Below are 57,671 nucleotides of genomic sequence, written 5' to 3'. Positions count from 1 at the left end.
TATCACCTAACCTTAATTTTTGAATACCTATAATTTTACTTGATAAAGTCATAGCTGGTTGTAAATTAATATTAGCTATATCAGACCAATTTCCACTTGGTGATGCTCCATATAACAAAATACCTACACGAACCCAGTCATAGTGAACATCAGAATTCCATAATACGCAAGCTGAATTTGAGATGGAGCACAAATAATCTTTTCCCTTAATTGATTTTTTAATTCTATCAAAATAATTAATATTGTCACTATTATCGTTATTACCAATATGCATCATTAATGTTATGTCTCGAATATTCTTTAAAAAATTTAATTTATACAATATCTTATTAAATGATTTTTGTTCGAAACCTAATCTATTCATTCCGCTGTTTATTTTTAAATAAATACTTACCGGATTTAATAATACTGTGTTTTCTAGTGCTTTTATTTGCCAATGACTATGTATAACAGTTGTTAAATTATAACGAGAAATTAGATATAAATCTTTAACATGGAAAAAACCTTCTAATAATAATATTGGTTTTTTCCATCCATGTTGGCGCAACATTATGGCCTCTTCTAAACTCAATAAAGCGAATCCGTCAGTATCAGATAAGCTCCATATATTATTTATACCGTGTCCATAAGCATTAGCTTTTATTACAGACCAAATTTTTAATTTTGGAACTATACTACGAACAATTGATAGATTATGTTTTAATGCTTTCTGGTTGATAGTAGCTATAATTGGACGTGACATAGTATAACTTATTTTTTCAAATATTAATTAGATTAATAGAATTATATTACTTATGGAAATATTTAATTCATATAAAAATATTTTTATTAGCATTTATTATATACTATATTTATAGATGTAAGAAAATTATATTTCATTATTAAATAATCCAATTTTTATCATTATTAGCACTAATTCATTAGTTTACATTATTTTTAATAATTATAATTAGCAATGAATTTTACCTGTTATTAGTCGATTTTTAATAAGATGTTATTAAATGATGCCTGCAAGATATTTAAATATTATAACAAAAAATTTCTTAGGTGGATCACCAAATTGGTATAAATTATTAATAGTATTTTTTTTAATTATAAATCCTATATTTTATCTTTATATAAATTCGTATGTTGCTAGTTGGTTATTATTAATAGAGTTTATTTTTACTTTAAGTATGTCTTTGAAATGTTATCCTTTGTTACCAGGAGGATTATTATCACTAGAAGCCATTATTATAGGAATGTCTAGTGCAGAAAGAGTGAAATTTGAATTATATAATAATATCGAAGTACTATTATTATTGATTTTTATGGTGTCTGGAATTTTTTTCGTAAAAAAATTGTTATTATTTTATTTTACTAGATTAATATTAAGTATTAATTCAAAAGTAAAGTTATCTTTAGTGTTTTGCATAACATCTAGTTTGTTATCAGCTTTTATGGATGCACTGACCGTATTAGCAGTTATAATAACAGTATTTATTTCGTTATATAACAAATGTAAACAAATAATTGTAGATAATAACTTACTTCCAGAAGACAAAGAAAAAAATTTAAAACAATTTCGTTCATTTTTACGTAGTTTAGCTATGCATTCAGGAATTGGGACAACCTTAGGTGGAATTATGACTATGGTTGGAGAACCACAAAACTTAATCATTGCACATTCTGCAAATTGGAATTTCTCCGAATTTTTTCTTCGCATGTTCCCTATTTCTGTTTTAGTATTTATATCTGGTATATTTACTGTTTTTACAGTAGAAAAATTTAAATTGTTTGGTTACGGTACAACAATACCAAGTTCAATAAACAATATATTAAAAGATTTTTATGGTAAAAGTTTAATAAAAATTACTATTGAAGATAAAATTAAATTAATTACCCAAGGGTTAATTATTATTTGGCTATTAATTGCATTAATATTTCGTTTTAGTGAAGCTGGATTTATAGGATTATCGATTATTATACTATCTACATCATTTTTAGGTATAACTAATGAAAAGGATATTAGCAATGCTTTTACTGAAACCTTACCATTTGCATCTTTATTAATATTATTTTGTGCTATTACTGCAGTCATTCACGATCAAAAAATATTTTTGCCTATTATGAATTTTATTCTACATTCTGATGCTAAAATAAAATGGTTATTTATATTTAATGGGTTACTCTCTTCGATTGCAGACAATGTATTTATAGGTTCAGTATATATTAATGAACTAAAACAAGCTCTTGAAAATGGTATTATTAATCATAATCAGTTCGAATTATTAGCAATTGTTGTTAATGTCGGAACCAATGTTCCTTCAATTGCTACACCTAACGGACAAGCATCTTTTCTATTTTTATTAACATCACATTTGTCTTTTTTAATTAATTTATCATATCAACGCATGATTTGGATGGCATTGCCATTTTCTTTAATTTTATCAATAGTTGCATTTTGCTCTATAAAATTTCTTTTAAGTAGTTATACTGATTTTTTAATTAATAAGGGTTGGATTTTATCTGGTCACTATTAACTATTTATAATTGTAATTCAGAATGTCTATTTGTAATGGTAATATTATTTATATAACATCTGATGTGATAGCTTTAACAAAATTAATATATAGATATATTGATTGAATGATATATCTAAACAACATTTATTTATTGCACTATAATAATGTTATTTTAAATAATTACACATATTGAATGTATTTAACAAATAATTTATAAAATTGCTAATTTTTGTTAGACACTGATAACAATTATATTGAATATAATATTGTGGAATGTATCTAAAATATAGAGCTAAGATAAATGTCACAACAACTAATAAAGTTTAAAGATATTAATTTCAGATCCATGGTATTGTATCTTTACAATCACGAACCTGAACTAATACTTAAAGCTATTGAAAATAAATTTATAGAATTACCTAATTTTACAAAAAATTTACCGGTAATATTAAATATTGATGCTTTAAATCTTAATAAAATTAATCTGAAACATATAACACAATCTATATTATCTACTGGTTTATGTATTATAGGTATAATCTCTTGTAAAGAAATAGCATTAATAAAAACAATAAATTCTATTAATTTACCTATTCTGACAGAAACAAAAAAATCATATGATACTCATAATGAATTGTCTTTACGCACAGCAAAATCAGTTTGTATTGATGATATTTTATATAATAAAACTCGTGTTATTAATTTACATGTTAGGTCTGGACAACAGGTTTACTCTGGTAATGCAGATTTAGTTATATTAGGAAATGTAAGCTCTGGTGCTGAGGTAGTATCAGATAGGAATATTCATATTTATGGAATTATGAGAGGAAGAGCATTAGCAGGAGCAAAAGGAGATAATAATTGTTATATTTTTTGTAGCAATTTATCTGCAGAACTTATTTCAATTGCAGGTAAATATTGGGTAATGGACCAAATACCAAAAAAATTTTCTTATACATCATCATGCATTTACCTTAAAAAAGGGATGCTTACCATTCAAAAAATTAATTAGGTCTTTTTTATTTATGTCGCGTATTATTGTTGTTACATCAGGAAAAGGAGGTGTCGGTAAAACTACATCTAGTGCGTCTATTGCTACCGGCTTAGCTTGCAGTGGTAAAAAAACAGTAGTGATAGATTTTGATATAGGTTTACGCAATCTAGATTTAGCTATGGGTTGTGAAAGAAGAGTAGTTTATGATTTTATTAATGTAATTCAAGGTGATGCTAATTTAAATCAGGCATTAATTAGAGATAAACATACCGATTTATTATATATTTTACCTGCATCTCAAACACGCGATAAAGAATCACTAAATCTTGTAGGCGTAGAAATGGTACTCAATGAACTAAATAATATGTCATTTGACTTTATTATATGTGATTCACCAGCAGGTATTGAAACTGGTGCATTAATGTCTATTTATTTTGCAGATGAAGCAATTATAACTACTAATCCTGAAATTTCATCAGTACGCGATTCAGACCGCATTTTAGGAATAGTTTCTTCAAAATCAAAAAGAGCTGCAAATAATCAAGAACCAATTAAAGAACATTTGTTATTAACACGCTATAATCCTATTCGCGTAAATAGTGGAGAGATGTTAAGTATGAAAGATGTAATTGATATTTTGCATATTCCTTTAATAGGTGTTATACCAGAAGATCCATCTGTACTTCGTGCTTCTAATAAAGGAGAACCAATTATACTAGATATTAATTCTAATGCTGGAAAAGCATATTTAGATACAGTAAAAAGATTACTAGGTAAGTCAATACCGCTTCGTTTTATTGAAGAAGAAAAGAAAGGGTTCTTTAAACGTTTATTTAGAGGTTAAATGAAGAAAATATGTCTCTAATTAATTTTTTTATAGCTAAAAAAAATCATACTGCTGAAGTTGCAAAAACAAGATTAAAAAATATACTAATGCAACAAGGAAAAATTAACAACAAACCTAAACTTAAAGAAGATATTTTAGAAATAATTTGTAAGTATATCAATATTGATCCTAAAATGGTAATAATTAACTTAGACGAACAAGATAGTAAAAAAACTTCTGTCTTAAAACTAAAAATAATCATATCTAAGGATATGAAATATAAGTAATATATTATTAGTATTTAATATTAAAGTAATTTATAATTAATACGTTATTTATTAAGGTTATATTATTTTTTATGTACGATATTATTTCGTAAATAAACAGCTTGAATATTTTCTGGTTTTACAAAATCACCTTTTTGTAATGCAATTTTTGCAATTGGTATCATATCCTCAGCAAGAGGTATTTCCACTATAGAACTACCATTAAGAGATAAATTATGTCCTTCATCATAGCAGAGACAAGGATATGTATTCCAGCTATTTCCTGCAGGTAACCATTTAATCTTGTTTTTTAGTAACTTTATTCTTTCTATAGCATCATTAGGAGATAAAACTCTTTCTGCTGTATCTTCTTTTAAACTTAATAAGTTATTTACTTGATCTAATTGATATTCACCCCAGTATATTTCACCAATACGTGCATTTATAGCTGTTAATACTCCACCATAAATGTTATTTTTGTTTCTCAGTGCACTGTAAGCCAAAATTTGTAATGTAGAAATACACACTATTTTTGTTATTCTGTCTAATGCTAAACCTTGTACTACACTGATACCTATACGAATACTAGTGAAATTTCCTGGTCCAATGCTGACTGCAATTGCATCAACATCAATTAATTTACAATTAGTAATTTTTAATACTTCATTTATTAATATAATAATGCAATTAGAGTTTTGTTTTTTTGCCGTATTCATTTGAATACGAGTATAAATTTTGTCATTATTTAGTAATGCTACTGAACATGATTCTGTAGCAGTACTCAGTGCTAAAATTTTAAAAGACATTTAAAAAAACCTTAATATTTTTAACTTTATCAATAACGATGATTCATATTATTTTGTAATGTAATATCGGAAAATTTTACTATTATAACATAAATAAACAATTTCTAATGTATTATTGATACAACATATTAATTAAAAAAACAATTATTTTTTTCTTTTATTACTTCAGAAAATAAATTAGTAAAGGTTTTTAATATGTCAAATGTTGTAATTATTCCTTGTATCATACCAAATTCATTAATAACAATTATAAAATCATGTTGTGAAGTGTATATAATTTCTATTAACTGAAATGAATTAATGCTGTCTAAAACAAAAGTAACAGGTTTGTTGTTACTCGTAAGATTACCAATATTAGATTCTAAATTTAATAGAATTAATATATCTTTTGCTTTTGCTATTCCAATTATTTTATCTAAATTTTTATGACAAATAGGAAATATATTGTGTGGGTTTTGTGTTAATTTATTTCTAATATTATCTATTGATTCAGTAATATCAATCCAATCAACTCTATCTCTCGGAGTCATAATACATTTAATTGTTTTAGAAAATAATTTATCGAATTCTTTGGTAAAATGTTCTGAGTCAATTATTTCAGATAAGAACAAGTATGTATTATCATTATCTGATCTTAAATTGTTTTTTTTATTTTTTACATGCAATATATTTTTATATTTCATAATATTTACATTTGAGTATTTTCTATTACGAATAGAATTTTTTTTTGAAATTTGATTAAATATTTCAATAAAAATTGAAAAAGTAATTATAGAATATAAATAGCTTCTTGGGATGTAAAAATTAAGACTTTCTGCTATCAAAAAAACTCCCATGACTAATAAAAAACTTAAACATATTATAGTAACACTAGGATATAAACTGAAAAATTTATTTAATGGTTTTGATAGAAAGAACATAATCATAGTTGATATTATTACAGCAACAATGATTAGAGTTAAATTATTAATTATACCTACTGCAGTAATTACAGAATCTAGAGAAAATATTACATCTAATATTACAACTTGAATAATAATAAACCAAAAATTGTTATTAATTTTACTAGTTGATATAATATTGTTTTGATTATTTTCCAATCTTTTATAAAGTTCTATTATTGATTTAAATACTAAAAATAAACCTCCCACTAATAAAATTAAATTACGTCCAGAAAAATTAAAATTATTGAATGCAATAAGCCAAGAAATAAAAAAAATTAAAATTAAACGCATTACTAGAGCTATTGACAAACCAATTAATCTAGCTTGATCTCTTTGTTTAATAGGCAAATTATCAGTAAGTATTGTAATAAAAACTAAATTATCAATTCCCAATAAAATTTCTAATACTACAAGAGCTAGCAGATCTATCCAGATTGATGGATGTAAAATGATCTCCATTATCCACTCTTAAATAAAAAATAAATTAAAATATATTTGATAAAAAGTTAACAACATCTATTATTATGATTTTAACAGTAATTATTATTTTAAGTAACATATAAAACATATAAATAATTTAAAATATTAGATTAATATATGTTAGTTATCGTTAAAATAATTTTATGTACTATATACAAGTATAATATTCAAAATTTAAATTTCATACTAACAATAACTTAGAATGATCAAATAATTTAATATTTTTATTATTAATGTTAATACTTAATTAATTGTTACTTTTTTTAAGTACAGTCACTTAAAGTATAGCTATAATATTAACCATTAAGTACTTATTTAAATTAAATATGTGTTAACCATATGAGGTAGAAAGTGACAATTGCAATTATAGTAAGCACTCATGGCTGCGCAGCAGAACAATTAATTAATACAGCAGAAATGATATTAGGAAAACAAGAAAACATAGAATTCGTTGAATTTTTAATAGGAGAAAATACAGAAACACTTATCGAAAAATATGAGTATAAAATAAAAAAACTTTGTACTTCAGAAGGTATTTTATTCTTAATTGATATTTGGGGTGGCAGTCCTTTTAACGCAGCAAGTAGAATAGTTTTGAATAAAATAAATAATGATATAATCACCGGGGTTAATATCCCAATGTTAATAGAAATTTTAATGAAAAGAGAAGAAAATATTAGTTTTAATGAATTAGTATCAGTAGCGTTAAAAATAGGCAAGAAAAGTATTAAAACATTTCAGACTCAAATACAAGATATTGAATTTAATACAAATAATGATAAAATTATCAACGATAAAAAAAAACACATCAATGAAAATATGCAAATAGCGTTGGTTCGTATTGATGATCGTCTTATTCATGGTCAAATAACTACTAGATGGACAAAAGAAACTAAAGTACAAAGAATAATTGTAGTAAATGATGAAATATCAAAAGATAATATACGTAAAACGTTATTAAAACAGTCTACTCCACCTGGTATTAGTGCACATGTCATAGATATTGAAAAAATGATACGAGTATGGAAAAATCCAAAATATAAACAAGATCGTGTGATGTTATTGTTTACAAATCCAACTGATGTACTTAGAGTTATTGAAGGAGGAGTAAATATTACAACTGTTAATATTGGTGGAATGGCTTTTAAAGAAGGAAAAATTCAAGTAAGTAAAGCTGTATCGTTAGATACAAATGATATCGCAGCATTTAATAAATTAAACGAGCTTAATATTGAGCTGGAAATAAGAAAAATTTCAAATGATCCCAAGCTAAATATTATTGATTTAATTTGTAATGCAAATAATATTTAATACTATTTTATTCCTATATCTATAAATATAATCATCATTATCATGAGAGTAATAATATGACAGATATAACTTTTCTGCAAATTTCATTGATATTTATAATTTCATGTATTGCTGGTATTGGTTCGGTTCTTGATGAGTTTCAGTTTCACCGTCCTTTAGTTGCCTGTACTTTAATTGGTGCTGTATTAGGTGATATGAAAACTGGCATCATTATAGGTGGTACACTAGAGATGATTGCCCTAGGTTGGATGAATATTGGCGCAGCTATTGCACCTGATGCAGCTCTTGCTTCAATTATTTCAACTATTTTAGTAATTTCAGGTGGACAAAGTAAAGGAGCAGGTATAGCGTTAGCTATTCCACTAGCTGCTGCAGGACAAGTTCTTACTATTATAGTGCGTACTATTACAGTAGCATTACAGCATGCAGCTGATAAAGCAGCAGATAAAGGTAATTTAAATATTATATCTTGGATTCATGTTTTCGCTCTATTTTTGCAAGCAATGCGCGTTGCAGTTCCATCATTGATCATAGCTGTTTCAGTTAATATTAGCATTGTTCGTAATCTATTTAGTTCAATACCAGATGTTATAACAAATGGCTTAAATATTGCTGGAGGAATTATAGTAGTAGTAGGTTATGCAATGGTTATTAATATGATGCGAACTGGTTATTTGATGCCTTTCTTTTATCTTGGTTTTGTTACTGCTGCTTTTGCTAATTTTAATCTTATAGCATTGGGTATAATTGGATTAATAATGGCGATATTATATATACAACTAAACCCTAAATATCATAAAACATCTAATTTACCTGAAACTAATAATTTAGCAAATAATTATGATAATGAACTTGAATAAAATATTATGAGAGCTAAGTATATGACAAATACTACTGTAAAAATAGAAAAAAAGTTAACTATCAGTGATTTACGTGCTGTATTTGTGCGATCTAATTTATTACAAGGTGCTTGGAATTTCGAACGAATGCAAGCGCTTGGTTTTTGTTTCTCTATGATACCAGTAATACGTCGTTTATATCCTAAAAATGATGACAATCGTAAAAAAGCAATAAAGAGACAATTAGAATTTTTTAATACTCATCCTTACATGGCTGCTCCTATTTTAGGAATTACATCAGCAATGGAAGAACAGCGCGCAAATGGTACAAAAATTGATGATGCTGCAATTAATGGTATAAAAATAGGTTTAATGGGCCCATTAGCTGGTGTAGGAGATCCTATTTTTTGGGGTACTATTCGTCCTATATCTGCAGCTGTAGGTGCTGGCATAGCAATAAGTGGCAGTGTATTAGGTCCTTTATTATTCTTCTTATTATTTAATATAACAAGATTAGCTGTACGTTATTATGGTATAGTTTATGGATATAGAAAAGGTATTGATATTGTTAAAGATATAAGTGGGGGAGTTTTACAAAAATTGACAGAGGGTGCTTCTATTCTTGGGTTATTTGTCATGGGAGCATTAGTTAATAAGTGGACACACATCAATATACCTGTTGTAATATCTCAAGTTACAGATCCATCTGGCAAAGTTAAAACAGCTACAGTTCAGTCAATTTTAGATCAATTAATGCCTGGTATTTTACCTCTTATACTTACTTTTTTTTGTATGTGGTTATTAAATCGTAGAATAAATCCTTTATGGATTATATTTACTCTTTTTATAATTGGTATTTTAGGTTATTCAATGCAATTATTGGAACCTTAATTTCAATAATAATTTTGGGAGCTTCAGCTCCCTTAATTACAAATCAGATATCTATAAAACAAAATAATTATATTTAGTTAATTTATATTTAATACATATTTTTTCTACTTCCACGTAAAGCATCAATTCTTTTTTCTAATGAAGGATGTGACATAAATAATTCAAATAATGAGTTCTTTTTTCCATGTATACAGAGAGTTATGATATTTTTTGGTTCTTGCGGTTCATAACTAGTTTTTAGACGTTCTAAAGCAGCAATCATTTTATCTTTTCCTACTATTTGAGCTGCACCAGCATCTGCATGGAATTCACGATTTCTTGAAAACCACATTGTAATTATACTAGCAAATGCTCCAAATACACTACCTAATGCTGTAGATACTGTAGAATGTATTGTTGCATTAGTACGAATATATCTGGGATTTTTAACATTCTCATCTGGCATAAGTGTATTGGATATTATTTTAGTTATAGCTATAGCCAAAGCACTTGAAATAAATATTACGAATGTATTTAAAACTCCTTGTATTAATGTCATAGTTACCATATCACCGTTATTAATATGTGATAATTCATGAGCTAATACTGCTTCTACTTCATCTTGAGTCATATTTTGCAATAATCCACTTGAAACAGCTACTAGAGATGCATTTTTTTTAGCACCTGTAGCAAATGCATTAATATCGTAAGCAGGATAAATAGCAACTTTTGGCATTGTAATTCCAATTTGATTAACTTGGTTCCTGATAGTATTTACTAACCAGTATTCAGTTGCATTATTTGGTATTTCAATTACCCTACCATTTACAGAACGTAGAGCAATCCATTGAGAAAATATAAGAGAAGCAATAGATCCACCGAAACCAACAACACATGCACTAATCATCATTCTTATAACATGATGTGGATATATTCCTGTTACACTAAGAACTATTCCAATCAATAACATTACTGCAAGGTTGGTAAATATAAAAATAATAATACGCATCATAATTTTATTTTTTTCCTTATTTTTTGATTTTACTTATCAAAATATGTGGATTTTACACTATGTTTATAATTTTTCGTTGTTACCGGAAGATTATTATGAAATATAATATGCACAATTGAAAAGATTATACATAATTGATTCATTAAAAATTAATTCAATAAAATATTTGATATAGTATTTTATTCAATACATATAATGTATTTTGTGATATCGTAAAGAAAACAAGATATGTTTGAGGAAAATTTTAATAAAATTATTAATAATTTTATGATTAAAATATATTTTAGTTTTAAGTTAATTTTGAATATATATTATATAATGGTATAGTACAAAATAATTTCATAATATTAATAATTAAGTATTATTATCTATAGGTTTTAAAAGCATATTTAAATCTAACATAATAAATTGTTTTATTTATCATTTTTATTTATATTATTTATTATGGTTAAAGTATTTGAACTTGATATTAAGGATAAAATATTATTAATTGTAGTTAATTAAATAAAATGTTTTAGAAAATGATTATAAAAAATTTTTTGATAGTGCAATTATAAACGTAAGTTCTAGTGATATACTTTTATATTTTTCATATCTTCCTGATTTTCCTGAATGACCAGCATTCATATCTGTAGATAGTAATAACAAATTTTTGTTAGTCTTTAATTCTCTTAATTTTGCTACCCATTTAGCAGGTTCCCAATATTGTACTTGAGAGTCATAAAAACCAGAAGTAACAAAAATATTCGGATAATCCTTAGCTTCAACATTATCATATGGACTATATTTTTTCATATAATTATAAAAATCTATATATTCAGGATTACCCCATTCATTATATTCATTAGTAGTAAGAGGTATAGAGTTATCTAACATAGTTGTGATAACATCAACAAATGGTACTTGAGCTATAACTCCATGAAATAGTTTAGGAGCTAAGTTAATAACTGTTCCAATCAATAATCCTCCAGCGCTTCCACCCATTGCATATAATTTATCTTTCTTACCTATCCCTAATGATAATAAATGATTGGTAACATCAATAAAATCTGTAAAACTATTCATTTTATTTAGTAATTTCCCAGAATCATGCCATTTTTGCCCTAATTCTCCACCACCACGTATATGAATTATTATATAAATAAATCCTCTATCTAAAAGACTTAAACGACTTATACAAAAATCAGAATCAATACTATTTCCGTATGCTCCATATCCATAAATTAATGCTGGATTTTTATTTAGTTTATGATATTTGCGATTATAAACTAAAGAAACTGGAATTTTAGTACCGTCCCTGACAGGTATTAACCTATATTCGCTTTTATAATTGCATGAATTAAAATTTTTTATTTTAATTTGTTTTAGTACCATTTGGTTACCTGTATCCATATTAAGTTCAAATATAGTGTTAGGTGTAGTCATAGAAGAATACCCATATATTAATTTATTATTTAATGGAGTATAATTGTGTTCTAACCAAATGTTATATATAGGATCATTTGAATTTATTTTTATGCTTTTCTCAATATTTTTGTTTTTCCAACTAATTTGACGTAAGTTTGTTAGTCCATGTTGTTTCTCTTCTACTACAATCCAATCAAGAAATAATTGAAAATTTTCTAAATTTGCATCTTCATTTATATTTATAAGGTCTTTCCAATTAGATTCTCTCATATTTTCTGTGTAGTAAAGATTGAAATTTTCTCTAATACGATTAGAACAAATAACAAATTTATTGTTATAGTGATCTATGCTGTACTTATGATTATCACTTCTAGATAAAAATATTTCAGGATATTTATTTGTAAAATAATTGTCAATTAATCTAATTTCTGTAGTTGTATTACTATAACTACATATTAATATAAATCTTTCAGATGTTGTTTTTGATATGGTTAAATAAAATGACTCATCTTGTTCTTCATATATTATAATATCTTGCGATTGTAATGTACCTATTCTATGACACCATATCTGATAAGATCTTAAAGTTTTAGAATGATTTTTTATATAAAAAATCATTCGTGAATTTTTATCCCAAACTATTTCTGAAGATGTGTTATATAATGTTTCTACATACCAATAATTACCACTAATATTGAAAAATTTAATGGTATATTGTAATCTAGAAACGAAATCTTCAGATATAGCTAATAAGACATTATCAGGACTAAAACTTAATGAACCTATTGAATAAAATTCATTAATTGATGCACGTTGATTAGTGTCAATTATTAAAAACCATTTATTATTTTTATCATTGGCTAATTTACGGTAACATATTGGATATTCGTTACCATATTCATATCTAATTTGATAACAATAATTACCTTTAATATAAGGTATTGAAAAATCGACAAGAGGTATGCGATCAGTAATTTCTTTAAAAATTAAATTTTTTAAGTTATTTTGTGATGTTAAAATATGTTTTACATAATTATTTTCATGTTCTAAGTATTTAATAACATTAATGTTATCACGTTTATCGTCACGTAACCAATGATAGTAATCGAAAAATTTTTCTCCATGCAATATTCTTTTATGAAGAATTTTTTTAGCAACTGGTTCTTTCATTTATTTTAGTTTAATTACTTAGGAAGTATTAAAAATCTATCATATTATTTTTATAATATGCATTATAATATAATTTTAAAATTGTGTAAAAGTGCATATTAATAAATAAAAATATATTATATTTTAAACGATGTTAATCTTTCTCTAATATACTCACTCAATACATTCAATAATTAATAACATTTCATTATGTTTATAATTTATGTGTAGAAATTAAATATATATTATATTACTAAAAATTTCAATAATGTATAATAAAACATGAATTATAGTAATCAATACTTAAATTCAAAAATATTTTATTACTAATTAGGAAATTTTTGTATGATAAAACGTTTAAGAAGAACTAAAATTGTAACTACTCTTGGTCCATCTACTAATAATGAAAATAATATAGAAAAAATTATTATTGCAGGAGCTAATGTAATTAGATTAAATTTTTCTCATGGAAATGCAAAAGACCATCAATTACGTGCAGCAAAAGTACGTAAAATTGCAAATAAACTTGGATATAACATTGCAATTTTAGGTGATTTACAAGGACCTAAAATTAGAATATCTAAATTTAAAGAAAATAAAATACTTCTTAAAGTTAGCGATGAGTTTTTGCTGGATGCTAATTTAAATGAAAATGAAGGTAATAATAAAAGAGTAGGAATAGATTACAAAGATCTACCAACCGATTTAATATCTGGTGATGTTCTTTTACTAGATGATGGAAGAATTCAGTTAAAAGTAGTTAAAATTATCAATAAAATAATATTTACTAAAGTGTTGATTGGAGGGTATCTCTCTAGTAATAAAGGTATTAATAAGTTATATGGTGGTTTATCAGCGGATATCTTAACAGAAAAAGATAAATCAGATATCATATTAGCTTCTAAAATTAATGTCGATTACTTGGCTATTTCATTTCCCCGTTGTGGAAAAGACATCAATTACGCTCGCAATCTAGCTAGAAAGGCAGGTTGTCATGCTAAATTAGTAGCAAAAATTGAGCGCGCAGAAATAGTTAAAACACAAGAAAATATAGATAATATAATATTAGCATCTGATGCAATAATGATTGCACGTGGTGATTTAGGAGTAGAAATAGGTGATCCAGAATTAGTAGGAATTCAGAAAACTTTAATAAGAAGAGCACGACAATTAAATAGAATTATTATTACTGCCACTCAAATGATGGAATCCATGATAAATAATCCTATGCCTACTAGAGCAGAAGTTATGGATGTTGCTAATGCAGTACTTGACGGTACAGATGCTGTAATGCTTTCAGCTGAAACTGCAGTTGGCAATTATCCTGAAGAAACTGTTTCCATAATGGCAAAAGTATGTTTAGGAGCTGAAAAGGTACCCAGCGTTAATGTATCAAAACATAGAATAGATATAAAATTTGAAAGTATAGAAGAAGCAATTGCTATGTCAGCTATGTATACAGCTAATCATTTACAAGGTGTAACAGCAATTATAACGATGACAGAATCTGGTAAAACACCATTAATTACTTCACGTATTACATCTGGATTACCAATTTTTGCTATGTCACGTCATATAAATACCTTAAATTTAACTTCTCTTTATAGAGGTGTTACACCAGTATTTTTCAATAGTAATAATGAAGGGGTTACAGCCGCTTATGATGCTATAAACTTATTGCTAGCAAAAAAATATCTTGCTCATGGTGATCTCGTAATAGTTACCCAAGGAGATATAATGGGTGCTACTGGTACTACAAATACCAACCGTGTTTTAAGAGTTATTTAATTATTAATTAATTTTTTATTCATGTTAAATAAATTGGTTTTTTAATCATTTAAAAATGATTTGAAAAATGTAATAGAAAATCTCTTAATAAGATATTTGCCAATAGGATTATTTTCATTTTATTTTTATTGATTTTATTGGTATATGTACTTTCAATGGATCAATTGCTTTATTGTGAATCCAAAGTTCAAAATGTAAATGAGGACCAGTTGAACGTCCAGTATTACCAGATAATCCTATAGTATCTCCATGCTGTATTTTTTGTCCTATTTTAACTAATATCTTTTTCATATGCATATATCGGGTAATATATCCATTATTATGAAGAATAGTTACATAGTTCCCAGCTATATTACCTTTTTTTGCTACTATTACTTCACCTTTACTAATAGCAAAAATTGGAGTTCCTATAGGTAAAGCAATATCCACACCTTTATGGGGGCTAAAATGTCCTGTAATTGGGTTTAGTCTATTTAAACTAAAATTAGAAGACACTCTTAGTTGTTTTTTTGGTGTCAAAAACCAAATCAAACTATTTAATGAAATAGAACTATATGATTTATGAGGAATTGGACTTTTTACTAAAAAATTTTTATATTGATTGTTTTTGATAAATTTTAGTTTACGAGGATTTAGGTTCTCATACTTTATGATATTATTAATTTTGATCAATCGAAATTGTTCTATAGCCATTACATTATTTAATTCTTTGTTTATTAGTTCTTTATGGTTATTTTTTAATCCTGCATAATTATTAATAATAATTGAATTTGTACTGATTTTTAAGAAATAAATACATATAGTCCAAATTATCAAACATATTAAAAATATTATATAATTAGATTCATATATGATATATTCTTTAATTTTATTTTGCATATTAATTTTTATTCCTGTGTTTTTCTTGTAAGCACGTTTGGTATTGACTAGACAATTGTAAAAGAAATTTTAGATAACTATCTTTTGATAGTTTAATGTTACTGCCTAATGGATCTAGAATACCTTTGTTTATTTTTATACCTTTTGTTACATTATCAATGATAGCTGGTCTAAATTGTGGTTCTGAAAAAACACAAATTACTTTTTTTTCTCTTATTTGTTTTCTTATTTTATATAAATGCTTTATACCTGGTTGAATTTCAGGATTTATGGTAAAGCATCCTAATGATGATAGTCCATAATGTTTTTCAAAATATACATAAGCATCATGGAAAACGAAATATTGCTTGTTTTTAAGAGGCTTAAGTTCAGTCATAATCTGTTTGTCTATATCATTTAAAGATTTTTCAAATTGTTTTAAATTTTCATTAAATTTATTTTTATATTGTGGCATTATATTTGATAATTTTTTGTAAATTTCAATTGCAATAATTTTTGCTATATTTGGAGAAGTCCAAAAATGCATATTATATTTTTTACTATTAAGAGGTGATTGAAGATCTTGTTCAAAAGTATTTTTTTCATTATTTGTATGATTATTTTCTTCAATCTTAATTAAAGATTTCCTAACTTCTGGTATTTCTGTAATAACAAGTACTTTATTTGATGGAATTTGCTGTACTGATTTATACATAAAAGATTCTATAGTAGATCCACTCCAAATTAATAAATCAGTGTTTTTTATTTTTTTTTCATCAGATGGACGTAAAATATAATCATGTTCAGAAGCACCATCTGGGACTATAGTATCCACTGGTATTATATTATCAGTAATAGCAGATGCTATAAATCCTATGGGTTTTATTGAAACAACAACATTTGCATTTATATGAAATGCAATGAAATTGGTCAGAATCAGATTGATTAATACATAAAAAATTTTTCTATTATAAGCAGTCATAATGAGTTTCATATTATTTAATATAGTACAATAATGTTATTGTACTATATTAAATAACTTTAGTTAATTTATAAAAATGAGCATACTAGTAAAACTTAAAAATGTATCAATTATATATGGCAGCAGACATGTATTATCAAATATTAATATCTCATTAAAATCAAATCATATTTTAACATTAATGGGTCCTAATGGAGCAGGAAAATCTACTTTAGTACATGTAATATTAAATTTATTAACTCCATCATCTGGTGAAATTACTAGAATAAAAGGATTAAAAATAGGTTATGTTCCACAAAAGCTTTATATTGATAAAACCTTACCTATTACAGTTAAAAGATTTATGCAGTTATCTTATAGTAATGATGATAATATTTTATTAGCTCTCACGAGAGTTCATGCTAGTCATTTATTGAATACGCCATTGCAAAAACTATCTGGAGGAGAAATTCAACGAATTTTGATATCTAGATCTATGTTAAACAAACCACAATTATTGGTTTTAGATGAACCAACTCAAGGAATGGATATACAGGGTCAAACTGCAACATATGATTTAATTGATGAATTACGGCAAGAATTTAATTGCGGTGTTTTAATGGTTTCTCATGATCTTCATTTAGTAATGGCAAAAACTGATGAAGTGGTGTGTCTTAATGGTCATATATGTTGTTCTGGTAGTTCAAAATCAATATCCCAACATCCAGCGTTTATATCAATGTTTGGCTTACAAGATATTCAACAATTAGCAATTTATCGTCATTATCATCGCAATTATTGCAAAACTCATAAAACTAATTTTAATAAAAAAAATAAGGATTATAATGATTGATATTTTTTTCCCAGCATGGATAGGGGCTATAATATTAGTACTAGCAGCTAGTCCTTTAGGATGTTTTATTATTTGGCATAGGTTATCTTGTTTTGGTGATACGTTAGCACATTCTTCAATACTTGGTGTTGCACTAGGTTTATTATTAAATATTAATCCATACTATACTTTAATTATTCTTGTGATACTTATAACATTAAGTTTAATAACAATCGAAAATCGCCCTCAGTTAACTATGGACACTTTTTTAGGAATTATAGCACACGGTTCATTATCTTTAGGTCTAGTAATTGTTAGTTTAATATCTAATGTCAGAGTAAATTTAATTACTTATTTATTTGGAGATTTATTGGCAATCACCTACAATGATATATGCATAATATGCATTACCACTATTTTTGTGTTAATAATATTAATTTGGAAATGGTGTCCATTATTATTAATATCAATAAACAAAGAAATAGCAAGAGTTGATGGAATAAATGTAAAAAATGAACGTTTGATTTTAATGTTTTTAACAGCAACACTAATCAGTATAGCAGTAAAATTTGTAGGAGCTTTAATTGTTACTTCGTTACTTATTATTCCAGCTGCTACCGCAAGATACCTTGCTAAATCTCCGGAGCAAATGGCTATTATAGCAATTATAATAGGAGTGATTTCAGTTACCTGTGGTTTAGCTTTATCAGCTTTATATGATACACCAGCTGCTCCTTCTATAGTATTATGTTGTACCTGTCTTTTCATCTTAAGCATTTTCTGGAATAGAAATTAATTGTATTATTTTTGTTTATCATACAGTAAACCTAAATGATTATATGCTTTATGCGTTGCTATACGACCTCTAGGAGTTCTTCTAATAAATCCCTTATAAATGAGAAATGGTTCAATAATATCTTCAACCATTTCCCGTTTTTCACCAATTGCTGATGAAATATTATCTAGCCCAACTGGTCCCCCCATGAAGTTATCTATTATGATTAAGAGAAATTTACGGTCCATGTAATCAAAGCCTTCTTTATCAATTTTTAACATTTCAAGTGCATTAGTTGATACTTCTTTATTTATATTACTATTTGAATAAACATCAGCAAAATCTCTAACACGTCTTAATAGACGATTTGCAATTCTAGGGGTACCACGTGAACGGTATGCAATTTCTAAAGCACCTTCTTCATTTATGGTTAAACTTAAAAAATTGGCAGTTCTAATTATAATATTTTTAAGATCTTGTATATTATAAAATTCCAGACGTTGAACAATACCAAAACGATCATGTAGAGGTGATGTTAAAGATCCGACACGAGTGGTAGCTCCAATTAAAGTAAAAGGTGGTAATTCAAGTTTAATAGAACGAGCCGATGGTCCTTCACCAAGGATAATATCTAATCTGTAGTCTTCCATAGCAGGATAGAGCATTTCTTCTAGCGTTGGTGATAGACGATGAATTTCATCAATGAAAAGAACACCTTTAGGTTCAAGGTTAGTTAGTATTGCAGCTAGATCTCCTGCTTTTTCTAGTACTGGTCCTGAAGTAATGCATAAAGTAGAGTTCATTTCATTAGCGATAACATTTGCTAAAGTTGTTTTGCCTAATCCAGGTGGTCCAAAAATTAACAAATGATCTAAAGCATTACCACGTAATTTTGCAGCTTTTATAAAAATTTCCATTTGATTACGTACTTGTTTTTGACCAATGTATTCTTTTAGAACTTTAGGTCGAATACTCTTTTCCTTACTTTGTTCTTCTTTGTTTAGAATCGCATTAGTAACTAAAGTATCACGTTCTATCATACTTATGCCTCAAATAATATTACGTAGTGCTGTTTTTATTAATACTTCACAGCTTTTTTCATCAGATTTACCTAATTTAATTATCATATTTTTAGCTTCTTGAGATTTATAACCTAATGCTATTAAAGCGGAAATTGCTTCAGCTTCTACATCAGTAATATTTGTTGATAATTTTGAATTTATAATATTAAATTCTGAATTTACTTTAAACAAATCATTATATATTTTTTTAAACGCATCTTTCATTTCAATAATTAAATGTATTGCAGTTTTTTTTCCTACTCCAGGAAGCTTAACTAGAGCATTTATTTCTTCTTTTTCTACAGAAGAAACAAATTGCTGAGCTGACATACTAGAAAGTATCGACAAAGCCAGTTTAGGACCAACTCCATTTACTTTTATTAGTTCCCGAAATAATATGCGTTCTTTTTGACTAGTAAAACCGAATAATAACTGAACATCTTTTTTTACTACAAAATGAGTAAAAATAGTTACTATATTATTAATTTCAGGTAGTTTATAAAAACAAGTCATTGGCATATTTATTTCATAACCTATGCCACAAACTTCAATTAAAACTATCGGAGGATGTTTTTCTAAAATATTGCCTTTTAATTGACCTATCACTAAATTCATTTCCTTAGAAATAAAAATTCGCAAAATTTTAAATATTATTTGTTAATTAATATATTGTTTATTTTGAGACATATGATGATGAGTAACAGCAACAGCTAATGCATCAGATGCATCAACTGAAGGCTTATTAGATAACTTTAATAACATTTTGATCATATATTGCACTTGATTTTTTTCTGCATGTCCTACTCCAACTATAGTTTTTTTTACCTGATTAGCTGTATATTCAAACATGGGTAGATTAAAATTTACGGCAGCAACTATAGCTGCACCTCTTGCTTGTCCTAATTTTAGTGCTGAATAAGCGTTTTTTGACATAAAAATTTGTTCTATAGCAAAACAATCAGGTGAAAATTCTGTAATAATTTTATTTAAACCGTTATAAATTAATTTTAGGCTAGTTGATAGTTCAGTTGTATTTGTCAAAATACAACCGCTACTAATATAGCTAACCTCTCGATTATGTTGATAAATAATACCATATCCAGTAAAACGGCAACCAGGATCAATACCCAAAATAATAGACATAAAATTTCTAATTTAAAATATTTATATTGATGAATAAAATTTTAATATTATTAATATGATTTATTTTCTATGATTTGAATTCCCAATTCTAATAAGGAATTTGGTTCTATTTCAGCAGGAGTGCTAGTCATTAAACAGCTACCAGCAGTGGTTTTAGGAAATGCTATAACATCACGTATATTAGTTGTATCTGTTAATAACATTACTATACGATCTAAACCAAAAGCGATACCTGCATGAGGTGGAGTACCAAATTTTAATGCTTCAAGAAAAAAACCAAATTTAATTTTTTGTTCGTGTTCTGAAATACTCAAAATATCAAATACAGCTTTTTGTACTGTAAAATCGTCAATCCTAGCTGATCCACTGCCAATTTCATATCCATTAATTACTAAATCATATGAATTAGATATTACAGAAATTGGTTCTGTTCTTAATTTTTCTAAACAATTAAATTTAGGTGCAGTAAACGGATGATGTGTTGCACATAAATATCCTTTATCATCTTCAGTAAACATAGGAAAATCAATAACCCAAACAGGAGTAAAAATATTATTAGATAATTTTAAATCTTTACCTAATTTAATACGTAATGCACCTAGTGCATTTGTTGTTTTTTCAATACTGTTAGCAATTATTATTAATGAATCTCCATCTTTTGCATTGGTTCTTGCAATAATATTTTCAGTAATATCTTTGTCAAAAATCTTTGTAGTCGAACCTTGAAAACCTATTGAACCGTCTTCATGTTTATTTATCTTAATATAGATTAATTTTTCAATCCCATATTTTTTGATTAAATTTTCATATTCATCAATTTGTTTTCTACTGAGTTTTGTTCCATTAGGTATGCATATTGTAGCAGTACGATTTTTTATATTATTTACTTTCATTCCAAATAATTTAAAATCACTATTTTTAAAAAGATCATTAATATCTATTATTTGCATAGGATTACGTAAATCTGGTTTATCTGAACCATAGCGGCGCATTGCTTCATGAAAAGTTATTTCTGGAAATTTACCTAATTCTATTCCTTTTATATTTTGCCAAATATCTCTGATTAATCGTTCTGTAGTTGCACGTATCTGATTTGATGTCACAAATGAAGATTCTATATCAATTTGTGTAAACTCTTGCTGACGATCTGATCTTAAATCTTCATCTCGAAAACATTTAACAATTTGATAATATCTATCCAATCCGCCAATCATCAGTAATTGTTTAAATAATTGGGGAGATTGTGGCAAGGAGTAAAATTTACCTTTATGTATACGGCTCGGAACTAAATAATCTCGCGCACCTTCTGGAGTTGTTTTAGTTAAAATTGGTGTTTCAATATCTAGGAAACCTTCACGTTGCATAAAATTACGAATTAAATGGGTAATTTTAGAACGAGAAATTAATCTTTTTGTAAATTCTGGACGACGTAAATCCAAATATCTATATTTAAGATAAGTTTCCTCTTTGCTATGTTGATGAAAATCTAATGGCAAAGGTTTTGATTTATTAATTACTTTAAAAAAATCAGCCAGGATTTCTATTTTTCCTGTTTTCATTTTTAAATTTATATTTTTTTCCCCGCGACTACGTACTATTCCAGTTACTTGAACACAAAATTCATTTCTTACTTCAGAAACTAGTTCAAAAATGTTTTTAGAATTATTATATTCAAAAAGTACTTGTACTATGCCTTCACGATCTCTAATTTCTATAAAAATCATATTACCAAAATTGCGAACACTATTCACCCATCCACAAACAGTTATTTTTTTCCCTATATGAACAGTATTTATTTGGCCACAGTATATAGTACGCATAACAAACGCTTATCCTTTTATTTACTGCTACTAAGTAATAAATATAATATTAAGTAATTTTTTTATTGAAATCAATAATATTTTATTTAATAATATTATCATAAATATAATGAATAATTTATATTCTTTGTCAAAAAATTTTATGAAAAATATCCTTTTATAATATTTTAATTAAAAATTATTTATTTTCATAGAAAAGAAATAAATAAAAGACAATATTTTATAAAATCACTAAATTGGTTATAGTTAGTGATTTTAAAGCATCAAATACAATTTGATTAATAATTATTTTTATGGTTTTAAAAATGAGAAAAAGAGATACATTATATTCAACTCCAATTTCAAAAATAGGAGATTGGATATTTGATGATAAAATAGCAAAAGTATTTCCTGATATGATCCAACGTTCAGTACCTGGATATTCTAATATAATTTCTATGATCGGTATATTGGCAAGAGATTTTGTTAAGTCCAAAAGTAATATATATGACTTAGGATGTTCTTTAGGATCAGCAACATTATCTGTTTGCTGTAATACTACGATAACTGACTGTACTATCATTGCAGTTGATAATTCTGCAGATATGATAAAAGAATGTCGTCGTTATGTTAATAATTTTAATGCTAAACTAAAAATAGTAATTATAGAATCTGATATTTTGGATATCAAAATTGAAAATGCTTCTATGGTTATACTTAATTTTACTTTACAGTTTCTAAAACCTTCTAAACGATTAAAATTGATGCAAAATATTTGGAAAGGTTTGAATCCTTGTGGAATATTAGTACTATCAGAAAAAATAAATTTTGAAGATAATAAAATTAATAAATTAATATCCAATATGCATTATAATTTTAAAATTGCTAATGATTACAGTGTATTACAAATTAGGCAAAAGAATAAAATGTTAAAAAATGTTATGTCAGTAGATAGTATAAAAACACATAAAAATAGATTGATAAAAGCTGGTTTTGCACATGTAGATGTTTGGTTTCAATGTTTTAATTTTGGTTCATTAGTAGCATTAAAATGATTAATTTTGAAGAACTTTATGCACAATTAGCATCTAGTCCTTTATCATATTGGTTAAAATCATTAAAATTGCAAATGAACAATTGGGAAAAAAGTCAATTACATGGAAATTTTCATGAATGGTTTAAATCAGTTGAATACCTTCCATTATTAGAACCAAAATATTTAGACTTATTATCTTGTATTAAAGCTGATAATGATGAGATTAATCATATTCAACGTCAAGGAATTAAAAATCTACTATATAATCTTATGCCATGGCGGAAAGGGCCATATTCACTGTATGGAATAGAAATTGATAGCGAATGGCGTTCAAATTGGAAATGGGAAAGACTTTTACAACATATATCTTCATTAGAAAACAAAACAGTTTTAGATGTAGGTTGCGGTAATGGATATTATATGTGGAGAATGATAGCATATAATACTAATTTAGTAATAGGAATCGATCCTTCACAATTATGTCTAATCCAATTCGAAGCAATACGTAAATTATTACAAAATAATCGCAAATTACATATACTACCATTAAAACTAGAGCAATTGCCAAAATTAAAAGCATTTGATACAGTTTTTTCAATGGGTTTATTATATCATCAACGTTGTCCTATAAAACATATTTTTCAGCTAAAAAATCAATTAAAAAGTGGAGGAGAATTAGTTTTAGAAACACTTGTTATTAATAATAGTTTTTCTAAAGATAGACTAATACCTAAAGGTCGATATGCACAAATGAATAATGTATATTTTATTCCTTCAACTAATCTACTAAAAAAATGGTTGGAAAAAATTGATTTTGTAAACATAAGAATAGTTAGCTCTGTAACAACTACTTATGAAGAACAACGTACTACTGAATGGATGCTTCATAGATCTCTTAATTCATTTATAAATACAAACAATGTTGCAAAAACAGTTGAAGGTTATCCCTCACCTATACGTGCTATAATATTAGCTACAAAACCTTAAGTATAAATTATAATTAAATATTTTTACTATATTAATAATATTATAGACATCACTAATCTAAATAATAAAATCAGTATTATAAGCTTATATTAGGAATAAAAAATGATATTTGATTTTGATCAGCAAATAGAACGTCGTTATAGTGATAGTATTAAATGGAACAAATATAAAGGTAAAGATATCATACCTTTATGGATTGCTGATACAGATTTTAAATCACCGAAATGTATTATAGATGCAATTAACAATAGAGTATCACATGGTGTTTTTGGATATGGAAAAAAACCAACTTCACTAGTTAATATATTTATTGATTACGTACAAAAAAAATTTAATTGGGAATTAAAACCAGAATGGATTGTGGTATTACCAGGAGTGGTAAGTGGGTTAAATTTATCTGTACGTGCTTTTACTAATGAATATGAAAGGGTTATTACTCCTATTCCAATTTATCCTCCTTTTCGCAAAGCAGCAAAATTAGCTAATCGAGATCAGTTAAATATACCTCTGGTATTACAAAACAGACGTTGGGTTTTAGATATGAATATTGTTAAATCTAAAATGAATCGTAAAGAAAAATTATTTATGTTATGTAATCCGCAAAATCCTGGAGGTACTGTTTATAGATATGAAGAACTAATAGAACAATTAACTTTTGCACAGCAAAATAATCTAATAGTTTGTTCAGATGAAATTCATTGTGATTTAGTTCTTGAACTAGATGTAAAACACATACCTTTTGGTTCTTTAAATAATGATGCTGAACAACGCAGTATTACATTGATGTCTCCTTCAAAATCTTTTAATATTGCTGGATTAGGTGCCTCTATAGCAATTATTCCTAATAAATATTTAAGAAATAAATTTTTACAAGCCAGGCAAGGCATTGTACCAGAAGTTAATATTATTGCTCTTGTAGCTGCTGAAGCAGCATGGCTTCATGGTAATCAATGGCTAGAATCCTTAATTAATTATTTAAGAAATAATAGAAATTTTTTAGTATCTCAAATAAATTTAATGCCCAAATTATCAATGGTATCACCAGAAGCTACATACCTAGGGTGGATAGATATTAGTCACTTAGAAATACAGGATCCAATAACTTATTTTGAAAATTACGGATTAGGTTTTTCATCAGGACTAGAATTTGGTAATAATAACTTTATCCGTTTTAATTTTGGTTGTAACCGTATTACTTTAGAAAAAGCTATAGGTAGACTTAAATACGCATTAACAAAATCTGATATATCTTAAGATAAATAATTTATAATTTAAATAATATTATTAATACTTATCAATTATTTTTATTAATTATTACATAAATAATAAAAATTTTATTCCACAGCATATTATGTCATATAATTTCTATTATTAAAAACATCTATTATTTTATAAGTAACTTTTTTAAATTATTGCTAGTAAAAATATTAAACTATGATAAAGTTAGATTTTAAATTAAAAATAAGGTTTAACTATTTGAATATTCAACTGTTAATTTCGAAAAAAGTTAGTGAAGCAATGATTTTAGCTGGTATACCTAAAATAAATTGTGAGCCTCAAGTTCGTCAAACATCTACAATAAAATTTGGACATTATCAAGTAGATGGAATTATATGTTTGGCTAAAAAAATAGGTATATCATCTATATCATTAGCTAATGATATTATTAATAATCTTGATTTAAAAGGCATAGCTACAAAAGTGGAAGTTGCTGGCATAGGCTTTATCAATATATTTATTAATATAAAGTGGATGGAAAAACAAGCAAAAAATATGTTAATACTTCCAAAATTAGGTATAGAAAGTATTCATACACAAACTATAGTTCTAGATTATTCTTCACCAAATGTTGCTAAAGAAATGCATGTTGGTCATTTAAGGTCAACAATTATAGGTGATACTATGGCGCGTATATTAGAATTTTTAGGCCATAAAGTTATTAGAGCTAATCACATTGGTGATTGGGGTACGCAATTTGGTATGTTAATCGCTTTTCTTAAGCAAGATAAAAATAAAAGTGATGTAGAATTATTATTAAAAGATCTTGAGGATTGTTATCGTAAAGCAAAACATTATTATGAAAAAGATCCATTATTTGCTGAAAAAGCAAGAAGCTATGTTTTGAAGTTGCAAAAAGGTGATCAAGATTGTCTTGTTATGTGGGAAAAAATAGTTAATATCAGCATTGAACAAAATCAAAAAATATACGATCGTTTAAATGTAACACTTAGTTATAAAGATATTATGGGAGAGAGTAAATATAATGACATGCTACCTGGAATTGTTGATGATTTAAAAATGAGAGGATTAGCAGTAAAAAGTAGAGGAGCTATCGTTGTTATTCTAGATGAATTCAAGAATAAGCAAGGAGAAGCCATGGGAGTCATTGTTCAAAAAAAAGACGGAGCATACCTATATTCTACTATCGATATTGCATGTGCTAAGTATAGATATGAAAAACTAAAAGCAGATCGTATTATTTATTATACAGATTCACGTCAACATCAACATTTACTGCAAGTTTGGGCTATTGTAAAAAAAGCAGGATATATTCCCGATCATGTTTCTCTTGAACATCATATGTTTGGTATGATTTTAGATAAAAATCACAATCCATTTAAAACTAGGTCTGGTGATACCATAAAATTATCTCATTTACTAGACGAAGCATTTGAAAAAGCTTATATATTAGTAAAAAATAAAAATTCTAATATTAGTAATGAAGAAGCTCAAAATATAGCAGAATCTATTGGAATTAGTGCAGTTAAATATTCAGAGTTGTCGAAAAATAGAATGACTGATTATGTCTTTAATTGGGATCAAATGTTAACATTTGAAGGTAATACAGCTCTATATATGCAATATGCTTATACACGCTTACTTTCTATATTTCGTAAGTCAAGAATTGAAGTTAATTTATTAGATACAGAAATAATCATTACTAATGATAAAGAACATATGTTGATTATGTGCATATTACAATTTGAAGAAGCAGTTACTCAAGTAGCTAATAAAGGAACACCTCATATAATTTGTAATTATTTATATAATTTAACAGGAAAATTTTCTAGTTTTTATGAAAGTTGTCCTATTTTAAATACTAAAAATCAATCAATTAAATATAGTCGTTTGCAATTATCTTTTTTAACATCTAAAGTATTATTCCAATGTTTTAATATTCTAGGTATTAAAATTTTGAACTCTATGTAATAGATATATAATATCTAATTTAACTTTATATAATAAAATTATTAATTAACTAATTGTTTAAAAATTAAAAAATTTATTAAGCATTAAAATAATTTCTTAAAATGTATGTGAAAAGTAATTTATTTACTATATTTGTTATTTATAATATGAAACAGAGGTGAGATGTCCGAGTGGTTTAAGGAGCACGTCTGGAAAATGTGTATACATAAAAGGTATCGAGGGTTCGAATCCCTCTCTCACCGCCAAAAATTAACACATATAGTTTGCTCTTTATTTCTAAAAGCAAACTATATAATAAATTTATTCTGAATGAGTTTTTACAGCAGAGTCAAAACGTTTGATTACTGTAGTAGATGGTTTATTACCTGTGAAACTAAAAATTATTATAGCTATGCTAGAAAAAATAAATCCAGGAATTATTTCATATAATTTAGTCCATCCATAATGTTTCCATAATAATACAGTAAGAGCTCCCACTATCATCCCTGCTAATGCTCCATTTCTATTCATATTTCTCCAACAAACACTAAAAAGTACTACCGGACCAAACGCAGCGCCAAAACCTGCCCAAGCATAACTTACTAAACTTAATATCATATTATTGGGATTTTCAGCTAAAATTATTGCAATAATTGATATTAATAAAACCATAAAACGTCCTACCCATACTAGTTCATTTTGATTAGCATTTTTACGCAAAAAGTTTTTATATAGATCTTCTGTTAAAGCACTAGAGCAGACTAAAAGCTGACAACTTAAAGTGGACATAATAGCTGCAAGAATTGCAGAAAGTAATATTCCAGAAATCCATGGATTAAATAATAAACGTGCTATTTCAATAAATACTCTTTCGCTATTTTCAATAACTGAAGTTGATTGTTCAGGATGATTTTCAAAATATGCAATACCAAAAAAACCAACAGATATTGCACCTAATAAACACAATATCATCCAGGTCATACTAATTCTGCGTGCTACTAATATCGAATGATGAGATTTTGCTGCCATAAAACGTGCTAGAATATGAGGCTGACCAAAATAACCTAACCCCCATCCTAAAAGAGAAATTATTTGAACAATGCTTAAATCTTTAACCATATCAACATTTGATAAACTTTTTGCTTCAATTACGGATATTGCATTATTTATTCCACCTGATGAACTAATAACAATAATAGGAGTAATTATTAATGCAAAAATCATTAAAGTAGCTTGTACAGTATCTGTCCAACTAACTGCAAGAAATCCTCCAACAAGAGTGTATACAATAGTAGTAATTGCACCTATAATCAAAGCATACTGATAGCTAACATGAAAAGTAGTTTCAAATAATCTTGCTCCAGCTACAATGCCAGAAGAACAATAAATTGTAAAAAAAACTAAAATAATAATGGCAGATATAACTCTTAAAATTTTACTATCATCTTCAAAACGGTTAGTAAAAAAATCTGGTAGTGTTAATGCATCATTATGATGTTCTGTTTGTAAACGTAACCTACTAGCAACTATTTTCCAATTCAGCCAAGCTCCAATGATTAAACCAATAGCTATCCAACTTTCAGAAATACCTGAAATATAAATTGCTCCAGGTAATCCCATTAATAGCCATCCACTCATATCAGATGCTCCAGCAGATAAGGCAGTTACTATACTTCCCAAACTTCTCCCACCTAAAATATAATCATCAAAATTTTTGGTTGAATAATAACCCATAAAACCTATTATTAACATTGCAATAATATAAACTACAAAGGTAACTACCATAGGAACCATTAAAGTCATAATATGATCTCCAATGTATTAAACAATTTATTTTAAAAATAAATTGTTTATAATTTGTAAATAATTATTTATTTTTTTATATATTTTTATATGTGAAAATCTAAATCTAGCCTGAAAAGCATACTATAATGTGGTATATTAAACATATGTATTAATAAATTTCATTTAAATTACTATGAAATAAATAATTTATAAATTGTATTATTAAGATATAAATTTAAATATATTAAAAAGCAGTTCAAATAACTGCATTGATTTCATTTTTATATTATTAATATTTTATTGTAAATAATAGTAAAAATATAACAAATAACATAAAAATTATTATAATTAAATATTCAATTATATATTAATAAGAAAATAAAATTTGTTAATTTTGTTAAATTAAGGAGTATTTATAAAATACTCAAGGGGTATTGAAATCATGGGGATAATAACCATGGGTATAACACTAGATAATAACATTAATAAGCGCATTAAAATAGCAGCTAAAAATGTAAATAAGACACCATATTTGTTAATAAAACAAGCTATATTAAATTATTTAATTGAAATTGAATCTGGAGAAATTCTATCGAAAATTTCTGATTGTCACAATTCTATCAATAATGATAATTACGAAATATCTAATCAAATATATCAACCTTTTTCAGAATTAGCTGAACAAATTTTAACTCAATCATCCATTAGATCAATTATAACATCAAAATGGTGCTCTCCCGAAACAGAATTAATACCCATATTATTAGAACAATCACGCTTTGATGAAGATTTAAACAAAAAAATTTATAAATTAGCTTGGAAACTTTCTAATAAATTAAGAAACGATATTAACAATAAAAATAAAAGTTCTGGAATAGTACAAAGTTTACTAAAAGAATTTCCTTTATCATCTACAGAAGGTACTGCTTTAATGTGCTTAGCAGAAGCAGTTCTACGTATTCCTGATAATCAAACTCGTGATATATTAATTCAAGATAAAATAAATAAAGGTGAATGGAAATTACATATAGGTAATAATGATTCTTTACTAGTTAACATTATGACTCGTGGTTTAGTATTTATTAAAAAATTAATAAATAATGAAAATAAATTATCAATTCCATTATATAAAAAATTTATATATAAAATATACAAAAATAGTAACCCGATAATTCGTACGGTTGTAAATAAAGCAATACGTATTATAGGGACACAATTTGTAATAGGTGAAAATATAAATACTGCAATCAAAAATTCCCGTAAATTAGAAAAAACAGGATTTTGTTATTCTTATGACATGTTAGGTGAAGCTGCTTTAACTGCTAGTGATGCTAAAAATTATTTGATATCCTATAAAAATGCTATTCATGCTATTGGAAAATCTTCTAAAGATCTTGGAGTTTATGATGGACCTGGTATTTCAATAAAGTTATCTGCACTTCATCCACGTTATAATCGTAGCCAATACTTACGTGTTATGGAAGAACTTTATCCAAATTTAAAATCATTAATATTACTAGCTAATTCTTATAATATAGGAATAAATATTGATGCAGAAGAATCTGATCGGCTTGAATTATCTTTAGACTTATTGGAAAAAATATGTTTTGAACCAGAATTAAAAAATTGGAATGGTATTGGATTTGTTATTCAAGCATATATGAAAAGATGTCCTTTTGTAATAGATGAATTGATTAATTTAGCTAGACGTAGTAAACACCGTATTATGGTACGTCTTGTAAAAGGTGCTTATTGGGATACTGAAATTAAACGTGCTCAGGTAGAAGGTATTGAAGATTATCCAGTATATACTAGAAAAATATATACTGATATTTCATATATAGCTTGCGCAAAGAAATTATTATCAGTGCCCGATTTAATATATCCGCAATTTGCTACTCATAATGCTCATACTTTAGCTGCTATATATTATTTAGCGGGAAGTGATTATTATAAAGGACAATATGAATTTCAGTGTTTATATGGTATGGGAGAAACCATGTATAAAGAAATAGTGGGTAATTTAAATAATATCAATCGCCCATGTCGTATATATGCTCCTGTTGGCACTTATAAAACACTATTAGCTTATTTAGTACGTCGTTTATTAGAAAACGGTGCTAATACTTCATTTGTTAATAGAATAGTCGATAAATCTATTCCTATTGATGAATTGATTGCTGATCCAACAACTTTAGTAGAAAATATTGGTAAAAATGAAGGTCAGATTGGTTTATCTAATCCTAAAATCCCTTTACCTAAAGATTTATATGGGATAAATAGAAAAAATTCAAAAGGTATTAACATCAATAATGAACAATCATTAACTAAAATTTCAAAAGACTTATTAAAGAGCACTGAAACTTTCTATTCAGCAGTACCTATAGTAAATTTTCAATTATCTTCAACGAATAAAGAGAGTCTGGTAATTAATCCTGCTATTCCAAGCGATATTGTAGGAAAAGTGCGCGAAGCTAGTAATCAAGAAATATCAAAAGCAATAGAAAATTCTGTACATGCAGGAATATTATGGTCTTCAAAATTGCCTAAAGAAAGATCTGCAATTCTAGAATGTGCTGCTAAAATTATGCAGAGTAAAATGAACACTCTAATAGGGATTTTAATACGTGAGTCTGGTAAAACTTATAGTAATTCTATAGCTGAAGTTCGTGAAGCAATTGATTTCATTTTTTATTATTCTAGCATAATAAAAAATAACTTTAATAATGAAAACCACTTACCTTTAGGACCAGTAGTTTGTATTAGCCCATGGAATTTTCCTTTAGCTATTTTTACAGGTCAAATTACTGCTGCACTAGCAGTAGGAAATAGTGTTTTAGCTAAACCAGCAGAACAAACACCATTAATTGCTGCACAAGTAGTTGATATTTTTCTAAATGCAGGAATTCCTAGAGGTGTGCTTCAATTATTATTTGGATCTGGTAAAAAAATAGGAAAAACATTATTAAGTAATGAAAAAATTCAAGGGGTTTTATTTACTGGTTCCACTGAAGTAGCAAAGAACATACAACAGAACATAGCTGGACGTATAGATAAACAAGGACATCATATACCTTTAATTGCAGAAACTGGAGGAATCAACTCAATGATTGTTGACTCTTCTGCTCTTACTGAACAAGTTGTAATAGATGTTATCTCATCAGCGTTTGACAGTGCTGGTCAAAGATGTTCAGCTTTACGTTTATTATGTATACAAGAAGAAGTAGCTGATCGTACTATAGAAATGTTATCTGGTGCCATGGCAGAATATACAATAAGTAATCCTGATATTTTGTGTACTGACATTGGTCCTATTATTGATATAAAAGCTACAAAATATATTAATAATCATATTGAATGTATGCGTGATAAAGGATTTAAAATCTATCAGGCATCTTTAAACAATAAATATAAAAAAAATAAGTCATTACTAAGTAATAACTTTATAAAACCAACTTTAATTGAAATAGATAACATAAGCGATTTAAAAGAAGAAATATTTGGTCCAGTATTACATATTCTTAGATTTAAGAAAAACAATTTATTAAAATTAATAGAACAAATTAACATGTTAGGATATGGATTAACACTAGGTTTACATACTAGAATAGATGATACCATTAATAAAGTGATTTTAAAAGCTAAAGTTGGTAATTTATATGTTAATCGTAATATGATTGGTGCAGTAGTAGGAGTTCAACCTTTTGGTGGGGAAGGATTATCAGGTACTGGACCAAAAGCAGGAGGACCATTATATCTTTATCGTTTATTATCAGATTATCCAAACAATACAATATATTCAATATTAGATGTAAATAATGGTAATTATAATAATATAGAAAACAAAGTAAGTGATGATTTACTTTTGCCATTTTATGCATTTAAAGAATGGTCTGAAACTAAGCCATGGCTTTCATCTTTATGTTTGAGGTATTATAATTTATCAAGATCTGGATTTTTAATTAATCTAAAAGGTCCTACAGGAGAACAAAATACTATTTCACTATTACCTAGGAAAAAAGTTTTTTGTATAGCTGATAATAGGAAAGATATATTAATTCAACTAACTGCTATTCTTAGTATAGGTAGTAAAATTATTTGGCAGGATGATAAATTACATAGAGACATATTTAATAACTTACCAGATGAAGTTCAAAAACGTATTTCATTAACTTCAGATCCGTTTTCTTCCTATTTTGATGCTGTAATTTTTCATGGTAGTAAGGAGAATTTAAGTTTAATTTCTAAAAAAATAGCAGAAAAAATAACTACAATTATTTCAATTCAAGGATTTAATTATGGTGAAACTAATATATTGCTTGAAAGATTTCTGATAGAACGCTGTGTCAGTATCAATACTACAGCTGCTGGAGGTAATACAACTCTTATGACTATTAATTAAAATAATAGCCATGGATGGTATACATAAAATCTTTATGATGTTGTTCCATGGCATAATTTTTATTTAATCAAATTGCCTTAATAAAACCACTCGAACATCTCAACTCTGTTTCATAGAACCACACTCCTATAGGATAACGTTCTAACATTATCAAATACATTATTTTATTATTAAATGTTTCAATTGCTATAATATTACCTTTTTTGATATGATTACCTTCACATGTTATAGAGATATAGTCACCAATTTTCATTTTTCTACCTATTAAAATTTATTGTTAATAGTAAGTATTATCAATCTTGATCTATGAAATATCTCATAATTTTTACATATTTATAGTTATATTATTAAAAAAACTAAATGAACATTTCAATAACTTATCAATCAATTTAATCTTTACTTAAAATATATGTTTATTTTTTTTTAAAATTAAATTATAATAAAAACTATTATATTATTGGTATTTTATATCTTTTAATTTTTAAAAGTATTTTGTTGGTATATTTATTTTCATAAAATTTTCCTCTGTAGTTCAGTTGGTAGAACGACGGACTGTTAATCCGTATGTCACTGGTTCGAGTCCAGTCAGAGGAGCCAGTATGATTTTGTTATACCTACTGTTATTGAAATCTACATAAAGATAAAATTTATTTAGTAGATGATGTTCAACTAAAATAACCAATTATTTTAACCGTTTTCTTTTTGTGTAAGTTAATATTTAAGTTGTAATAATTAACTCTTTTTTTAGTATTTAAAATATTAATCAAAAAAGAATGTAATTAATTATGAAAATATTTTTTAAAAAAATAATATGAATCTTTCTAAAATTAATTTTTTTTTTATGATTATGAAACTTTTGGTACTAATCCTGCCACTGATCGTCCTGCTCAATTCGCTGGAATTTATACTGATAGTCAACTAAATCCGATAAAAAAACCAGAAGTGTTCTACTGTCGCTTACCAAATGACTATTTACCGGAACCCAAAGCTGTTTTAATTAATGGTATTACACCTCAATTAGCACTTGCTCAAGGTTTTAATGAAGCAGAATTTGCTAAAAAAATTCATAACATATTAACAACTAATAAAATCTGTATAGTAGGTTATAATAATATTAAATTTGATGATGAATTTACTCGGAATATTTTTTACCGTAATTTTTATGATCCATATAGTTGGAGTTGGAAGAATGGTAATTCACGTTGGGATATATTAAATGTAGTACGTGCATGCTATGCATTACGTCCTGATGGTATAAATTGGCCAAAAAACAAAGATGGTTTTACTAGCTTTAAGCTAAAACATCTAACCCAAGCAAACGGGATAACACATAAAAATATTCATAATGCAATTTCTGATGTTTACGCTACTATACAAATAGCTAAATTGGTAAAAACAAAACAACCTAAACTTTTTGATTTTTTCTTTAATAACAGAACTAAACAAAAATTAATAACAATGGTAGACATTGAAGGAATGAAACCTTTAGTACATGTTTCAAATATTTTTGGTTCTTTAAGAAATAATATTAGTTTAGTACTGCCATTAACTTGGCATCCAAATAATCGCAATATATTAATTATAGTTGATTTATCTGGTAATATAAATCCATTAATAAAATTAGATGTTTTTACTTTACAAAATATTTTTTATGAAACTAAAACTAGTTATAATACTTTAACAGATATTCCTTTAAAATTAGTGCACTTAAATAAGTGTCCTATTTTAGTTTCTATAAATATATTACGTCCAAAGGATGCAGAAAGGCTAAAAATTAATTTAACTTATTGTCTTAATAACTTAGAATTATTGCGTAATAATAAAAATATAAAAGAAAAAGCGCTGATGATTTTTAACAAACATAAGTTAATTAATTTTTCTGATAATAATGTAGATACTCAATTATATGATGGATTTTTTAGTATTTTAGATAAATATAAAATGAAAATAATTCATAAAACCGAACCTAAATTACTGTCAAAAATAAATTTAAAATTTGAAAACATTAGATTAAATAAGTTATTATTTCGCTATCGCTCAAGAAATTTTCCTAACACACTAAACTGTCTTGAAAAACAATATTGGGAAAAACATCGAAAAAATATTTTAAATAAAAATAAAGTATCTAAATTTTTATTAGAGTTACAATTATTAAAAGATTTACATAACAATAATATAGACAAAATAGAAATATTAAAATCGTTATATCTTTATGCGAAAAATATTATTCCATCATAAACTAAATACTTTTAATAAAACGTGAAATAAAAATATCTATTTATATATCTAAAATATTGTATATTATTTTAATGAAATTGATTATTGGTAAACACATAATCATGAATAATTTATATTATTTTATACAAAAATAAATAATCATTTTGCTTCTATCATATACTGCTAATTATAGTATTAAAAAATATTAATGTTTTACATCTCTACTGATGTAATATAATAACAAAATAATAGTTAGTATTTTACAGACAATATCCTCGATTTTTAAAAGTAAACTTAAATAAAAAATCAATAGTTACGGCAAAACCATATATTTTATATGGTAGTAGTAAGACTGTGATTTTAAATTCAGTTTATAATTGACATAATGAATATTTATTCTTAATTATTTAGATAAATTTTTCTAATTTATAAACATCCTCATTTTATTTACTAGAAGATAAATATAATATAAAACCTATTAAAACTCTAGTAATTTTAATATATATTCTCTCTAAAAATAATTACATAGGTAAATATTTAATAACTGTAATAGTTATAAGTTAAATAATAAGAAGATAGGAAATATGTTAAATAATATTCGGGTACGCATAGCAATACAAAAATCTGGCCGTTTAAGCGATGACTCAAAAGAACTTTTAATAAGATGTGGAGTAAAAATTGATCTTGAACAACAGAGATTAATTGCACTTGCAGAAAATATGCCACTTGACATTTTACGCGTACGTGATGATGATATTCCTGGTCTAGTAATGGATGGAGTAGTAGATTTAGGTATTGTAGGAGAAAATGTTTTAGAAGAAGAATTATTGACAAGATTAGCACAAGGTGATAATCCAGGTTATGTTATATTACGTCGTCTTGATTTTGGTAATTGCCGGTTATCAATAGCAATACCAGTTAAAGATAAATATATCGGATTAAAATGTCTTAACAACGCTCGTATTGCTACTTCTTATCCTCATCTGTTAAAAAAATATCTCGATCAAAAAGGAATTTCTTTTAGAACCTGTATGTTAAATGGTTCAGTTGAAGTAGCTATAAGAGCTAGCTTGGCTGATGCAATTTGTGATCTTATTTCTACAGGTGCTACTTTAGAAGCTAATGGATTAAAAGAAGTAGAAGTTATTTATAGATCTAAAGCTGTAATTGTTCAACGCCATGGAGAAATGATTGATATTAAACAAGATCTAATAAAAAAAATTATGATACGTATCCAGGGTGTTATTAAAGCACGCGAATCTAAATACATTATGCTTCACATACCAATTGAACGCTTAGAAGAAGTTGTTAATCTCCTTCCAGGAGCAGAACGTCCTACTGTATTACCTTTAGCTGGTAATATTGATCGTGTAGCAATGCATATGGTTAGTAGTGAAACCTTGTTTTGGGAAACGATGGAAAAATTAAAAACTTTAGGAGCGAGCTCAATTCTAGTATTACCGATTGAGAAAATAATGGAGTAAATGTATGCAATATATAACACCAATTGAATGGAAAAACTGCACTAGAATAGAAAAAAAATCATTGCTAGCACGTCCACATACTACATATTCTAGTAAAATAGAAAAGGAAGTATTTAGAATATTAAATCAAGTTAAAATAAATGGTGACAAAGCTCTATATGACTTCACACTTAAATTTGATAAAATATCAATAAAAAATTTTCAGATTACAATACAACAAATAAAAAACGCTAATGTTAGTATAAAAAAAAGCCTAAAACAAGCTATTAGCATTGCAGCTAACAATATTAAAACTTTTCATGAAGCCCAAATTCCTAATATTATTGATGTAGAAACTCAACCAGGTGTAAGATGTCAGCAAATTAATCGCCCTATAAAATCAGTAGGATTGTATATTCCAGCTGGTTCTGCACCATTATTTTCTACTGTTCTAATGTTAGCAATCCCTGCTTGTATAGCAAATTGCCAAGATATAGTAATATGTTCTCCCCCTCCAATTTCAGATGAAATTCTGTATACAGCTGATTTTTGTAAAATAAATAAAATATTTCAAATAGGAGGAGCTCAAGCAATAGCTGCTCTTGCTTTTGGTACTGAAACAATTCCACGGGTTGATAAAATTTTTGGTCCTGGCAACGTTTATGTCACAGAGGCTAAAAAACAAATAATTCAGCGAGAAGATTGTATTATATCAATTGATATGCCTGCTGGTCCATCTGAGTTGCTAATAATTGCAGATGAAAAAGCAATACCTGAATTTATTGCAGCAGACTTGTTATCCCAAGCAGAACATGGGCCAAATTCTCAAGTAATTTTTTTAACTACATCTTTACAATTAGCTAAAAAAGTTTCTGCAAACATAAATAAACAACTAATTACTTTAAAAAGACAAAATTTTATAATTAACGCGTTAAATAACAGCGTAATTGTTATATTAGATAATCTTAAACAATGTGTTGAATTATCAAATACATATGGACCAGAACATTTAATGATACAAACATCTAAACCAAGAGATTTATTAGAATTAGTTACTAATGCAGGATCTGTTTTTCTTGGTCAATGGTCTCCAGAATCAGCCGGTGATTATGCTTCAGGAACAAACCATGTTTTACCAACATACGGTTATGCTAAAACTTTTTCTGGAGTTAGTGTAATAGATTTTCAAAAACGTATTACAGTACAAGAATTAACACCAAAAGGTTTATTGACATTAGCTCCAACAATTGAAATTTTATCTAATGCTGAAAAATTAGATGCTCATAGAAGAGCTATTACAATACGTGTTTCTGTACTTAAGGAAGATATATGAACTTCAATATCGAAAAATTAGTACGTAGAAATATACTAACATTGGTTCCATATCAATCGGCACGAAAATTAGGAGGAAGTAAAAAAACATGGTTATGGCTTAATGCTAATGAATTCCCATTTTCTACTCCTTTTAAGCTGTCTACACTAAAAATGAATAGATATCCAGAGTGTCAACCAAAATTACTGGTAGAACGATATGCTAATTATACTAATTTATATCCTAGCCAAATTGTAGCTACTCGTGGTGCAGATGAAGCAATAGAATTAATAATGAAAATATTTTGTGATCCAGGAAAAGATTTTATTCTATTTTGCCCTCCTACATATGGGATGTATAAAGTTAGCGCTGAAACTATTGGAATTGATTATAAAATTGTACCTACAATTAATAATTGGCAATTAAATATTCCTGAAATTTCTAAAAATTTAGTTAATGTAAAAGTTATATATATCTGTAATCCAAACAATCCTACTGGTTCTCTTTTTAATTTGAAAGATATTTATCATCTTTTAGAAATCACGGCTGGTAAATCAATTTTAGTAATCGATGAAGCTTATATTGAATTTTGCATGAAAGCTACCTTAGTGAAATTATTAAATGATTATAATCATTTAATAATTTTGCGTACTTTATCAAAAGCATTTGCTTTAGCTGGATTAAGATGTGGTTTTATACTTACTAATAAAAAAATTATTGATCTCTTATTAAAGGTCATAACACCCTATCCTTTAGCAATACCAGTTTCTGACATAGCAACTCAAGCGTTAAGTAAAAATAATATAATTTTAATGCGTAATAATGTAAAACAATTAAATAGCAATAGAGAATGGCTTTTACAAAAATTAAAAAAATGTGATTGTGTTGAAAAAGTATTTTTAAGTGAATCCAATTATATATTAGTTAAATTTAGAGATTCATTGAAAGTATTTAAAAAATTATGGAATCAAGGAATTATATTACGTGATCAAAGTAAAATTCTTGGATTATCGCAATGTGTACGTATATCTATTGGAACAAGTAAAGAATGTGAACACGTAATTTCAGCATTAAAAAACTTATCTCTGGAATAAATATGAATCGAAAAATAATCTTTGTTGATCGAGATGGTACTATCATAAAAGAACCTACAGTGAATTTTCAAATAGATACAACTGATAAACTTTTTTTCGAACCTAATGTTATTCCTGCCCTTTTAGCATTAAAGAACAATGGTTATAGTTTAGTTATGATCACAAATCAAGATGGTCTTGGAACCGATAATTTCCCTAAGATAAATTTTGATAGACCACATAATTTAATGTTACAAATATTAGAATCACAAGGTATTGTTTTTGAAGATATATTAATTTGTCCTCATATGCCAGAAGATAATTGTTCTTGTCGAAAACCTAAAACTAAACTGGTATACAAATGGTTAATAAAAGACGTAATGGATAAGCAAAATAGTTATGTTATCGGTGATCGGTTGACTGATATTCAATTAGCTCATAATATGAATATAAAATCAATCAGATATGGAATAAAAGGTAAAAATTGGAATGAAATTCAAGAACAGTTAACAAGATATAACCGTCATGCAATAGTACAGCGAAATACAAAAGAAACAAATATAATCATTGAAATTTGGTTGGATATTGAGAATCAAAGTAATATAAATACTGGCATAGGTTTTTTCGATCATATGTTAGAACAAATTGCAATACATGGTGGTTTTTGTATGAATATTAACGTAAAAGGAGATATTCATGTTGATGATCATCATACTGTTGAAGATACTGGTATTGTTTTAGGACAAGCATTGTTAAAAGCATTAGGAAATAAAATGGGTATAAATAGATTTGGTTTTGTTTTACCAATGGATGAATGTTTAGCAAAGTGTGTAATAGATATTTCAGGACGTCCTTATATTGATTTTAAAGCTAAATTTAATTATCAAAGAGTTGGGGATTTAAGTACAGAAATGATTGAACATTTTTTTAAATCTCTTTCTTATAGTATGATGAGTACTATTCATTTAAAAACTAAAGGAAAAAATGATCATCACATAGCAGAAAGTTTATTTAAATCTTTCGGACGTACTTTAAGACAAGCTATTCGTTCAGAAGGTAATATAATTCCTAGTTCTAAAGGAATTATATAATGAAAATAGTTATTCTTGACACTGGTTGTTCTAATATATTATCAGTAAAATGGGCAATTAAGAGAATTGGTCATGATTCTTGTATTACTTCTAATCCTGATATTGTATTAGGTGCTGATAAAATTATTTTACCTGGAATTGGTACAACTAAAACGGTTATGAAAAATCTCAGTAAAAATAATTTAAATAATTTAATTAAATTATTTAAAAAACCAATTTTAGGTATATGTCTTGGAATGCAAATAATGGGATCATATAGTGAAGAAAATGAAGGTATTGATACGTTAAGAATAATAGACACACCAGTATTATTAATGAATGTTAAAAATTTAAATTTACCCCATATAGGATGGAACAAAATTAAATTTTTATCAGATAATTATTTATTTAAAAATATTAAAGATGGCAGCTATTTTTATTTTATGCATAGTTACGCCATGCCAATAAATAAATATGCTATAGGTCAATTTTGTTACGGAAAAAATTTTACTGCTGTTATACAGAAAAATAATTTCTTTGGAGTACAATTTCATCCTGAAAGATCTAGTAAAGCAGGATCACAATTATTAAAAAACTTTTTGGAGATTTGATGATTATTCCAGCATTAGATTTAATTAACGGCAATGTAGTAAGATTATATCAGGGAAGTTATCTTAAAAAATTTAACTATAATGTTAATCCCTTATTATATATAAAAAATTATATTGAACAAGGTGCTAAAGTAATACATATAGTAGATTTAGACGGAACCAAAAATTATAGAAAACGTCAAATTAAGTTATTGAATAATCTGTGTAAGAATATTAATATTATCACACAGATTGGAGGTGGCATTCGTACCAAAAATGATATAGAAATATTACTTAATGCAGGAGCAGATAGAATAGTAATAGGATCAATGGCTGTAAAAAAATCTACCGAAGTGAAAGAATGGTTTGTTAATTTTGGACCTGAAAAAATTGTATTAGCAATTGATATAAAAATTGATAATAATAATTTTAAAAAAGTAGCAATTAACGGTTGGCAACAAATATCTAATATAACTTTAGAAGATATAATAGAACAATTTCAATCATTTGGATTAAAACATGTACTATGTACAGATATTGATAGAGATGGAACGCTTATTGGACCTAACATTAAACTCTATAAAGAAATTACTAAAAAATTTCCAGATATTTTATTTCAATCTTCAGGAGGTATTAGTTCACTAAAAGATATAATGTTGCTTCGTGATAGCGGAGTGCAATCTGCAATAATTGGCCGAGCATTACTTGAGGATAGATTTACATTTTTGGAGGCAAAAGAATGTTGGCAAAAAGGATAATTCCTTGTCTTGACGTTGACAATAATCAAGTTGTAAAAGGTATTCAATTTCGGAATCATAATATTGTTGGAGACATTATATCACTAGCAAAATATTATTCAAAAGAAGGAGCTGACGAATTAGTTTTTTATGACATAACTGCATCAGTTAATTTAAGAACAGTAGATAAAAAATGGATTTCTAAAATAGCAGAAGTTATTGATATACCCTTTTGTGTAGCAGGTGGTATTAATAATTTAGAAATCGCTGATAACATTCTTCAGTGCGGTGCAGATAAGATCTCTGTTAATTCTCCTGCTTTATCAAATCCTTATTTAATAACAAAGTTAGCTAACCGTTTTGGAGTACAGTGTATTGTTGTAGGAATTGACACGTGGTTTAATAAAAATACAAATAAATATCGAGTTTATCAATATACAGGTGATGAATCTCGTATGGTTTTAACTCAATGGGAAACTATTGACTGGATAAAAGAAGTACAAATGCTAGGAGCAGGAGAAATAGTGTTAAATATGATGAATAAAGACGGAACGCTTATTGGATATGATTTAGTTCAGTTAAAAAAAATAAGAGATATATGTAAGGTACCGTTAATTGTATCAGGTGGTGCTGGAAAAATGCAACATTTTTTGGATGCTTTTAATTTTAATGCAGATGGAACATTAGCTGCATCAGTTTTTCACAAAAAAATTATTAAGATAGGTAAATTAAAAAAATTCTTAATGGATCATGGTGTGGAGATTAGAAAGTGCTAAATATAGAACAACTTTCTTATTTAAATTGGGAAAAAACAAAAGGTATGATCCCAGCAATTATTCAGCACTATATTTCTGGACAAATTTTAATGCATGGTTATATGAATAGACAAGCACTAGAAAAAAGTTTAATAAAAGGTAACATAACTTTCTTTTCACGTACTAAAAAAAAATTATGGACTAAGGGGGAAACATCAGGAAATTCATTAAAATTAATTGATATTGCAATAGATTGTGATAATGATTCAATATTAATTTTAGCAAATCCAACTGGTCCGACTTGCCATTTGGGAAATTTAAGTTGTTTTGTAAATATAGAAACAAATTTATTATTTCTTTATACATTAGAAAAGTTTTTAGATAAAAGAAAAAACGCTAATCCTAAAAATTCTTATACTGCTAGACTGTATAAAAAAGGAACCAAACGAATTGCACAAAAAGTAGGCGAAGAAGGGATCGAATGTGCGCTAGCAGCAATATCTAAATCAAACAATAACCAAGAACTTATTGATGAAGCTTCTGATCTAATTTATCATTTATTAATATTATTAAACAATCAAAATTTAGATTTTAGTATTATTATTAATAACTTAAAAAAAAGATATATGCTTAAAATTAATAAAAATGATTAATTTTACTAAAATATTTATTTTAATTCTTTTTAAGAAATATTAATTAACATAATTTTTAAACTTAATATAATATTTAATAAAACTTGATTATATTATTTCACAAAAAATCAATCTTGATCTATTCTACTTTTAACTACTCCTTTTTGACGATAATATTTTGAATTCTTACGAATGTTATAGGGTCTCAATGCTGAATTAGAAAGCAATTCGAAACTAAGAGCACAAATTAACATACCAGGACATAATGCTAATGGTAATTTCCCAAAATTATAAAATTCCAATACAACACATCCTTCCCAACCAGGATCGATACGATGAGCAGTAGCGTGAACCATCAGCCCTAGTCTAGCTAATGAAGAGCGCCCGTCTAACCAACCTACTAAATTATCTGGCATGGTAATTGATTCTAATGTTACTGCCAATACTAAATTTCCAGGATGAAGAAAAAATAATTCATTATCAATTAAATTAATTTCGTTACTCATAATTTGATTTATTGATTTGCGTATTTTATGCTCTGATTCACTTAAATTTATATAAGCATTTTTGTAATCATTAAAAACGCGAAATTGATTACCTAATCTGAGATCTACTGTAGCCCCATTTATGCGATCATTGTGAGGTCTCGGTGTTATATTTAGCTTACCAGAATCTAATAATGATTCAATATCTTTATCGCATAGTCTCATCAAATTATCTCTTTAATTTAAATTATTGTAATATAATAGTAATACAGTAAGTACTCGTTAGTAAGAGCGAGTACTTATATTTATACATTTAGATATAATACTAAAATATAAATTATATTTTACCAACTAAATCTATAGATACAGTTAAAGCTGTGTTACCTATTTGCCATTTAGCCGGACAAACTTTTCCTGGATTATTATAAATATATTGTGCTGCTTGAATCTTACGTAGTAATTCAGAAGAATTACGGCCAATGCCATCTGCATTTATTTCAATAGACTGAATAATATTTTCTGGATCAATAATAAATGTACCTCGATTAGCTAAACCTTTATCTTCTTGCATAATATCAAAATTTCTAGTTAAAATACCAGTAGGATCTCCGATCATTGCGTACTTAATATTTGCTATAGTATCAGATGAATCGTGCCAAGCTTTATGAGAAAAATGAGTATCTGTAGAAACTGAATAAACTTCAACTCCTAATTTTTGTAATTCAATATATTGTTGAGCTATATCATTTAATTCAGTAGGACAAACAAATGTAAAATCAGCTGGATAAAAAATAAATATATTCCATTGACCTTCTAGATCTTTTTCAGTTACTTCAATAAATTTATTATTTTTAAATGCAATATTTCTAAATGGTTTAACTTTAGTATTGATTATAGACATAATATTATTCTCCATAATAATTTGATTCAAATAAAATATTTTGATATTATATAGGCAATTACTTATTAATCATATAATTGTTTTAATAGGTACTTTTCAATTAGTTTTAAAAAAATTATTATTAATATAGTATATTTTCTATTTATTGCTTTATTAATTAAAGTTAAAATAATATTTAATTTATATTAACTGTATATATACTTATCTGTATATAATACAAACATTATACATTACATTGGGTCATTAATATCTCTAATTAGTTATAATTATTTTTTAAATATTTTTGTATTAATCTATTAAAAATAATTTTATTGAATAAAAATATAATTAATTAAATATATAAAAAGATGATTAAATCAGCTGAAAAATTTTTAGTTACATGTGCCTTTCCATACGCTAATGGAGAAATCCATTTAGGTCATTTGCTTGAACACATACAGGCAGATATTTGGGTACGATATCACAAAATGGTAGGAAAACAAGTATATTTTATTTGTGCCGATGATGCTCATGGTACACCAATTATGTTAAAATCTCAACAAATAGGTATTTCTCCAGAAAAAATGATTGCTGATATAAAGATTAAGCATGAAAGAGATTTAGCTGATTTCGATATTAATTATGATAATTATGATTCAACTCATAGTGACGAAAATAGAACGTTAGTATCATTAATATATAATACACTTAAGCAAAATAATTTAATTAAAAGTCATATCATTACTCAATTTTTTGATGATGAAAAAAATATATTTTTACCAGATCGTTTCGTTAAAGGAAAATGTCCTAGATGTAAATCAGTTGATCAATATGGTGATAACTGTGAAGTTTGTAGTGCTGTTTATAGAAGCACAGATTTAATAGAACCTATATCAATTTTATCAAAAACAAAACCAAAACTTAGAAAATCAGAACACTTATTTTTTGATTTACCAATATTTAGTGGTATGTTAAAAACATGGATACAATCTGGTGTTTTACAGAATTCCATTTTGAAAAAAGTCCAAGAGTGGTTTAATGTAGGTTTAAAGCAATGGGATATATCTAGGGATAGCCCTTATTTTGGTTTTAAGATACCAGATTATTCTGACAAATATTTCTATGTTTGGTTAGATGCTCCAATTGGCTATATTAGTACATTTAAAAATCTATGTAAAAAAAATAATAATATTAATTTTGAAGAATTTTGGAAACAAAATTCAAAAACAAAACTATATCATTTCATTGGAAAAGATATTGTTTATTTTCATAGTTTATTTTGGCCAGCTATTCTTGAAGGAAGTAATTTTCGTAAACCAAGTAAAATATTTACTCATGGTTATGTTATGATTAACGGATGTAAAATATCTAAATCTAAGGGAACATTCATTACAGCAAGGATGTGGTTACAACATTTAGATGCAGATAGTTTGCGTTATTATTATGCAACAAAAATATCTTCAAATGTTGAAGATATTAATCTAAATTTATTAGATTTTATTAACCGTATCAATAATGATATAGTTAACAAAATAGTTAATATTGCCTCTAGAAGTTCAAGTTTTATTAATAAATATTTTGATAATTATCTCTCAAGTGAATTAGAAGACTTAAATTTATATCAAAATTTTATTAATACATTGTATGAAATTGAAGAGGATTTATCAAATTGTAATTTTAGTTGTGCAACAAGAAAAATTATAGGACTTGCTAATGTTGCTAATTCCTATATAGATAAAAAAGCTCCTTGGATTATATATAGAAAAGAAGGATCTTCTATTAAATTACATAAAATTTGTTCAATGGCTATAAATTTATTTCGTATATTAATTACTTGTCTAAAACCTATTATGCCTTCGTTAAGTAATCGTGTTGAGCTATTCTTAAATAGCGAATTAAATTTTATCAGCGTTAAACAACCACTACTTAATCATAAGATTAATAAATATAAAAATCTATTTCATAGAATTGAAAATTTACAAATAGAAAATTTAATGCAATGTTCAAAAAAAATATCTTAATTAGCAATAATTTTATTTATTTTTTCTTTGAAATTGTTCTACATATAAAAAATACGCATGTTTAAGTAAAACATTCTATGATACAATCTATTTCTTTATCTTAAGTTATATCAATATAAATATATAGTTAGTATATTATACGAAATATAATACATATTTGGAAAGAAAAATGTTTACTATAAATGCAATAGAAAGACAAGATAAAGGTAAATCCGCTAGTAGAAGATTGAGAGCAAACAATTATTTTCCGGCAGTTGTATATGGAAATGGAATTAATTTTTCTATATATTTAGATCTTAATCTTATAATGAATTTACAATCAAATGTAGATTTTTATAAAAATATTATAACATTAATTTTTAATGGAATAGAAAGAAGAGTTAAAGTTAAAGAAATTCAGAGACATCCTTTTAAACCAAAGATAACTCATATAGATTTTGTTATAGTTTAATTTTTAATAAATTTATTGAATTGTATTTTCTCTACTATTAGATTTACTTTTTTATTTCACTAAAATTAATATTTTATAATATATAAATCATAAGGACATTTATTTTAAATAATATACTATATAAAATAATTAATAATGAATTTTTTATTAATATCATTCGGCACGTGGCGCAGTTTGGTAGCGTACTGGCATGGGGTGCCAGTGGTCAGAGGTTCAAATCCTCTCGTGCCGAATATAAACATAAGATATTTTAATAAAATTAAAATATGATAAGTTAGATATAAATTTTATATCAGAAATTAAAGTGTTTATATTTTATTCTAAATTATAGAATAATAAGATATGTTATACTATTTTAATATTTTACTCATCCTATCAATATAAGCCATTCCAAAAGCCGAAAGAACAAAAGCTAAATGAATGACGACACACCACATAATCTTATTATCAGTTACTTTTTCTGCTTCCATAAATAGTCGTAAAAGATGGACTGAAGATATAGCAACAATAGAAGATGCTACTTTATTTTTAATTGAATTAACATCCATTTTTCCCATCCAACTTAATTTTTGATGTTGATCATCAACAGTCATTTTTACTATAAAATTATCGTAACCTGAAAACATGACCATTACTAAAAGTCCACCTACTAATGATATATCAATAAGAGATAATACAATTAGTATTAATCCGGATTCTGATATTTTGAATAGTATTGGGATAACATAAATAATACGCTGAAAAAATTTTAAGGTAAGTAATATAAATCCAAAAGATAATCCCATATAGACAGGAAATAACAACCATCTTGATGCATATATAATTTTTTCAATAGACCACCATTCCATTTCTTGTGTTTTCCTTTTTATTATTTTTTAAAATAACTTTATTCTCAATAAAGTTTATATTATTTAAAAATAATGCTTGATATTTTTATTAAGATAGAAATATTAAGATAAATTAGATATAATGTACGATATATTTTGTATAATTTTTTGTTTGAAATTATTAATGAGTATTTTAATATCCTGTAATAACAATCAATATTTCATTTAATTAGAATTTAATTTATACAATTTTATAATTCTATTATGAACTACAATTAACTATAGCGTAACGTTAATAGAATTATTTATTTTTTATTTTTAATATCATTGTATAAAATTAAAAGACAAAACAGTTAAAATATAATTTTTAATTATTAACTTATTATAAGTATCAGCTAAATATATGAAAAATAAAATTACACGAGATAAATTGGTTCTGCCCAATAGTGGAAATAGACTATTACTTCACTCTTGTTGTGCACCTTGCTCAGCAGAAATTATGGAATCAATTATGTTTTCTAAAATTAATTTTAGTATTTTATTTTATAATCCCAATATACATCCACAACGTGAATATCTAATTAGAAAAAGAGAAAATATAAATTTTGCTAGTAAATATAATATACCTTTTATTGACTTAGATTATGATAAAGATAATTGGTTTATACGTGCAAAAGGTTTAGAAAAAGAACCGGAACGGGGTCTAAGATGTAAGATATGTTTTGATATGCGTTTTGAAAGAACGGCATTATATGCTTTTGAAAATAACTTTGATACTATATCTAGTTCTCTCGGAATTTCACGTTGGAAAGATATTAAACAAATAAATGATTGCGGTAGAAATGCTGTAAGTAATTATAAAAATATCACATATTGGGAATATAATTGGCGTAAGAAAGGCGGTTCTGAAAGGATGATTAAGATAAGTAAACGTGAAAAATTTTATCAACAAGAATACTGTGGTTGTATTTATTCTTTAAGGGATACAAACAAGCACCGTCTTTCTAAAGGTAAAGATATCATTAGAATAGGAATAAAATTTTATGAATAACATTAATTGATTATATTAAAAATAAGTGATTTCTAGTTTATTATATTATGTATGATTAACATAACATGAAAAAAGTTTGCTGTAGAAAGTTATAAAACTATAATTCATTATTTAATTTGTAATTTGTATTTTGTATTTCTTCTACATTTTGTATTTCTTCTACTGGTTCAGCAATACGTTGAATACCAACTACTCTTTCATTTTCTACAGTACGAAGTAAAATCACTCCTTGGGTATTTCTACTTATTATATTAACCTCAGATACTCTTATACGAACTAAAGTACCTGCATCAGTTATAATCATAACTTGATCGTTATTAACTACTTGGATAGCTCCTATCACCAAGCCATTTCGATTAGTTACTTTTATTGATATTACACCCTTTGTTGCACGTGATTTTATTGGATATTCATCATGTGCAGTTCTTTTTCCATAACCATTTTGTGTTACAGTAAGGATAGAACCTTCTTTTTTTCTGGGAATTATTAAAGAAACAACTCGATCACTTTCTATCATTTTAATACCGCGAACTCCTGAAGCAGCTCTACCCATAGTACGTACTGAAATTTCTGAAAATCTAACCACTTTACCTAGTGCAGAAAATAACATAACTTCATCTTTTCCATAAGTAAGTGCAACACCAATTAGTTCATCGTCTTCTTGTAAATTAATTGCAATAATACCTGTTCCACGTGGACGACTAAATTCTTTCAATGAAGTTTTTTTTACAATTCCATTAGATGTTGCCATAAATATATTAACACCTTCAGTATATTCACGAACAGGCAGAATAGCAGTAATTCTTTCATTAGTTTCTAAAGGAAGTAAATTTACTATTGGTCTTCCTTGTGATATCCGGCTAGCTTCAGGTAATTGATATACTTTCATCCAGTATAATCTTCCTTTACTAGAAAAACATAAAATAATATCATGAGTATTAGCTACTAATAAACAAGAAATAAAATCTTCTTCTTTAATACGAGCAGCTGACTTTCCTTTTCCTCCTCGCCGTTGAGCTTCATAGTCCCTTATGGGCTGATATTTAACGTAACCATGATGCGATAAAGTAACTACAACATATTCCCTATTGATTAAGTCTTCTGTATTAAGACTAAAATTATTTGTCATAATTTCTGTGCGACGTACGTCACCAAATTGATCACGAATTATTTCTAATTCTTTACTCAACACATCAATTAAAACGTCAGATTTATTTAAAATACTATTTAATCTTGATACTTGATTAAGTAAATCTTGGTATTCATTTATTAATTTATTAAATTCAAGATTAGTAAGTTTTTGAAGACGCAAATCTAAAATAGATTGAACTTGTTTTTGTGTAAGAAAATATTGTTTTTTATTACCAATGATTTTTTTTTCAAACGTATCTAACAATACGAAATTACTATTGATTTCTTTTAAAAGAGCTTCAATAATGTTAAAATCCCAAATTTTTAAAGACAAATTTGACTTAGCTTCTACTGTTGTATTGGCTTTTCGTATTAAAGTAATTATCGAATCCAAATTAGCTAATGCAGTTAATAATCCCTCAAGAACATGTATGCGCTCTTTTGCCTTATCAAGTTCAAATATAGTCCTGCGAGTAATAACTTCTTTTCGATGATCTAAAAAAGCTTTTAAAATTTCTTTTAAAGACATTATTTTTGGTTGACCATTGCATAAAGCAACCATATTTATACTAAAAGAAGTTTGCAATTGTGTTAATGAATATAGATTATTAAGTACAATTTCAGCTACTACATTACGTTTTATTTCAAGTACTATACGCAATCCATCTTTGTCTGATTCATCTCGTAATATACTTATTCCTTCTATGCGTTTTTCTTTTATTAATTCTGCTATCTTTTCAACTAAATTTGATTTATTTGTTTGGTATGGTAGTTCATAAATTATAATCATTTCTCTACCAGTTTTTATATCTAATTCTATTTTACTTCTAGCTCTAATATAAATTTTTCCACGCCCAGTATTGTAAGCTTGTTCAATTCCTTTTTGACCATTAATAATACCTGCAGTTGGAAAATCTGGTCCTGGAATATAATCCATAAGTTCTTGAATAGAAACGTTTTCATTTTTTATATACACTAAACAACCATTTATCACTTCTCTAATATTATGAGGCGGTATATTAGTTGCCATACCAACCGCGATACCAGAAGAACCATTTATCAATAAATTAGGTATTTTGGTTGGTAAAACTTTTGGAATTACATTAGTTCCATCATAATTTTGAGTAAAATCTACTGTTGATTTTTCTAAATCAGATAGCATTTCATGAGTAATTTTAGACATCCTTACTTCAGTATAACGCATTGCAGCTGCAGAATCACCATCTATTGAACCAAAATTACCTTGGCCATCTATTAACATATATCGTAAAGAGAAAGCTTGTGCCATCCTTACTATAGCATCATAAACAGCAGAGTCTCCATGTGGATGATATTTTCCTATAACATCACCAACTACTCTAGCAGATTTTTTATAAGGTTTATTCCATTCGTTACCTAGTTCTTGCATAGCATAAAGTATACGACGATGAACTGGTTTTAGACCATCTCTTACATCAGGTAAAGCTCTACCAATAATAACAGACATTGCGTAGTCTAAGTAAGAATTTTTAAGCTCTTCTTCAAGGCTAACTGGTATTATTTCTCTTACAGGACCATCCATTGAACTATTATTCCTTACTATTTAAAGCGTTAGTTATAAAATGTAAAACAAAAATTGAAACTAGCTTTTATTGTTTTAGTATAATTAATTTTAATAAATATATTATCGCTAATAATCTCCGTTTCCTATGCATGATATCAAATAATGACTAAAATTACTATTCCTAGTTTTTGATTATTGAACTTATATCATATTAAATATTTTTGAATTATTAGTTTATTAATTTATCTTATTTATAAAAAATAAACGGCGAGTTTGTAAACCCACCGTTTATATAATACGTAGTAAATCATCTGTTTATTAATAATAAACCTGCTAGCAATCCTACTATAGCTCCAATACCTACACCATGCCATGGCTTTTCGCGCAAATAATCATCCATACAATAAGCAGTTTTTTTTATACGAGAATAGTAATCATTAGATGATTTATTTACACGATTTGTCACATCATGTAAAACTTTTTCTGCTTTCTTTTTTAAATCAATATATTTTTGGTCAGATAAATCTCCTGATGATTTTAATACTTCTTCTAACATATCAGTCATTAGTGCTAAGTCATCAATTATACTACCATCAGAAGATACAGATCGTTCAGAAGATGTAGATCGTTTTAACATTGTTACCTCCTCGGTAAAATTGTCAGCACTTTTAACTATCATATAATATAAAAATTGTAATATATTGGAAATGATTTAAAATACTAAATGTATAATTTAAATAATATCATTAAATTAAAATAATATCATATATTATGATAGTAGTTTTAATCAAAAATTCAAATACAAATTGATGAGGTAATTATTATGAAATGGGATATTTATTCTTACAAATGAAATTATTTTTTAGAAATAATTTTTGATTTTTATCAGAAAAATTGTATAATGCCAAATTGAAACAATATTAGAGAAGTTATATTGTGGAAAAATTTATAATAAATATACTTAATTTTTATATTATCAATCTTAATTTCAATTAATAGATCATAGGATGTATTGATTGAATTAGATTTATAAGTGGTTTGGGATAAATTCCTAATAAAATAGTTAAAAAAGTATTCGTTATTAATATAATACCTAAAGGAGTGCAAATCCAGTTATTTGATATATTAGCATTTTTTATTTTAGGTGAATATTGATATAAACTTAATGTTATTCTTAAATAATAGTAAACACCGATCACACTACTTATTATAATACCACCTGTCAGCCACCATAGATGTGTTGCTATACTTAGAGAAGTAATATAAAATTTTCCAATAAACCCTACTGTCATTGGAATACCAGCTAAAGATATCATCATAATAGTCATTATTATACATAAAATAGGATTACTCCAAAATAAACCACTGTAATGTTGAATTAAATCAGTATCACTGCTGTTGTTCTTATAATTTTCCCGAGATATTAGAACGATCACTCCAAATATTCCTAGAATGCCTATAATATAACTAACAATATAAATTTGAGAAGATTCTAAAGATAATTTATTAGACTGTACTGTAATCAAAGATATTAATAAATAGCCAAAATGAGAAATTGATGAATAACCCAATAATCTTTTTATGTTTTTTTGAAACATGGCCATAATATTACCCAATACAATTGACATAAGAGCTATAATAACTAAAATATGAGTTATTTTTGTGCTGTTTGTAATAGGAATATAAATAAATAGACGTGTAAATACGCTAAATATGGAAATTTTACCCACAGTAGACATAAAAGCAGAAATAGATGCAGGAGCACCTTGATAAACATCTGGCGTCCAAAGATGAAATGGTATTAAGGATAATTTAAATGCAATAGTTGTTATCACCATAACAAAACCGATTAATAATAATGGTTCTTTTATCAAATTAGAAATTATTTTTTCTCCAATTAATAAAAAATTAAAACTACCACAACTAGTGTAAATTAAAGCCATACCAAAAAGTAACAAAGAAGAAGCTACTGCCGATAAAATAGTATATTTTATCGATGCCTCAATAGATAATTTTTTTTGAAAATCGTAACATATTAAACCAAATAAAGGTAATGATAGTAGCTCAATTCCTAAGAATAAAGTAATAAAATTATTTGTGCTAGATAATATAATAGCTCCTAGAGTTGAAATTAACAATAATATGTAAAATTCTTCTTTGTTATCTATAAAACTATTTAACCAAATATATCCTAAAATAGTAATATATAAACTTGATATGATTATTAACGTAATATAAAAAATAGAATAACTATCTGCACATAATAAAGACATTATATCAATGTCAGAAACTTTACTTACAAAGTACAGAGATGAATAAGATAAACCTAAACAAATACACGTTAAAAGAACAGTAAATAAGTGATTACGTTGCCAGGAAATTAAAATTAATAAAATAAAAATTGTACTTCCAATAATTATTAACGGCAACGATGCTATTAATTGATTAGGAACTATTATCATGATAAATCATAGCCTTGTTGTTGGAACTGAAATAGCTAACCATTTCTGAATATTATGTATTGGAACAAACGAAGTATCCAAAATAGGCTGCGGATACATGCCTAATAATACTAATAAAACAGCTAATATGCTAATAGTAACAAATTCATTAAATGATATTTTTAGTAAAATACCATCTAAGTATGATGTTCCATAATAAATACGGTAAATCATAACCAATGAATAAATTGAAGAAAATACTAAACCAAATGTTGCTATAATAACAGAGATTGGAGCTGTTTTAAAACTACCAGTTAAAATTAAAAACTCACCTATGAAATTTCCTGTTCCAGGTAAACCCAAATTAGCAGCCATAAAAAATAATGATAAACCAGGAATCCAATTTATTTTAGACCATAATCCAGCCATCTTAGTTATATCACGGGTATTTGTCCGTTTATACAGTTGACCAAATAAGATAATCAGTGCTGCTGATGAAATACTGTGAGATATTGTTTGAATAATTGCTCCCTGAATTGCTAACTCACTATGATTAGCAATAGCAATCATAATAAAACCCATATGGGAAATAGAAGAAAAAGCAATTAAACGTTTAATATCAGTCTGGGAAAAAGCCATCCAGGCTCCGTAAAAAATACTGATAATTCCTAAGCATATCTCAATGGGAGCAAATTCAGATAATACATTTGGAAACAAAGGTATACTAAATCTTATTAGACCATAAACAGAAGTTTTTATCAATATTCCTACTAAATCTATAGAACCGGAGTTAGAAGTTTGACTTTGCGTATCTAATAACCAACCATGAAATGGTACTATAGGTAATTTTATAGCAAATGCAATAAAAATACCTAACATTAAAATATATTCTATATTATGAGACATAGAAGTTTTTAATAATTGTTCATAATTAAAATTCCATACTCCAGTTGATTGATAATAAGTAAAAGCTAAACCAATAATTGCTACTAACATAAATAAACCAGAAATTTGAGTATATATAAAAAATTTAGTAGCTGCATTAACTCTTATTTTAGTAGTAGAAGCTTCATTACCCCAAAATGAAATAAGAAAGCACATAGGAATTAACATAATTTCCCAAAAAAAGAAAAATAAGAACATATCGATAGAAAGTAAAACACCAATAATACCGCCAATAATCCACATCAAATTTAAATAAAAAAATCCCTGATACTTTTTATTTTCATTCCATTCACATAATACTGAAAGGATGCCTAGTAGTCCGGTTAGCATTAACATAAGTAAAGAAATCCCATCTAATGCTAAATTGAAATTAATACCAAACCGTGGAATCCATTGTAAGCAAAAATGCAGTTGCCACTGAGTAATATTAAGTGGTTGAATAATAGAATAATTAGTTTCTTTCCATAATTGTACAGAAACTAATAAAATTGATATTGTAGTTAACAAGGCAATAAAACGAGGAATTTTGAAATTTAAAAACCCCGATAGGCAACATAATATGCCACCAATAAAAGGAATTATAACAAGAGAAGGTAATAACACGGAGTATATTCCTTTATAAGTTATCTGCAATTTATTTTTTTATGTTGATGAAATGTTAAAATTTACATTTAATATCAATCAAACCATAAAAATTAAAATAATTATAGCTAACATCCCCATACTTAGAGATAAAATGTACCATCGTAAATAACCGTTTTCAATTATCAATAAACCTTTATTAATTAAACATAAAAGTGATCCTAAATAATTTAATAAAATATTCAAAGGATCTGGTCTAATAATCGACGCAATTAATAGATATGTCTTAACAAATAATTTATCATAAATTAAATCAAAACCCCAACCTTTATGCCATAAAACATAAATAAAATTACCTAAATAACTATTTGTTATTCTGTTTATTATCATATTATATCTATTTGAATGTAAGATAGCAGCTATTAAAATTCCAATAAAAATTAATATGCTAGAAATTATTTCTAATATCCATGTACCGGTTTCATTAAAGTTGTTCTCTGGAAACACCTTGTCTAAAGGTGGAACACATAATGCACCAATACATGTTGAAAGTAATAATAAAACAATTAATGGAATATAATGATTAATACTTGTATTCTGTTGTACTTTTATTTTTTCTTTGCCATGAAATATAGTAAAAATCATACGAAATGTATATATAGATGTTAATAATGTACCAAATAAACAAATTAACATTAAAGTAATATTATTAGTAGCTAACGTGGTAAATATAATATTTTTTTTACTATAAAAACCTGCAGTAATTATAGGAATAGAAGATAAAGAAGCGCCACCTATTAAAAAACAAATATATAAAAAAGGTAAATTTTTCTTTAAACCTCCCATTTTAAAAATATTTTGTTGATGATTACAAGATGTTATTAGAGATCCTGCTGACAAAAATAATAACGCTTTAAAAAATGCATGAGTTATTAGATGAAAAATAGCAGCTTTCCAAGCTGTTAAACCCAATGCTAAAAACATGTATCCAATTTGGCTCATAGTAGAATATGCAAGAATACGCTTAACATCAGTTTGAACTATAGCAGAGCAGCTTGCTAAAATTAAAGTAATGGCACCAATTATACTTACCAAATTTAATACTTCTGGAGTCAAAAGAAATAAATCGTAGGTACGAGCAATCAAATATACTCCTGCTGTAACCATAGTTGCTGCATGAATTAATGCTGAAACTGGTGTGGGACCAACCATAGCATCAGGTAACCATGTTTGTAGAGGTAATTGTGCTGATTTTCCTATTGCACCAGCTAATAAAAGTAATGTAATTATATGAATTATGTAATCGTTATTAGAAAATTTTGAAATTACTAAATGCGATATTTCAGAAAAATCTAATGTCCCCATTTGATTAAATACAATAATTAATGCAACTATTAAAAAAATATCTCCTATTCTTGTAATTATGAAAGCTTTTAGAGCT

Annotated in this window: 44 protein-coding genes, 3 tRNA genes and 4 pseudogenes (2 of these 51 cut by a window edge); 30 read left to right on the top strand and 21 right to left on the bottom strand. The window is 26.5% G+C overall.

The window, feature by feature from the left end:
• Positions 1–742 carry the 5' portion of an alanine racemase gene (gene alr / locus FD726_RS00750; protein WP_159989677.1) on the bottom strand. 326 nt of this gene lie to the left of the window's left edge, so only the first 742 of its 1,068 coding nucleotides appear in the window; its start codon is at positions 740–742; its stop codon lies off the left edge, out of view.
• Between the two features lie 262 nt (positions 743–1,004).
• Between alr and nhaB the strand changes: the two genes are divergently transcribed.
• The 4 genes from nhaB (at position 1,005) to minE (ending at position 4,611) form a co-directional block, all read left to right on the top strand.
• Positions 1,005–2,522, top strand: a complete 1,518-nt coding sequence (gene nhaB, locus FD726_RS00745; protein ID WP_159989813.1) for a sodium/proton antiporter NhaB — start codon at positions 1,005–1,007, stop codon at positions 2,520–2,522.
• A gap of 283 nt (positions 2,523–2,805) precedes the next feature.
• Positions 2,806–3,516 carry a septum site-determining protein MinC gene (gene minC, locus FD726_RS00740; RefSeq protein ID WP_159989676.1) on the top strand — a complete coding sequence of 237 codons (711 nt, stop codon included), beginning with the start codon at positions 2,806–2,808 and terminating at the stop codon, positions 3,514–3,516.
• 13 nt (positions 3,517–3,529) lie between these two features.
• On the top strand, positions 3,530–4,342 hold the full coding sequence (gene minD, locus FD726_RS00735) for a septum site-determining protein MinD (RefSeq protein WP_159989675.1): 813 nt from the start codon (positions 3,530–3,532) through the stop codon (positions 4,340–4,342).
• A gap of 11 nt (positions 4,343–4,353) precedes the next feature.
• Entirely contained in the window at positions 4,354–4,611 is a 258-nt protein-coding gene (minE, locus tag FD726_RS00730) for a cell division topological specificity factor MinE (RefSeq protein ID WP_159989674.1), read from the top strand.
• Positions 4,612–4,673: 62 nt separating this feature from the next.
• On the opposite strand, the gene tsaB is transcribed toward minE, so the two are convergent.
• Entirely contained in the window at positions 4,674–5,396 is a 723-nt protein-coding gene (gene tsaB / locus FD726_RS00725) for a tRNA (adenosine(37)-N6)-threonylcarbamoyltransferase complex dimerization subunit type 1 TsaB (protein ID WP_159989673.1), read from the bottom strand.
• Between the two features lie 128 nt (positions 5,397–5,524).
• Complete coding sequence (locus FD726_RS00720) at positions 5,525–6,799, bottom strand: TerC family protein (protein ID WP_159989672.1); 1,275 nt, start codon at positions 6,797–6,799, stop codon at positions 5,525–5,527.
• A gap of 372 nt (positions 6,800–7,171) precedes the next feature.
• On the opposite strand from FD726_RS00720, the gene manX reads away from it, so the two are divergent.
• Genes manX through FD726_RS00705 form a run of 3 tightly spaced genes read left to right on the top strand, consistent with a single transcriptional unit; the run spans position 7,172 to position 9,861 of the window.
• On the top strand, positions 7,172–8,131 hold the full coding sequence (gene manX / locus FD726_RS00715) for a PTS mannose transporter subunit IIAB (protein ID WP_159989671.1): 960 nt from the start codon (positions 7,172–7,174) through the stop codon (positions 8,129–8,131).
• 56 nt (positions 8,132–8,187) lie between these two features.
• Positions 8,188–8,991 carry a PTS mannose/fructose/sorbose transporter subunit IIC gene (locus tag FD726_RS00710; RefSeq protein ID WP_159989670.1) on the top strand — a complete coding sequence of 268 codons (804 nt, stop codon included), beginning with the start codon at positions 8,188–8,190 and terminating at the stop codon, positions 8,989–8,991.
• 21 nt (positions 8,992–9,012) lie between these two features.
• Positions 9,013–9,861, top strand: a complete 849-nt coding sequence (locus FD726_RS00705; protein WP_159989669.1) for a PTS mannose transporter subunit IID — start codon at positions 9,013–9,015, stop codon at positions 9,859–9,861.
• An 88-nt stretch (positions 9,862–9,949) separates the two neighbouring features.
• On the opposite strand, the gene htpX is transcribed toward FD726_RS00705, so the two are convergent.
• Together htpX and FD726_RS00695 are read right to left on the bottom strand one after the other, a co-directional pair.
• Positions 9,950–10,852 (bottom strand): protease HtpX, encoded by a 903-nt coding sequence (gene htpX, locus FD726_RS00700; protein ID WP_159989668.1) that lies wholly within the window; start codon positions 10,850–10,852, stop codon positions 9,950–9,952.
• A gap of 525 nt (positions 10,853–11,377) precedes the next feature.
• A complete protein-coding gene (locus FD726_RS00695; protein WP_159989667.1) occupies positions 11,378–13,429 on the bottom strand; it encodes a S9 family peptidase in 2,052 nt (683 codons plus the stop codon).
• A gap of 324 nt (positions 13,430–13,753) precedes the next feature.
• On the opposite strand from FD726_RS00695, the gene pyk reads away from it, so the two are divergent.
• Positions 13,754–15,196 carry a pyruvate kinase gene (gene pyk / locus FD726_RS00690; RefSeq protein WP_159989666.1) on the top strand — a complete coding sequence of 481 codons (1,443 nt, stop codon included), beginning with the start codon at positions 13,754–13,756 and terminating at the stop codon, positions 15,194–15,196.
• Positions 15,197–15,334: 138 nt separating this feature from the next.
• On the opposite strand, the pseudogene FD726_RS03665 reads toward pyk, so the two are convergent.
• Positions 15,335–15,703: pseudogene (locus FD726_RS03665) on the bottom strand (peptidoglycan DD-metalloendopeptidase family protein); the annotation flags it as partial.
• A 373-nt stretch (positions 15,704–16,076) separates the two neighbouring features.
• On the bottom strand, positions 16,077–17,036 hold the full coding sequence (gene znuA, locus FD726_RS00680; protein ID WP_159989664.1) for a zinc ABC transporter substrate-binding protein ZnuA: 960 nt from the start codon (positions 17,034–17,036) through the stop codon (positions 16,077–16,079).
• A 76-nt stretch (positions 17,037–17,112) separates the two neighbouring features.
• Between znuA and znuC the strand changes: the two genes are divergently transcribed.
• Together znuC and znuB are read left to right on the top strand one after the other, a co-directional pair.
• Positions 17,113–17,868 (top strand): zinc ABC transporter ATP-binding protein ZnuC, encoded by a 756-nt coding sequence (znuC, locus tag FD726_RS00675; RefSeq protein ID WP_159989663.1) that lies wholly within the window; start codon positions 17,113–17,115, stop codon positions 17,866–17,868.
• Positions 17,861–18,643 carry a zinc ABC transporter permease subunit ZnuB gene (gene znuB / locus FD726_RS00670; protein ID WP_159989662.1) on the top strand — a complete coding sequence of 261 codons (783 nt, stop codon included), beginning with the start codon at positions 17,861–17,863 and terminating at the stop codon, positions 18,641–18,643. Before znuC ends, znuB begins: the two co-directional genes overlap by 8 nt.
• Before the next feature lie 5 nt (positions 18,644–18,648).
• Here znuB and ruvB read toward each other — a convergent pair whose 3' ends face one another.
• Genes ruvB through aspS form a run of 4 tightly spaced genes read right to left on the bottom strand, consistent with a single transcriptional unit; the run spans position 18,649 to position 22,646 of the window.
• On the bottom strand, positions 18,649–19,662 hold the full coding sequence (gene ruvB, locus FD726_RS00665; protein ID WP_159989661.1) for a Holliday junction branch migration DNA helicase RuvB: 1,014 nt from the start codon (positions 19,660–19,662) through the stop codon (positions 18,649–18,651).
• Positions 19,663–19,671: 9 nt separating this feature from the next.
• Positions 19,672–20,289, bottom strand: a complete 618-nt coding sequence (gene ruvA / locus FD726_RS00660; RefSeq protein WP_159989811.1) for a Holliday junction branch migration protein RuvA — start codon at positions 20,287–20,289, stop codon at positions 19,672–19,674.
• A 51-nt stretch (positions 20,290–20,340) separates the two neighbouring features.
• Positions 20,341–20,826 (bottom strand): crossover junction endodeoxyribonuclease RuvC, encoded by a 486-nt coding sequence (ruvC, locus tag FD726_RS00655; RefSeq protein ID WP_159989660.1) that lies wholly within the window; start codon positions 20,824–20,826, stop codon positions 20,341–20,343.
• Between the two features lie 50 nt (positions 20,827–20,876).
• Entirely contained in the window at positions 20,877–22,646 is a 1,770-nt protein-coding gene (aspS, locus tag FD726_RS00650; protein ID WP_159989659.1) for an aspartate--tRNA ligase, read from the bottom strand.
• Between the two features lie 305 nt (positions 22,647–22,951).
• On the opposite strand from aspS, the gene cmoA reads away from it, so the two are divergent.
• The 5 genes from cmoA to FD726_RS00625 all read left to right on the top strand — a co-directional run bounded on the left by cmoA (position 22,952) and on the right by FD726_RS00625 (position 28,103).
• Positions 22,952–23,680, top strand: coding sequence for a carboxy-S-adenosyl-L-methionine synthase CmoA (gene cmoA, locus FD726_RS00645; protein ID WP_159989658.1), 729 nt, complete (start codon positions 22,952–22,954; stop codon positions 23,678–23,680).
• Positions 23,677–24,648 carry a tRNA 5-methoxyuridine(34)/uridine 5-oxyacetic acid(34) synthase CmoB gene (gene cmoB, locus FD726_RS00640; RefSeq protein WP_159989657.1) on the top strand — a complete coding sequence of 324 codons (972 nt, stop codon included), beginning with the start codon at positions 23,677–23,679 and terminating at the stop codon, positions 24,646–24,648. Before cmoA ends, cmoB begins: the two co-directional genes overlap by 4 nt.
• A 102-nt stretch (positions 24,649–24,750) precedes the next feature.
• On the top strand, positions 24,751–25,902 hold the full coding sequence (locus FD726_RS00635) for a MalY/PatB family protein (RefSeq protein ID WP_159989656.1): 1,152 nt from the start codon (positions 24,751–24,753) through the stop codon (positions 25,900–25,902).
• 222 nt (positions 25,903–26,124) lie between these two features.
• Positions 26,125–27,858 (top strand): arginine--tRNA ligase, encoded by a 1,734-nt coding sequence (gene argS, locus FD726_RS00630; protein WP_159989655.1) that lies wholly within the window; start codon positions 26,125–26,127, stop codon positions 27,856–27,858.
• A 156-nt stretch (positions 27,859–28,014) separates the two neighbouring features.
• Positions 28,015–28,103 (top strand) — tRNA-Ser (locus tag FD726_RS00625).
• Positions 28,104–28,158: 55 nt separating this feature from the next.
• On the opposite strand, the gene putP is transcribed toward FD726_RS00625, so the two are convergent.
• Entirely contained in the window at positions 28,159–29,640 is a 1,482-nt protein-coding gene (putP, locus tag FD726_RS00620) for a sodium/proline symporter PutP (protein ID WP_159989654.1), read from the bottom strand.
• Between the two features lie 424 nt (positions 29,641–30,064).
• Here putP and putA point away from each other — a divergent pair, with 424 nt between their 5' ends.
• On the top strand, positions 30,065–34,024 hold the full coding sequence (gene putA, locus FD726_RS00615; RefSeq protein ID WP_159989653.1) for a trifunctional transcriptional regulator/proline dehydrogenase/L-glutamate gamma-semialdehyde dehydrogenase: 3,960 nt from the start codon (positions 30,065–30,067) through the stop codon (positions 34,022–34,024).
• Between the two features lie 67 nt (positions 34,025–34,091).
• Here putA and FD726_RS00610 read toward each other — a convergent pair whose 3' ends face one another.
• Entirely contained in the window at positions 34,092–34,277 is a 186-nt protein-coding gene (locus FD726_RS00610) for a hypothetical protein (protein WP_159989652.1), read from the bottom strand.
• Between the two features lie 268 nt (positions 34,278–34,545).
• Here FD726_RS00610 and FD726_RS00605 point away from each other — a divergent pair.
• The 10 genes and pseudogenes from FD726_RS00605 to hisIE all read left to right on the top strand — a co-directional run bounded on the left by FD726_RS00605 (position 34,546) and on the right by hisIE (position 43,894).
• Positions 34,546–34,621 (top strand) — tRNA-Asn (locus tag FD726_RS00605).
• A gap of 234 nt (positions 34,622–34,855) precedes the next feature.
• Positions 34,856–36,262, top strand: a pseudogene (gene sbcB / locus FD726_RS00600) (exodeoxyribonuclease I); the annotation flags it as partial.
• A gap of 563 nt (positions 36,263–36,825) precedes the next feature.
• Positions 36,826–37,725: an ATP phosphoribosyltransferase gene (hisG, locus tag FD726_RS00595; protein WP_159989651.1), complete on the top strand. Its 900-nt coding sequence runs from the start codon at positions 36,826–36,828 to the stop codon at positions 37,723–37,725.
• Between the two features lie 4 nt (positions 37,726–37,729).
• Entirely contained in the window at positions 37,730–39,037 is a 1,308-nt protein-coding gene (gene hisD / locus FD726_RS00590) for a histidinol dehydrogenase (RefSeq protein ID WP_159989650.1), read from the top strand.
• The gene (hisC, locus tag FD726_RS00585; protein ID WP_159989649.1) at positions 39,034–40,110 is read left to right on the top strand and encodes a histidinol-phosphate transaminase; all 1,077 of its coding nucleotides are present in this window, start codon (positions 39,034–39,036) and stop codon (positions 40,108–40,110) included. The genes hisD and hisC overlap by 4 nt, the downstream gene beginning before the upstream one ends.
• A gap of 2 nt (positions 40,111–40,112) precedes the next feature.
• Complete coding sequence (hisB, locus tag FD726_RS00580; RefSeq protein WP_159989648.1) at positions 40,113–41,180, top strand: bifunctional histidinol-phosphatase/imidazoleglycerol-phosphate dehydratase HisB; 1,068 nt, start codon at positions 40,113–40,115, stop codon at positions 41,178–41,180.
• Positions 41,180–41,770 carry an imidazole glycerol phosphate synthase subunit HisH gene (gene hisH / locus FD726_RS00575; protein ID WP_159989647.1) on the top strand — a complete coding sequence of 197 codons (591 nt, stop codon included), beginning with the start codon at positions 41,180–41,182 and terminating at the stop codon, positions 41,768–41,770. The genes hisB and hisH overlap by 1 nt, the downstream gene beginning before the upstream one ends.
• Positions 41,770–42,507 carry a 1-(5-phosphoribosyl)-5-[(5-phosphoribosylamino)methylideneamino]imidazole-4-carboxamide isomerase gene (hisA, locus tag FD726_RS00570; protein ID WP_159989646.1) on the top strand — a complete coding sequence of 246 codons (738 nt, stop codon included), beginning with the start codon at positions 41,770–41,772 and terminating at the stop codon, positions 42,505–42,507. The genes hisH and hisA overlap by 1 nt, the downstream gene beginning before the upstream one ends.
• A complete protein-coding gene (gene hisF / locus FD726_RS00565; RefSeq protein WP_159989645.1) occupies positions 42,489–43,262 on the top strand; it encodes an imidazole glycerol phosphate synthase subunit HisF in 774 nt (257 codons plus the stop codon). Before hisA ends, hisF begins: the two co-directional genes overlap by 19 nt.
• Entirely contained in the window at positions 43,256–43,894 is a 639-nt protein-coding gene (gene hisIE / locus FD726_RS00560) for a bifunctional phosphoribosyl-AMP cyclohydrolase/phosphoribosyl-ATP diphosphatase HisIE (protein ID WP_159989644.1), read from the top strand. Before hisF ends, hisIE begins: the two co-directional genes overlap by 7 nt.
• Before the next feature lie 107 nt (positions 43,895–44,001).
• On the opposite strand, the gene dcd is transcribed toward hisIE, so the two are convergent.
• Together dcd and ahpC are read right to left on the bottom strand one after the other, a co-directional pair.
• The gene (gene dcd, locus FD726_RS00555) at positions 44,002–44,583 is read right to left on the bottom strand and encodes a dCTP deaminase (RefSeq protein ID WP_159989643.1); all 582 of its coding nucleotides are present in this window, start codon (positions 44,581–44,583) and stop codon (positions 44,002–44,004) included.
• A gap of 112 nt (positions 44,584–44,695) precedes the next feature.
• Entirely contained in the window at positions 44,696–45,259 is a 564-nt protein-coding gene (gene ahpC, locus FD726_RS00550; RefSeq protein ID WP_159989642.1) for an alkyl hydroperoxide reductase subunit C, read from the bottom strand.
• A gap of 347 nt (positions 45,260–45,606) precedes the next feature.
• Between ahpC and metG the strand changes: the two are divergent.
• The 3 genes and pseudogenes from metG to FD726_RS00535 form a co-directional block, all read left to right on the top strand.
• A pseudogene (gene metG, locus FD726_RS00545) lies at positions 45,607–47,250 on the top strand (methionine--tRNA ligase); the annotation flags it as partial.
• 178 nt (positions 47,251–47,428) lie between these two features.
• Positions 47,429–47,710 carry a 50S ribosomal protein L25 gene (rplY, locus tag FD726_RS00540; protein ID WP_159989640.1) on the top strand — a complete coding sequence of 94 codons (282 nt, stop codon included), beginning with the start codon at positions 47,429–47,431 and terminating at the stop codon, positions 47,708–47,710.
• A 158-nt stretch (positions 47,711–47,868) separates the two neighbouring features.
• A tRNA-Pro gene (locus tag FD726_RS00535) sits at positions 47,869–47,942 on the top strand.
• Positions 47,943–48,060: 118 nt separating this feature from the next.
• Here FD726_RS00535 and FD726_RS00530 read toward each other — a convergent pair.
• Positions 48,061–48,558 (bottom strand): TIGR00645 family protein, encoded by a 498-nt coding sequence (locus FD726_RS00530; protein WP_159989639.1) that lies wholly within the window; start codon positions 48,556–48,558, stop codon positions 48,061–48,063.
• A gap of 382 nt (positions 48,559–48,940) precedes the next feature.
• On the opposite strand from FD726_RS00530, the gene FD726_RS00525 reads away from it, so the two are divergent.
• Positions 48,941–49,588 carry an epoxyqueuosine reductase QueH gene (locus FD726_RS00525; RefSeq protein WP_159989638.1) on the top strand — a complete coding sequence of 216 codons (648 nt, stop codon included), beginning with the start codon at positions 48,941–48,943 and terminating at the stop codon, positions 49,586–49,588.
• A gap of 154 nt (positions 49,589–49,742) precedes the next feature.
• Here FD726_RS00525 and gyrA read toward each other — a convergent pair.
• From gyrA to nuoL, 5 genes and pseudogenes are all read right to left on the bottom strand, one after another.
• Positions 49,743–52,280, bottom strand: a pseudogene (gene gyrA / locus FD726_RS00520) (DNA topoisomerase (ATP-hydrolyzing) subunit A); the annotation flags it as partial.
• A 289-nt stretch (positions 52,281–52,569) separates the two neighbouring features.
• Positions 52,570–52,899: a DUF883 family protein gene (locus FD726_RS00515; RefSeq protein WP_159989636.1), complete on the bottom strand. Its 330-nt coding sequence runs from the start codon at positions 52,897–52,899 to the stop codon at positions 52,570–52,572.
• Between the two features lie 355 nt (positions 52,900–53,254).
• A complete protein-coding gene (nuoN, locus tag FD726_RS00510) occupies positions 53,255–54,724 on the bottom strand; it encodes an NADH-quinone oxidoreductase subunit NuoN (protein WP_159989635.1) in 1,470 nt (489 codons plus the stop codon).
• A 6-nt stretch (positions 54,725–54,730) separates the two neighbouring features.
• On the bottom strand, positions 54,731–56,251 hold the full coding sequence (gene nuoM / locus FD726_RS00505; RefSeq protein ID WP_159989634.1) for an NADH-quinone oxidoreductase subunit M: 1,521 nt from the start codon (positions 56,249–56,251) through the stop codon (positions 54,731–54,733).
• 78 nt (positions 56,252–56,329) lie between these two features.
• Positions 56,330–57,671, bottom strand: the 3' portion of a protein-coding gene (gene nuoL, locus FD726_RS00500) for an NADH-quinone oxidoreductase subunit L (RefSeq protein ID WP_159989633.1). 497 nt of this gene lie beyond the right edge of the window; 1,342 of the gene's 1,839 nt are visible here — the last part of the coding sequence; its start codon lies beyond the right edge, outside the window — the gene reads right to left on this strand; the stop codon is at positions 56,330–56,332.

Origin of the sequence: Pantoea sp. SoEX (assembly GCF_009829945.1) — a bacterium.
GTDB lineage: Bacteria > Pseudomonadota > Gammaproteobacteria > Enterobacterales > Enterobacteriaceae > Pantoea_C.
This window is presented reverse-complemented; position numbering and strand designations above follow the sequence as displayed.

Bases quoted from the DNA above. Each gene is read 5' to 3' on its own strand.
- nhaB (WP_159989813.1), top strand. From the start codon at position 1,005: ATGCCTGCAAGATATTTAAATATTATAACAAAAAATTTCTTAGGTGGA.
- minC (WP_159989676.1), top strand. From the start codon at position 2,806: ATGTCACAACAACTAATAAAGTTTAAAGATATTAATTTCAGATCCATG.
- minD (WP_159989675.1), top strand. From the start codon at position 3,530: ATGTCGCGTATTATTGTTGTTACATCAGGAAAAGGAGGTGTCGGTAAA.
- minE (WP_159989674.1), top strand. From the start codon at position 4,354: ATGTCTCTAATTAATTTTTTTATAGCTAAAAAAAATCATACTGCTGAA.
- tsaB (WP_159989673.1), bottom strand. From the start codon at position 5,396: ATGTCTTTTAAAATTTTAGCACTGAGTACTGCTACAGAATCATGTTCA.
- FD726_RS00720 (WP_159989672.1), bottom strand. From the start codon at position 6,799: ATGGAGATCATTTTACATCCATCAATCTGGATAGATCTGCTAGCTCTT.
- FD726_RS00710 (WP_159989670.1), top strand. From the start codon at position 8,188: ATGACAGATATAACTTTTCTGCAAATTTCATTGATATTTATAATTTCA.
- FD726_RS00705 (WP_159989669.1), top strand. From the start codon at position 9,013: ATGACAAATACTACTGTAAAAATAGAAAAAAAGTTAACTATCAGTGAT.
- htpX (WP_159989668.1), bottom strand. From the start codon at position 10,852: ATGATGCGTATTATTATTTTTATATTTACCAACCTTGCAGTAATGTTA.
- FD726_RS00695 (WP_159989667.1), bottom strand. From the start codon at position 13,429: ATGAAAGAACCAGTTGCTAAAAAAATTCTTCATAAAAGAATATTGCAT.
- pyk (WP_159989666.1), top strand. From the start codon at position 13,754: ATGATAAAACGTTTAAGAAGAACTAAAATTGTAACTACTCTTGGTCCA.
- znuA (WP_159989664.1), bottom strand. From the start codon at position 17,036: ATGACTGCTTATAATAGAAAAATTTTTTATGTATTAATCAATCTGATT.
- znuC (WP_159989663.1), top strand. From the start codon at position 17,113: ATGAGCATACTAGTAAAACTTAAAAATGTATCAATTATATATGGCAGC.
- znuB (WP_159989662.1), top strand. From the start codon at position 17,861: ATGATTGATATTTTTTTCCCAGCATGGATAGGGGCTATAATATTAGTA.
- ruvB (WP_159989661.1), bottom strand. From the start codon at position 19,662: ATGATAGAACGTGATACTTTAGTTACTAATGCGATTCTAAACAAAGAA.
- ruvC (WP_159989660.1), bottom strand. From the start codon at position 20,826: ATGTCTATTATTTTGGGTATTGATCCTGGTTGCCGTTTTACTGGATAT.
- aspS (WP_159989659.1), bottom strand. From the start codon at position 22,646: ATGCGTACTATATACTGTGGCCAAATAAATACTGTTCATATAGGGAAA.
- cmoA (WP_159989658.1), top strand. From the start codon at position 22,952: ATGAGAAAAAGAGATACATTATATTCAACTCCAATTTCAAAAATAGGA.
- cmoB (WP_159989657.1), top strand. From the start codon at position 23,677: ATGATTAATTTTGAAGAACTTTATGCACAATTAGCATCTAGTCCTTTA.
- FD726_RS00635 (WP_159989656.1), top strand. From the start codon at position 24,751: ATGATATTTGATTTTGATCAGCAAATAGAACGTCGTTATAGTGATAGT.
- putP (WP_159989654.1), bottom strand. From the start codon at position 29,640: ATGACTTTAATGGTTCCTATGGTAGTTACCTTTGTAGTTTATATTATT.
- putA (WP_159989653.1), top strand. From the start codon at position 30,065: ATGGGGATAATAACCATGGGTATAACACTAGATAATAACATTAATAAG.
- FD726_RS00610 (WP_159989652.1), bottom strand. From the start codon at position 34,277: ATGAAAATTGGTGACTATATCTCTATAACATGTGAAGGTAATCATATC.
- hisG (WP_159989651.1), top strand. From the start codon at position 36,826: ATGTTAAATAATATTCGGGTACGCATAGCAATACAAAAATCTGGCCGT.
- hisD (WP_159989650.1), top strand. From the start codon at position 37,730: ATGCAATATATAACACCAATTGAATGGAAAAACTGCACTAGAATAGAA.
- hisC (WP_159989649.1), top strand. From the start codon at position 39,034: ATGAACTTCAATATCGAAAAATTAGTACGTAGAAATATACTAACATTG.
- hisB (WP_159989648.1), top strand. From the start codon at position 40,113: ATGAATCGAAAAATAATCTTTGTTGATCGAGATGGTACTATCATAAAA.
- hisH (WP_159989647.1), top strand. From the start codon at position 41,180: ATGAAAATAGTTATTCTTGACACTGGTTGTTCTAATATATTATCAGTA.
- hisA (WP_159989646.1), top strand. From the start codon at position 41,770: ATGATTATTCCAGCATTAGATTTAATTAACGGCAATGTAGTAAGATTA.
- hisF (WP_159989645.1), top strand. From the start codon at position 42,489: ATGTTGGCAAAAAGGATAATTCCTTGTCTTGACGTTGACAATAATCAA.
- dcd (WP_159989643.1), bottom strand. From the start codon at position 44,583: ATGAGACTATGCGATAAAGATATTGAATCATTATTAGATTCTGGTAAG.
- ahpC (WP_159989642.1), bottom strand. From the start codon at position 45,259: ATGTCTATAATCAATACTAAAGTTAAACCATTTAGAAATATTGCATTT.
- rplY (WP_159989640.1), top strand. From the start codon at position 47,429: ATGTTTACTATAAATGCAATAGAAAGACAAGATAAAGGTAAATCCGCT.
- FD726_RS00530 (WP_159989639.1), bottom strand. From the start codon at position 48,558: ATGGAATGGTGGTCTATTGAAAAAATTATATATGCATCAAGATGGTTG.
- FD726_RS00525 (WP_159989638.1), top strand. From the start codon at position 48,941: ATGAAAAATAAAATTACACGAGATAAATTGGTTCTGCCCAATAGTGGA.
- FD726_RS00515 (WP_159989636.1), bottom strand. From the start codon at position 52,899: ATGTTAAAACGATCTACATCTTCTGAACGATCTGTATCTTCTGATGGT.
- nuoN (WP_159989635.1), bottom strand. From the start codon at position 54,724: ATGATAATAGTTCCTAATCAATTAATAGCATCGTTGCCGTTAATAATT.